Annotated in this window: 52 protein-coding genes (1 of these 52 running past the window's edge); 25 read left to right on the top strand and 27 right to left on the bottom strand. The window is 61.3% G+C overall.

The genetic code is table 11. The features are described 5' to 3' along the window. Positions 1 to 1,476 (bottom strand): acyltransferase family protein (locus tag OUZ52_RS05140; protein ID WP_266157252.1); only part of this gene is annotated, 1,476 nt, incomplete at its 3' end. 108 nt (positions 1,477 to 1,584) lie between these two features. Next, a complete protein-coding gene (locus OUZ52_RS05145; RefSeq protein ID WP_266157253.1) occupies positions 1,585 to 3,657 on the bottom strand; it encodes a M3 family metallopeptidase in 2,073 nt (690 codons plus the stop codon). 148 nt (positions 3,658 to 3,805) lie between these two features. Here OUZ52_RS05145 and OUZ52_RS05150 point away from each other — a divergent pair, with 148 nt between their 5' ends. From OUZ52_RS05150 to OUZ52_RS05160, 3 genes are read left to right on the top strand one after another with little or no spacing between them, the layout of a single operon-like run. Continuing rightward, positions 3,806 to 5,551, top strand: coding sequence for a patatin-like phospholipase family protein (locus OUZ52_RS05150; protein WP_266157254.1), 1,746 nt, complete (start codon positions 3,806 to 3,808; stop codon positions 5,549 to 5,551). A gap of 53 nt (positions 5,552 to 5,604) precedes the next feature. Continuing rightward, the gene (locus tag OUZ52_RS05155; RefSeq protein WP_266157255.1) at positions 5,605 to 6,141 is read left to right on the top strand and encodes a gamma carbonic anhydrase family protein; all 537 of its coding nucleotides are present in this window, start codon (positions 5,605 to 5,607) and stop codon (positions 6,139 to 6,141) included. After that, complete coding sequence (locus OUZ52_RS05160) at positions 6,141 to 6,470, top strand: low molecular weight protein tyrosine phosphatase family protein (protein WP_266157256.1); 330 nt, start codon at positions 6,141 to 6,143, stop codon at positions 6,468 to 6,470. Before OUZ52_RS05155 ends, OUZ52_RS05160 begins: the two co-directional genes overlap by 1 nt. Before the next feature lie 67 nt (positions 6,471 to 6,537). On the opposite strand, the gene OUZ52_RS05165 is transcribed toward OUZ52_RS05160, so the two are convergent. The 6 genes from OUZ52_RS05165 to aroE all read right to left on the bottom strand — a co-directional run bounded on the left by OUZ52_RS05165 (position 6,538) and on the right by aroE (position 11,038). Continuing rightward, on the bottom strand, positions 6,538 to 7,038 hold the full coding sequence (locus OUZ52_RS05165) for a hypothetical protein (RefSeq protein WP_266157257.1): 501 nt from the start codon (positions 7,036 to 7,038) through the stop codon (positions 6,538 to 6,540). 236 nt (positions 7,039 to 7,274) lie between these two features. Further along, positions 7,275 to 7,574 carry a hypothetical protein gene (locus OUZ52_RS05170; protein ID WP_266157258.1) on the bottom strand — a complete coding sequence of 100 codons (300 nt, stop codon included), beginning with the start codon at positions 7,572 to 7,574 and terminating at the stop codon, positions 7,275 to 7,277. 20 nt (positions 7,575 to 7,594) lie between these two features. Next, positions 7,595 to 7,819, bottom strand: coding sequence for a hypothetical protein (locus tag OUZ52_RS05175; protein WP_266157259.1), 225 nt, complete (start codon positions 7,817 to 7,819; stop codon positions 7,595 to 7,597). Positions 7,820 to 7,910: 91 nt separating this feature from the next. Then, a complete protein-coding gene (locus tag OUZ52_RS05180; RefSeq protein WP_266157260.1) occupies positions 7,911 to 9,683 on the bottom strand; it encodes a peptide-N4-asparagine amidase in 1,773 nt (590 codons plus the stop codon). Positions 9,684 to 9,946: 263 nt separating this feature from the next. Further along, positions 9,947 to 10,204 (bottom strand): YkgJ family cysteine cluster protein, encoded by a 258-nt coding sequence (locus OUZ52_RS05185; protein ID WP_266157261.1) that lies wholly within the window; start codon positions 10,202 to 10,204, stop codon positions 9,947 to 9,949. Between the two features lie 3 nt (positions 10,205 to 10,207). Next, entirely contained in the window at positions 10,208 to 11,038 is an 831-nt protein-coding gene (gene aroE / locus OUZ52_RS05190; RefSeq protein ID WP_266157262.1) for a shikimate dehydrogenase, read from the bottom strand. Between the two features lie 155 nt (positions 11,039 to 11,193). On the opposite strand from aroE, the gene OUZ52_RS05195 reads away from it, so the two are divergent. After that, entirely contained in the window at positions 11,194 to 11,445 is a 252-nt protein-coding gene (locus tag OUZ52_RS05195) for a hypothetical protein (RefSeq protein ID WP_266157263.1), read from the top strand. Positions 11,446 to 11,652: 207 nt separating this feature from the next. Here OUZ52_RS05195 and OUZ52_RS05200 read toward each other — a convergent pair whose 3' ends face one another. Further along, positions 11,653 to 13,137 carry a RimK family protein gene (locus OUZ52_RS05200; protein WP_266157264.1) on the bottom strand — a complete coding sequence of 495 codons (1,485 nt, stop codon included), beginning with the start codon at positions 13,135 to 13,137 and terminating at the stop codon, positions 11,653 to 11,655. 267 nt (positions 13,138 to 13,404) lie between these two features. On the opposite strand from OUZ52_RS05200, the gene OUZ52_RS05205 reads away from it, so the two are divergent. Both OUZ52_RS05205 and OUZ52_RS05210 read left to right on the top strand, forming a co-directional pair. Then, positions 13,405 to 13,890 (top strand): GNAT family N-acetyltransferase, encoded by a 486-nt coding sequence (locus OUZ52_RS05205; RefSeq protein ID WP_266157265.1) that lies wholly within the window; start codon positions 13,405 to 13,407, stop codon positions 13,888 to 13,890. A 507-nt stretch (positions 13,891 to 14,397) separates the two neighbouring features. Then, positions 14,398 to 15,201: a DUF2071 domain-containing protein gene (locus OUZ52_RS05210; RefSeq protein ID WP_266157266.1), complete on the top strand. Its 804-nt coding sequence runs from the start codon at positions 14,398 to 14,400 to the stop codon at positions 15,199 to 15,201. Positions 15,202 to 15,227: 26 nt separating this feature from the next. On the opposite strand, the gene OUZ52_RS05215 is transcribed toward OUZ52_RS05210, so the two are convergent. Beyond that, a complete protein-coding gene (locus OUZ52_RS05215; protein ID WP_266157267.1) occupies positions 15,228 to 15,917 on the bottom strand; it encodes a hypothetical protein in 690 nt (229 codons plus the stop codon). Between the two features lie 133 nt (positions 15,918 to 16,050). Here OUZ52_RS05215 and lptM point away from each other — a divergent pair, with 133 nt between their 5' ends. The 8 genes from lptM (at position 16,051) to OUZ52_RS05255 (ending at position 21,992) form a co-directional block, all read left to right on the top strand. Further along, complete coding sequence (gene lptM, locus OUZ52_RS05220) at positions 16,051 to 16,239, top strand: LPS translocon maturation chaperone LptM (protein ID WP_266157268.1); 189 nt, start codon at positions 16,051 to 16,053, stop codon at positions 16,237 to 16,239. A gap of 17 nt (positions 16,240 to 16,256) precedes the next feature. Next, complete coding sequence (gene dapF, locus OUZ52_RS05225) at positions 16,257 to 17,075, top strand: diaminopimelate epimerase (RefSeq protein ID WP_266157269.1); 819 nt, start codon at positions 16,257 to 16,259, stop codon at positions 17,073 to 17,075. Positions 17,076 to 17,218: 143 nt separating this feature from the next. After that, complete coding sequence (locus OUZ52_RS05230) at positions 17,219 to 17,905, top strand: DUF484 family protein (protein WP_266157270.1); 687 nt, start codon at positions 17,219 to 17,221, stop codon at positions 17,903 to 17,905. 4 nt (positions 17,906 to 17,909) lie between these two features. Next, positions 17,910 to 18,791, top strand: coding sequence for a tyrosine recombinase XerC (gene xerC / locus OUZ52_RS05235; RefSeq protein WP_266157271.1), 882 nt, complete (start codon positions 17,910 to 17,912; stop codon positions 18,789 to 18,791). A 160-nt stretch (positions 18,792 to 18,951) separates the two neighbouring features. Further along, positions 18,952 to 19,485: an ATP-dependent protease subunit HslV gene (hslV, locus tag OUZ52_RS05240; protein ID WP_266157272.1), complete on the top strand. Its 534-nt coding sequence runs from the start codon at positions 18,952 to 18,954 to the stop codon at positions 19,483 to 19,485. A gap of 75 nt (positions 19,486 to 19,560) precedes the next feature. Continuing rightward, positions 19,561 to 20,895 carry an ATP-dependent protease ATPase subunit HslU gene (hslU, locus tag OUZ52_RS05245; RefSeq protein WP_266157273.1) on the top strand — a complete coding sequence of 445 codons (1,335 nt, stop codon included), beginning with the start codon at positions 19,561 to 19,563 and terminating at the stop codon, positions 20,893 to 20,895. 38 nt (positions 20,896 to 20,933) lie between these two features. Further along, positions 20,934 to 21,551: a hypothetical protein gene (locus OUZ52_RS05250; protein WP_266157274.1), complete on the top strand. Its 618-nt coding sequence runs from the start codon at positions 20,934 to 20,936 to the stop codon at positions 21,549 to 21,551. Between the two features lie 153 nt (positions 21,552 to 21,704). Further along, a complete protein-coding gene (locus OUZ52_RS05255) occupies positions 21,705 to 21,992 on the top strand; it encodes a S8 family serine peptidase (protein WP_266157275.1) in 288 nt (95 codons plus the stop codon). An 88-nt stretch (positions 21,993 to 22,080) separates the two neighbouring features. On the opposite strand, the gene OUZ52_RS05260 is transcribed toward OUZ52_RS05255, so the two are convergent. Together OUZ52_RS05260 and OUZ52_RS05265 are read right to left on the bottom strand one after the other, a co-directional pair. Then, entirely contained in the window at positions 22,081 to 24,306 is a 2,226-nt protein-coding gene (locus tag OUZ52_RS05260) for a S9 family peptidase (RefSeq protein WP_266157276.1), read from the bottom strand. A gap of 123 nt (positions 24,307 to 24,429) precedes the next feature. Further along, positions 24,430 to 25,128, bottom strand: coding sequence for a glutathione binding-like protein (locus OUZ52_RS05265; protein ID WP_266157277.1), 699 nt, complete (start codon positions 25,126 to 25,128; stop codon positions 24,430 to 24,432). Between the two features lie 180 nt (positions 25,129 to 25,308). Here OUZ52_RS05265 and rbsK point away from each other — a divergent pair, with 180 nt between their 5' ends. After that, positions 25,309 to 26,202, top strand: a complete 894-nt coding sequence (gene rbsK, locus OUZ52_RS05270; RefSeq protein WP_266157278.1) for a ribokinase — start codon at positions 25,309 to 25,311, stop codon at positions 26,200 to 26,202. Positions 26,203 to 26,263: 61 nt separating this feature from the next. Here the strand turns inward: rbsK and OUZ52_RS05275 are convergent, their stop codons facing one another. Further along, entirely contained in the window at positions 26,264 to 27,277 is a 1,014-nt protein-coding gene (locus OUZ52_RS05275) for a zinc-dependent alcohol dehydrogenase family protein (protein ID WP_266157279.1), read from the bottom strand. A gap of 142 nt (positions 27,278 to 27,419) precedes the next feature. On the opposite strand from OUZ52_RS05275, the gene OUZ52_RS05280 reads away from it, so the two are divergent. Then, the gene (locus OUZ52_RS05280; RefSeq protein WP_266157280.1) at positions 27,420 to 28,373 is read left to right on the top strand and encodes a LysR family transcriptional regulator; all 954 of its coding nucleotides are present in this window, start codon (positions 27,420 to 27,422) and stop codon (positions 28,371 to 28,373) included. Here OUZ52_RS05280 and OUZ52_RS05285 read toward each other — a convergent pair whose 3' ends face one another. Beyond that, a complete protein-coding gene (locus OUZ52_RS05285; protein ID WP_266157281.1) occupies positions 28,374 to 29,162 on the bottom strand; it encodes a MipA/OmpV family protein in 789 nt (262 codons plus the stop codon). A gap of 140 nt (positions 29,163 to 29,302) precedes the next feature. On the opposite strand from OUZ52_RS05285, the gene OUZ52_RS05290 reads away from it, so the two are divergent. After that, entirely contained in the window at positions 29,303 to 29,959 is a 657-nt protein-coding gene (locus OUZ52_RS05290) for a response regulator (RefSeq protein WP_266157282.1), read from the top strand. Next, positions 29,956 to 31,359 carry a sensor histidine kinase gene (locus tag OUZ52_RS05295; protein WP_266157283.1) on the top strand — a complete coding sequence of 468 codons (1,404 nt, stop codon included), beginning with the start codon at positions 29,956 to 29,958 and terminating at the stop codon, positions 31,357 to 31,359. The genes OUZ52_RS05290 and OUZ52_RS05295 overlap by 4 nt, the downstream gene beginning before the upstream one ends. Here OUZ52_RS05295 and rtcA read toward each other — a convergent pair. The 3 genes from rtcA to OUZ52_RS05310 form a co-directional block, all read right to left on the bottom strand. Continuing rightward, entirely contained in the window at positions 31,349 to 32,392 is a 1,044-nt protein-coding gene (gene rtcA / locus OUZ52_RS05300; protein WP_323135316.1) for an RNA 3'-terminal phosphate cyclase, read from the bottom strand. The genes OUZ52_RS05295 and rtcA overlap by 11 nt on opposite strands. A gap of 29 nt (positions 32,393 to 32,421) precedes the next feature. Then, positions 32,422 to 33,651 (bottom strand): RtcB family protein, encoded by a 1,230-nt coding sequence (locus OUZ52_RS05305; RefSeq protein ID WP_266157285.1) that lies wholly within the window; start codon positions 33,649 to 33,651, stop codon positions 32,422 to 32,424. Between the two features lie 588 nt (positions 33,652 to 34,239). Next, on the bottom strand, positions 34,240 to 35,790 hold the full coding sequence (locus OUZ52_RS05310; RefSeq protein WP_266157286.1) for an RNA-binding protein: 1,551 nt from the start codon (positions 35,788 to 35,790) through the stop codon (positions 34,240 to 34,242). Positions 35,791 to 35,961: 171 nt separating this feature from the next. On the opposite strand from OUZ52_RS05310, the gene rtcR reads away from it, so the two are divergent. From rtcR to OUZ52_RS05325, 3 genes are read left to right on the top strand one after another with little or no spacing between them, the layout of a single operon-like run. Further along, positions 35,962 to 37,560, top strand: a complete 1,599-nt coding sequence (gene rtcR / locus OUZ52_RS05315; RefSeq protein ID WP_266157287.1) for an RNA repair transcriptional activator RtcR — start codon at positions 35,962 to 35,964, stop codon at positions 37,558 to 37,560. Between the two features lie 50 nt (positions 37,561 to 37,610). Continuing rightward, positions 37,611 to 38,714: a nucleotidyltransferase domain-containing protein gene (locus OUZ52_RS05320; RefSeq protein WP_266157288.1), complete on the top strand. Its 1,104-nt coding sequence runs from the start codon at positions 37,611 to 37,613 to the stop codon at positions 38,712 to 38,714. Then, complete coding sequence (locus tag OUZ52_RS05325) at positions 38,707 to 39,468, top strand: nucleotidyltransferase domain-containing protein (RefSeq protein WP_266157289.1); 762 nt, start codon at positions 38,707 to 38,709, stop codon at positions 39,466 to 39,468. The genes OUZ52_RS05320 and OUZ52_RS05325 overlap by 8 nt, the downstream gene beginning before the upstream one ends. Before the next feature lie 9 nt (positions 39,469 to 39,477). Here OUZ52_RS05325 and OUZ52_RS05330 read toward each other — a convergent pair whose 3' ends face one another. From OUZ52_RS05330 to rpmH, 10 genes are all read right to left on the bottom strand, one after another. Beyond that, entirely contained in the window at positions 39,478 to 40,593 is a 1,116-nt protein-coding gene (locus OUZ52_RS05330; protein WP_266157291.1) for a VWA domain-containing protein, read from the bottom strand. After that, positions 40,586 to 42,877, bottom strand: coding sequence for a DUF5682 family protein (locus OUZ52_RS05335; protein ID WP_266157292.1), 2,292 nt, complete (start codon positions 42,875 to 42,877; stop codon positions 40,586 to 40,588). Before OUZ52_RS05335 ends, OUZ52_RS05330 begins: the two co-directional genes overlap by 8 nt. Positions 42,878 to 42,885: 8 nt before the next feature. After that, positions 42,886 to 43,968 (bottom strand): ATP-binding protein, encoded by a 1,083-nt coding sequence (locus OUZ52_RS05340; RefSeq protein ID WP_266157294.1) that lies wholly within the window; start codon positions 43,966 to 43,968, stop codon positions 42,886 to 42,888. Then, a complete protein-coding gene (locus OUZ52_RS05345) occupies positions 43,965 to 45,506 on the bottom strand; it encodes a DUF5691 domain-containing protein (RefSeq protein ID WP_266157295.1) in 1,542 nt (513 codons plus the stop codon). Before OUZ52_RS05345 ends, OUZ52_RS05340 begins: the two co-directional genes overlap by 4 nt. Continuing rightward, the gene (locus OUZ52_RS05350) at positions 45,503 to 46,846 is read right to left on the bottom strand and encodes an SWIM zinc finger family protein (protein WP_266157296.1); all 1,344 of its coding nucleotides are present in this window, start codon (positions 46,844 to 46,846) and stop codon (positions 45,503 to 45,505) included. The genes OUZ52_RS05345 and OUZ52_RS05350 overlap by 4 nt, the downstream gene beginning before the upstream one ends. 92 nt (positions 46,847 to 46,938) lie before the next feature. Continuing rightward, positions 46,939 to 47,388: a DUF3011 domain-containing protein gene (locus OUZ52_RS05355; RefSeq protein ID WP_323135317.1), complete on the bottom strand. Its 450-nt coding sequence runs from the start codon at positions 47,386 to 47,388 to the stop codon at positions 46,939 to 46,941. A 103-nt stretch (positions 47,389 to 47,491) separates the two neighbouring features. Beyond that, the gene (gene mnmE / locus OUZ52_RS05360) at positions 47,492 to 48,850 is read right to left on the bottom strand and encodes a tRNA uridine-5-carboxymethylaminomethyl(34) synthesis GTPase MnmE (RefSeq protein ID WP_266157298.1); all 1,359 of its coding nucleotides are present in this window, start codon (positions 48,848 to 48,850) and stop codon (positions 47,492 to 47,494) included. Between the two features lie 76 nt (positions 48,851 to 48,926). Further along, on the bottom strand, positions 48,927 to 50,660 hold the full coding sequence (yidC, locus tag OUZ52_RS05365) for a membrane protein insertase YidC (RefSeq protein WP_266157300.1): 1,734 nt from the start codon (positions 50,658 to 50,660) through the stop codon (positions 48,927 to 48,929). 63 nt (positions 50,661 to 50,723) lie between these two features. Next, complete coding sequence (gene rnpA, locus OUZ52_RS05370; RefSeq protein ID WP_266157302.1) at positions 50,724 to 51,104, bottom strand: ribonuclease P protein component; 381 nt, start codon at positions 51,102 to 51,104, stop codon at positions 50,724 to 50,726. 14 nt (positions 51,105 to 51,118) lie between these two features. Further along, entirely contained in the window at positions 51,119 to 51,256 is a 138-nt protein-coding gene (rpmH, locus tag OUZ52_RS05375; RefSeq protein WP_266157303.1) for a 50S ribosomal protein L34, read from the bottom strand. Between the two features lie 201 nt (positions 51,257 to 51,457). Between rpmH and dnaA the strand changes: the two genes are divergently transcribed. The 4 genes from dnaA to gyrB form a co-directional block, all read left to right on the top strand. Then, the gene (gene dnaA, locus OUZ52_RS05380; protein WP_266157305.1) at positions 51,458 to 52,804 is read left to right on the top strand and encodes a chromosomal replication initiator protein DnaA; all 1,347 of its coding nucleotides are present in this window, start codon (positions 51,458 to 51,460) and stop codon (positions 52,802 to 52,804) included. Positions 52,805 to 53,088: 284 nt separating this feature from the next. Next, positions 53,089 to 54,189, top strand: coding sequence for a DNA polymerase III subunit beta (gene dnaN / locus OUZ52_RS05385; RefSeq protein ID WP_266157307.1), 1,101 nt, complete (start codon positions 53,089 to 53,091; stop codon positions 54,187 to 54,189). 99 nt (positions 54,190 to 54,288) lie between these two features. Beyond that, positions 54,289 to 55,368, top strand: a complete 1,080-nt coding sequence (gene recF / locus OUZ52_RS05390; RefSeq protein WP_266157308.1) for a DNA replication/repair protein RecF — start codon at positions 54,289 to 54,291, stop codon at positions 55,366 to 55,368. A 76-nt stretch (positions 55,369 to 55,444) separates the two neighbouring features. After that, positions 55,445 to 56,717, top strand: partial view of a DNA topoisomerase (ATP-hydrolyzing) subunit B gene (gyrB, locus tag OUZ52_RS05395; protein WP_266157309.1) — the 5' portion only. 1,151 nt of this gene lie beyond the right edge of the window; 1,273 of the gene's 2,424 nt are visible here — the first part of the coding sequence; its start codon is at positions 55,445 to 55,447; its stop codon lies beyond the right edge, outside the window.

Below are 56,717 nucleotides of genomic sequence, written 5' to 3' on the forward strand. Positions count from 1 at the left end.
GCATTCGACATACTCCCGGCCAATACGCACATAGAACTGCGGCTTATCCACCATGGCGCAAGCCGATTTGGTGATCACCAACAACTGCCAGCCGGGGCGATCGAAGGTTCGGTTGATCGCTGGAAACCACTGCGCGCCAATGCTGTCGCCGATTAACACGGCTGTGTGCTGCGCTTGCTCCGCGCCGAAATGACAAGGTTTTACTTCCGCACTGTGATACCAGTCATCGCAGCCCATGCCGTAGATAACTGGTGAGTCGACATGAGCGGAGCTGATGCGCACTTGCTCAGGATGCCGCAAGGGATCGCTTGCCATGTCCTGCCAACGCAGGCAAAGGGTGCTGGCCATCAGCATGGTTAGCACAGCGACAACTACGCTAAATGAAGGCCGTGCAACCAGGCTTGCTCGCTGGCGAATGGGCGACTCCACCAGGCGATACGAAAGCAGTGCAAGTATCAGCGAGATAGCAACCAGCCCCAGTCGATAACCGAGCGACACATAACCAAACCACGCAGCCCCCAACAAAAGTATCGGCCAATGCCACAGGTACCAGGAATATGAAATCTTGCCGAAGGCCTGGAAAAGCCTGGTCGACAACAGCCGCGCAGGTCCGTGTCCGTGTTGAGTGGCACCTGCACCTGATGCGATAACCAAGGCCGCACCTAGCGACGGCACCATCGCGCGTAAGCCCGGGTAGGGCAAATCCGTGCTGTAAAGCATGGCCACACCGACGATCATGGTCAGGCCAAGCCAGCCGAGCACAGGCAGCTTTGCCGCCCATCGCGATTCATTGCTCTGGCGTAGGCAAAGCCAGGTCAACGCACCCAGGCCAAACTGCCATGCCCGCGTCGGCATCATGTAGAACGCCTGCGCCGGCTGTGTACGGGTCAGGCAGACGCATGCCGTCAAGCTGACCATGATCACCAGGGTCATAACTACTCGTAGCCATGGCAGTCGCCGTACGACGGCCAGCTTGCCCTGCCAGAGACCTAGTGTCAGCACCAGCAGAATCGGCCAAACCAGGTAAAACTGCTCCTCCACACCGAGCGACCATGTGTGGAGAAACAGGCTGCTCTCTGCTCCAGCGCTGAAGTAATCCAAGCGTGAGAATGCAAAGTGAAAATTGCTTATCCACAGTGCCGCGCTGGCCGCAGCCTCCGCCTGCGCCATCTGCTGATTGGGCGAGAGCAGTAACGAAGCCAGCAAGCAGCTCACCAGCAGCATGGTCAGAAGACCGGGTAATAGCCTGCGAAATCGACGGGCATAAAAGCCCATCAGATCCAGACGCCCTGTTTCGCTCATCTCGCTGACTAGCAGGGCCGTTATCAAGTAACCCGAGAGCACAAAAAACACATCGACGCCAACAAAGCCTCCCTGAAATCCAGGTAGCTTTGCGTGCGCAGCAACGACCAACACAATCGCGATAGCGCGCAGGCCTTCGATATCAGCACGAAAGCCGAGCCTGTTATGCGTCATTGTGTAAGTCCCCTGACAGCTACGATTCGCGACAAACCCCCTCTTACTCCCAAGAGGGGGAAGTCAAACATCATCTCCTGAAAACCTAAGGAGAAAATAAAACCTCGATCACACCAAGCCGTGGCTGCGCAACAACGCGTCGGGCTCTGGTTTACGGCCACGGACTGCGACGAAGCTCTCCAGCGCAGGACGGCTGGCGCCTACGGCGAGAATCTCGCGGCGGAAGCGTTCGCCGGTGGCGCGATCGATCGCGCTATGGCCTTTGGCCGTCAATTCTTCGAATTCGCCGAAGGCATCGGCGCTCAACAGCTCGGCCCATAGATAACTGTAGTAGCCCGCTGAATAGCCACCGGCGAAGACATGGCTGAAGCCATGCGGAAAACGCTGCCAGGCGGGTGGGTGCAATACCGCCATCTCTTTGCGCGCTTGTTCGAGCACAGCCAAGGTGCGGGCACCCTGCGCCGGGTCGTATTCCAGGTGCAGCAGGAAATCGAACAAGGCGAATTCCAGCTGGCGGACCAGGAACAGGCCGGCCTGGAAATGCCGCGCGGCAAGCATGCGCTGGAATAATTCCTCCGGTAGCCGTTCACCGGTCTGGTAATGACGGGCGAACATGTCGAGCGCCTCACGATTCCAGCCGAAGTTCTCCATGAACTGACTGGGTAGCTCCACCGCGTCCCATTCCACCCCGTCGGTACCGCCAATCGAGGGCAAGGCGATCTCCGTCAGCATATGGTGCAGGCCATGACCAAACTCATGGAACAGCGTGAGCACTTCATCGTGGGTAAGCAGCGCGGGCTTGCCTTCGGTGGGCGGTGCGAAGTTGCAGCAAAGGAAGGTCACCGGCAGCTGCTCGTTCTCGCGGCCCTCGGCATCGGTGTCCTTGAAACGGGAACGGCACACGTCCATCCAGGCGCCGCCGCGCTTGCCACTGCGGGCATACAGATCGACATAGGCGCCAGCGAACACGCGACCATCCGCATCGCGCACGTCGTAATAGCGCGCATCGGGGTGCCATAGGTCAACCTTGTCGCGCGGTGCCAGCGTAATCCCGTAGAGCTTTTCGGTCAGCGCGAATAAGCCATCGATCACTGCGGGCAAGGGGAAGTAAGGCTTGAGCTGTTCCTCATCCAGCGCGTAGCGCTGTTGCTGCAATTTTTCGGAAACGTAGGCGATATCCCATGACTCGAGGTTGTCGAGCTTCAGTTCCTGACTGGCGAATTGACGTAGCGTAGCCAGATCTTGTTGTGCCACGGGCTTGGCGCGTACCGCGAGATCGCGCAGAAACGCCAGCACTTCGTCGGTCGAGTTCGCCATCTTGGTTGCCAGCGATTCTTCGGCGGCGTTGGCAAAACCGAGCAATTGCGCCGCTTCGTGACGCAGCGCCATGATTTGTTCGATGCGCGCCGTGTTATCGAATTTGCCGGCGTTCGGGCCTTGCTCGGAAGCGCGCGTCTGGTAGGCCCAGTACACCCGCTCACGCAGGCTGCGGTTATCGGCATAGGTAAGCACGGCTTGTACGCTGGGCTGCTTGAGGGTGACCAGATAGCCATCCAGCTCTTGTTCTTTGGCGTACTGGCGCAGCACCGCGCGGCCGGATTCAGGCACCCCGGCGAGATCGCGCTCATCGGTAATGTGCTCATGCCAGGCGTCGGTGGCGTCCAGTACGGCATTGGAGAATTCGGTGGACAGCTTGGACAGCTCCACGCCGATGGTGCGGTAACGCGAGCGGGCAGGCTCTTCCAAGGCCACGCCCGACAGTCGAAAATCGCGCAGCGCATGCTCGACCAGGGTGCGCTCGGGCCGCGGCAGCTTGGCGAAGTCGGGCGCATCAGCCAAGGCCTGCACCGCGGCGTACAGCTCGCGGTTCTGACCCAGCTCAATCGCGTGGTCGGTAAGTTTTTCTTCGGCGGGGCCGTAGGCCTTGCGCAAGGCCTCGCTATCGGCCACGGAATGCAGATGGCCTACGGGTGCCCATGCCCGTGCCAAGCGCTGTTCCAGGCGTTCCTGGGTCAACATCACGCTGGCAAAATCATGCGGCGCGCCCGGCGCGGTCAACGCATCGATACCACGGCGATAGTCAGCCAGAAGGGTGTCGATCGCCGGCTCGATATGTTCGGGGCGAATCTGCGAAAACGCGGGCAGGGCATCCTCAGCCAGCAGCGGATTGTCTTGAGTCATGGGATCTCCTTGGGCTTGCCAGCGTGGCAATCGGCCGGAGGGAAATCAAGCGGGAACGGGCAGAAGTTGCGCTAAACCGCCGGCTTAGGCCTGCCTGACGCCACTCCAAGCCCCGTTTTGTCACATCCGCGCCCGTAACATCGCGCCCATGTTGCCATCAGATGTCACCGAACTTCTCAAGCACAGCGCGGTTTTTTCACACCTGGACGCCACGGCCCTCGCCGCACTAGAACGCGAACTGGTGTGGTTTTGCCTGCCCGGAGGACGGCCGCTGTTCAAGGCCGGCGAGCCCGCCGATGCGTTGTATCTGCTCAAGAGCGGCAGCCTGGGCGTGTTCAACAGCCCGACCGAACGCATTCAGCAGATCGCTGCCGGCGACAGCGTCGGCGAGATCAGCCTGATCGGCGGTGAGCGACGCAATCGCACTGTGCGCGCGCTACGTGATTCGGAATTGTTGCGGCTGGACCGCCCCGCCTTCGAGGCACTCGTCGGTCGCCATCCCCAGGCCATGCTCGGGGTGGCGCGGGTGGCCATCGAGCGCCTGCTGCGGCGCGACCGCGACGAAGCCGAACCGGACGCGCCGCGCACCTTCGCCCTGCTGCCGGTGGATGCCAGCGTGCCGGCGCGATCACTGGCCATGCAGCTGGGCCAAGCCTTGGAAGCCTATGGCAGCTGTGCAGTGATCGATGCCGAGCAAGGTACCGGCCGCAGTAGTGACTGGTTTGCCGAACGCGAATCGCAGCTGCGCTTTGTGATCTACCTGGATACGGGCAGTGACCCCATCTGGCGCCAACGCTGCCTGCGCCAAGCCGATGTATTGCTGCTGCCGGTGCAGGCGGCGCAGCCGGCACGGCCATGGTCAGAAACCCGGCCCGGCCTCGCCGCGCTGGCACGGCATCGGCCGTTGCACCTGATCTTGCTGCATGCGGGGCACCAGCCCAGCCTTGGCGCGGCACGGCGTTGGCGCGGGCTGTTCAGTCACCTGGCGCCGGATCAACTGCAACACCATCACGTCAGTCATCAGGCGGATATCGCCCGCCTGGCACGTATGGTCAGTGGCCATGCGCGTGGTCTGGTGTTGGCAGGCGGCGGCGCGCGCGGCATGGCTCATCTCGGCGCGCTGCGTGCCTTGCGCGACGCCGGCCACGTGTTCGACGCCGTCGGCGGCACCAGCATTGGCGCCATCATCGGCGCGGGCGTCGCCAGCGAGTGGAGCCATGACGAGATGACCGAAGTGTTCCGCCGCGGTTTTGTCGAAGACCGCCCCTTGTCCGACTGGACCTTGCCGCTGATCGCGCTGACCCGCGGGCGTCATGCCACGCGAATGCTGCGCCACACCTTTGGCGCCCTGGATATCGAAGACCTGCCGTTATCCTTTTTCTGCGTTTCCACTTGCCTGTCCGGCAGCGGCATCACCGTACAGCGGCATGGTTTGTTATGGCTGTGGCTGCGCGCGTCTTGTGCGATCCCGGGAATACTGCCGCCAGTGCTGCATCAAGGCCGCGTCTATGTCGATGGCGCGCTGGTCAACAACCTGCCCACTGATGTGATGTCCAACAACGGCGTCGCGCATATCACCGCGGTGGATATCCGTGCGGATATCAACTTGCTCACCACCGCCGAGGAATACTCCACCCCGCCATGGTGGCGTCTGTTATTGCAGCGGCATCAGGACATTCGGCGTCCCGGCCTGGTCTCGACCCTGGTACGTGCCGCCATGGTCAACAGTGAAGGCCCCAGTGAGCACCGCCGCGATCGCGCCGATTTACTGCTGACGCCGCCGCTGGAACACGTCGGCATGCTGGCCTGGAAAGATTGGCAGCGCGCCATCGAAGCGGGCTACGTGCATACGATGGAAGTACTGGAGCAACAAGCGCGAACAGGCGAGCGATAGCGGCGTGTACGGCGCGCTTACCCGTCAAAAGCGAGAGGCGTTACCATGCGCCAATGAATCCATTACGCAGCTTCAAGGGCGTCATGCCCACGCTCGGCCAACGTGTCTACGTCGATCCCGCCGCCACGGTGATCGGTGACGTGGAGCTGGCCGACGATGTTTCGATCTGGCCGGGCGCCGTGTTACGAGGCGATGTGCATCACATCCGCGTGGGCGCACGCAGCAATATCCAGGATGGCAGCATCGTCCATGTTACTCACGATGGGGTCTACACACCCGGCGGTTTCCCTACCCTGATCGGTGAGGGCGTCACCGTCGGCCACGCCGCCGTGCTGCATGCCTGCGTCATCGAGGACTATTGCCTGATCGGCATGCACGCCACCGTGCTCGATGGCGCCGTCGTCAAGAAATACGGTTTCGTCGGTGCCGGCAGCCTGATTCCTCCGGGCAAAGTCGTCGGCGAGCGCGAGCTGTGGCTAGGCAATCCGGCCAAATGCGTACGCCTGCTCAGCGATCAGCAAATCGAGCAACTGCATTACTCGGCGCAGACCTACGTGCAGTTGAAAGATGAGTATTTGAAGAGCGCTTGATGGCTACCCGCCGCGTCTTGTTTCTGTGCAGCCGCAATCGGCTGCGCAGTCCTACCGCCGAACAGGTCTTTGCTGGCTGGCCTGATCTGGAGGTCGACTCTGCCGGGCTTGCCGATGATGCGATGACGTCTTTGTCCGCAGAACAGTTGCGCTGGGCCGACCTGATCGTGGTAATGGAAGCCGCGCATAAGCGCCGCTTGCAGTCGCGTTATCGCACACACCTCAAAGGCAAGCGGGTGCTGTGCCTGGACATTCCTGATCGCTATGAGTTTATGCAACCGGCATTGGTCGAGTTACTGCTCAAGCGAGCCGGCCCCTTATTGCGCTGAGCGTGCAAGCACACGCCTTTGATCCGATGACGTTCAGCGGCAGCCACTGCCGGCAAGGTCAGGCAGGTTATTGCGCGCCATTGGCAGACGACGATCGCTCGGCCTGGATGATCGCCGCGCGCTCTTCGTCCTGCCGCACCATCAATTGCCGGGCCGCATCCAGCTTTCCGCCGAGCAGTGCCAGCGTGTAATTGGAACTGTCGAACTCACGCAGCAAAGCAAGCTCACGCTGGGCTTCATTCAAGTCGTTCTCGTTGATGGCCCGCTCGACTTCGGTCGTCGCATCCGCAAGCAGGCTGCGCAGGTGATCGAGGGCGGTTTGATTGTTCGGGTCCAGCTGCAGCACGCTGAGATAAAACTCGTAGGCATTGCTGCCCATCGGCGCAACCAGGTGCTTCTCGCTGATCGCCGTCTGTGCCAGTCCGAGCAGAATCTCGGTACCGCTGCTATCGCCGGTCGAAGCGGTTGTCTTGTCGGCTTGGGCTGCAGCTGTGGTCGCCTTACCCGAGTAAGCAAACCAGATACCGCCGGCAGCAACGAGCAGCACCGACAAGAAAACAAGAACCATCGCCCATCGCTTTGACAGGACCAACATCGAACGCGCCATGACACCGACTGCAATAAAGGTGGGACCGCACTCAAGAGCTTCTGCGATCGAACACTCTTGACGGGTGCTTCACGTTAACTTTGCTGCGTGTCAGAAATATGACCCGTTCGACACTTTTCAGTGCCGAACGGGTTGTCACTACGAATGTGCGATCCATGCACTACCGCTGGTTGACGGAACGCGCATGGCGTTAGCTTTTAACCGAAGTTGCCGCCAATGATGCGGCCCTTCTCATCGAACTTGCCGTAGTAGCGACTGTTGTTCTCGCGATACTCCAAGCTGGTGATCGTCCCCGGCGTAACCAGCTGCACATTGGGATAAGCCCGGCGAAACTGCTTGGGCGTCGGGTGCGTCTCGATGAAAGCATCGAAGCTCTTCGTGTCGGTGACAAAGCCAGTCACCGGTTTGATTGCACCCGGAGTCATCCACTGACAGCCCCCAAGCGTCATGGCAACGGCAAAAACTAACGGTGTAAAAGCAACCAGCAATTTACGCATGTCGGTATCCCTCGAACGATTTACATGAACTTGCCACCGGTAATGTGGCCATCCTTATCCAGCTCAGCAAAATAACGGCTGTTGTTATTGCGAAATTCACGCGAAGACCTTTCCCCCGGCAAAACCAGCAGCACACCCGGATAGGTGGAGCGGAACTGGTCTGCCGTCGGATGCGTGGCAATGAAGGCGTCGAAGCTCTTCATATCCGTCACATAACCGGTCGACGGCGCGGGCGCATCATGCATGGTATATCCCCCCTGTCTATTTATGGCGCTGCCTGGCCGCGCCGCCATGTTATGCAACGCGGCCACCAGCGAAGTCAAACGAACCGATTATTCACCAGGTTGACCACGGGTTACCGCTGGCCGGCGAAGCATCTGGACGGCTGAACCAGAAAACGCGGTTACTCTTCCCCGGGCAACCCTGGCCTTCGCTATACGTCGCCAAGGCACCGCTCAGCGTGGTCAGATCCGCTCGATAACAGCTACCCAGCGAGTCGTTGAAGGCAAATGACTGTGCGCTGTGCTGGCCGTCGTGGCTGGTCAGTGCGCCGCTGGCGTTGAAGTTCAGCGTGTCGGCAGTGTCGATGCTGTCACTGACCTTGGCGGCGTACACATCGATGCCGAACAAGCGATAGGCATCGTGTTTTTCATAGCCTTGATGCACGGTGGTCGTGCTGCTGTTGCTGCCATCGGTGGCGGCGACCTGGTTGTAATCCACATGCAGCGGGTAGCTGAATTTCTCGCGGTGTTCGTTGGTGACGAACGGACCAATGCGGCTTTGGCTGACACTGTCGACCGAGGTCAGCTGATCGCTGACCTGGCGGTAGCCTGCCCCGTGAACCGTGAACGACTGGGTATCGGCAAAGCCCACCGTTTGCGCCACCTTGGTACGCACCCGGCCATGCGAGGTATCGGCATAACCTTCGATGACGAACTGCCGCTTAAGCCCGGTGGTGATATCACCGTTGACGTCGCCGTTGCTACCGGTGACCAGCGTGCTGGCAATCGTCGGCTCAGGCTGCTGGCCTGCCAGCGTATTGTTGGTGACCTGGCCGCTGACCTGTTTGGCGCGGGCATCGCGATAAACCAGCAGGGTGGCGGTGGTGGAAAAATAACCATGCGCCCCGGCGACGCTGACCGCCACTTCCTGCGGCGCGCCATCGCTCAATTGGCCCGCAAACGGCGTGAGGTCGACCCGGTACGGGGTAAAATTGAGCGTCTGCACACCGGGTGTCGGCCGCCACAAGTAAGGGTCGATGCCGCCGGTGTAAATCCACGGGTACACCGGTGCCACACCAGCCGGCTGGCCATCGATGCTGACTTCGGTTTCGCGGAAATTGCCGCCGCCGCATTCTTGTGTGGCTTTGGCGTAGGCGTCCGGCACGCAGGTGTACCAGAACTCATCGCCGCCCTGGCTTTGCGCGAATACATCCAGATAAGCCCGCTCGATATTGCGCGGCAGCGTCAAGGTTTTCGCCAGCTTGTCGGCAGGGCCATTGAGCACGGCAGTATTGCCGACCGGGTCGGCACCCAGCGGATAAATCGCATCCGGCGCCTTGACCGGCGACCGGCCCGGATAGAACAGCAGCCGCGCGCTGCCATGAATCACCCCGGTATAGGTGCCATCGACGACATTGCCGATAATCGCTTGACCGTTCTGGGCTGAGCGCAGCAACGAGCCGTAATCGGTGAGATCACGCTCGACATGCCAGGACGGCGCCACCGCCGAGGAGGGCTCTTGGGTGGTGCCGAAATACACATTCACGCCGCCCAGCCACAACGTGGCGGTGCGATCGAACTGGCGCCCGGCGGTCACTGAAAAATCGGCTTCCAATACCACTTTGGCCCATTGCCCTTGGCAGCCCCCCGGCGGCGCATAGGCGTATGGACGGCTGTTGAAATCGGTAAACGTCACGTCGTTGAATAACTCGACGACGCAAGGCTTGCCTGACGGCCGCGGCACGCTTGGATCGGCCACGGCAACGTTGGTCGAACCCACGGTAAAACCGCCAGCAGCGGCAGCCATCGCCGTGCCGGACAACAAACCTAAAGTGCAAGACAGCCCGACAAATAGCCGGCTTCGGCGTAACAACCCCTTGTGCGACATGTAACCTCTCCCCGTGATAACCCCTGAACCGCGAAGTTAACACGAGGCAGACGCACTTTTATCAGCGCAATCGTGCCGTTCTTCGCAAGATAACCAAGCGTCTGTCGACACGGCAGGGCGAGCAAGCCGCCGCGCAAAGGGTCGGCATATGAGCACAAGAAGCTACGCCGTGCTGAGCGGATATGTCGACCTCGGCAGACTCGACGAACTATGACCCGGACGGTTTTGATCGATGCATCGCCAGCCGGCGGGTGCCGGCAAGTTCAACGCGTTGCTGCTTCCATGGCATCGAGGTAAGCCAGCGCATGCCGGCGATCGCCGCCGCACATCGCCGGCTCGGGTTTCAAACCGGCGCAAACCGCCGGCCGGCGCGAATCGCCAAAAATCGCGCAGCGATTGTCATCCGTCAGCTGCACACAACGCACCCCGGCCGGCTTGCCGAGCGGCATGCCGGGGATGGGCGAACTGATGGAGGGCGCGATACAACAGGCACCGCAGCCGGCACGGCAGGAAAGCGCCATGGCTTATGCGTATTTCTTGCGTAGCTCGGCGTAGACCGGCTCCGTATCCGGCCGCCGGTCATGCCATAGTTCAAACGAATCGGCGGCGGTTTCCACCAGCATGCCCAGGCCGTCAAAGGCATAACGGGCAGCGGCTACCCGCGCCCAGGCCAGGAAGCCGGTCGCGGCCACACCATAGGACAGGTCGTAGCAGGTGGCCCGATTGCCGGCGAGCGCGAAGGGCAGTTCGAGCGACTTGCCCAAGACGCCGGCGGAGGTGGCATTGACGATGAGGTCAAAACTGCCGATGTCCGCCAGATCCTCCCAATAACGGGTATGCGCGCGCAGCGGATCGCCGATGGCATCGGCCAGGGCGTCGGCCGCCTCGGGCGAGCGATTGACGATGGTCAGGGTTTCCACCCCGGCGTCGAGCAGATCCCAGGCCACCCCGCGGGCCGCGCCGCCCGCACCCAGCAACAGCGCGGTATGGCCGCGCAAATCGACCTGATGCCGATCGGTGAGATCGCGCACCATGCCGGCGCCATCGGTGTTGTGAGCGGCCAGCCGACCGTCGGGCAGGCGGGTCAGCACATTGGCGCTACCGGCGCGCTTAGCCGCTTCGCTGTGCTCATCGGCCAAGGCAAAGGCAGCGGTCTTATGCGGCAGGGTCACATTGGCGCCGCGCCCGCCTTCGGCGAAAAAATGCCGTACCTCGGCGGTAAAGGCCTCGGGGCTGGCATCGATGGTGCGATAGCCCAGTTCCAGCCCGAGCTGATGCGCGAAAACCTGATGGATCTGCGGCGATAGCGAATGGCTGATCGGATGGCCAAACACCGCAAACTGTCCTGCATTCATGGGCGCTCCTTCAATGGCGTAGATTCCAGGTGGGACAGCACCCAACCTCGACAGACCGCCATTCTAATGCCTGCCCGGGGTTTTCCGGCGCAGTCGCAGGCTTTGAGATACGGCACCGGCAAGCTATCCCTACTCGACCCGACTGGACTCGCCGTATGCGCCTGCAAGCCATGGATACACGCCGTCATCAGCGCCTGCTGGGCATCGCCTTGCTTTGGCTGATTGTCGGCGCGGCCTTATTGCTCAGCACCCTTGTCCCGGTGCATACGGCGCTGCTCGGCTGGACCCCTGCATTCTGGTTGCTGCTGGCGCCACTGAGCTTGCTGCTCACGCTGGAACCGAGCCTGCCGCGGCAATTGCTGGCCCTGCGCCATCGCCGCGCGGTGCAACGCGTGATCTGCCATTAGTCACCGCTTCAAAACTTCCGCTTGGCAGTGGACGGCGGCCGGAAAGGCCGCACGAGGGGCTTTGTACGACGGCTTGGGATGGCTGGGCACGTTAGTGACAAGGCAGCGCCATGGAGGGCGCGCAGTGGGTTTCGGCAGTTCATGGATGGGCTGCCGGAGCTACCCCGATCGTGCCAACAGTCGCCGGGGCGCCAGGGACAGCTGAGCTCAGCCCGCGATTCCCAGGCGTTTGCGCTCCATCCGCCGCAAGAACTCTTGCATGATGCGCAGGTAGAGATCCTCGCCGAGATAGGCGTCTTCCACGCCGGCATCGATCGATGGGTTGTCGTTCACCTCGATCACCACCGGCCGCTCGGCGACTTGCTTTAAATCGACGCCGTACAAGCCGTCGCCAATCGGTGCGGTGGCTTTCAGCGCCAGCTTCACCACCTCGGTCGGGGCGTCGCGTACCGGAATCGTTTCAAAACCGCCCGACTTCGCCGTGCCCTTGGCGCCGTGGTTGTAAATTTGCCAGTGGCCACGCGACATATAGTACTTACAGGCGTACAGCGCCTCGTGATTGAGCACGCCGATGCGCCAATCGAACTCGGTATAGACAAACTCCTGCACCAGCAGCAACGCGCTGTGCTGGAACAGCTCGCCTGCCGCTTTCTCCAGCTCCTGCTCGCTTTCGACCTTGACCACGCCACGCGAAAACGAGCCGTCGGGAATTTTCAACACCAGCGGAAAGCCGAGTTTGGCGACCACGTCTTTCAGACCCTTGGCGTTATCGCGATAAAGAATCTCGGTATTCGGCACCGCCAGCTTGCGCGACACCATCAAGTCATTGAGAAAGATCTTGTTGGTGCAACGCAGGATCGAGCTGGGGTCATCGATGACCACCATGTTTTCCTTCTCCGCACGATGCGCGAAGCGGTAGGTGTGGTTATCGCTAGCGGTGGTTTCGCGGATGAACAAGCCATCGTATTCGGCAAGTCGCTGGTAGTCGTTCTTGCCGATCGGGTCGACTTCGATGCCCAGTTCCTTGCCGGCGGCAATGAACGACTTCAACGCTTTCTTGTTCGATGGCGGCATCGCCTCGGCTGGATCGACCAGCATGGCGATGTCGTAACGGTAGCGTTTGCGTGCACGCGGCTTACGCCACAGCTTCTTGGAAAAACGGTCCAGTTCGACGGCGAAGGCATCTTCCTGCGCGTCATCCAGCGTGTGCAGGCCTACCGGCTTGATCGAACTGACCTGCCATACCCGATCGCGCTCGAACTCGATGCGCAACAACGGGCAGGGAAAGGTTTCAAACACCTGCCGGGCCAGGTCCTGCAGGGCAGGCTGGGCGGTTTCGCCGAAATACACCAGGATGCCGAAGTCGGTGGTGTCACGGCCGCCGGCCGGCAGGAAGTTGGTCAGCTTCTGGTTGAGGTCGTCGATATCCAGGCCGTACAGCGAACGCCGGCGCAAATCATTCACCGTACGCACCGACGGCATCACCCGATGCCCGCGCGCCTCGGCCAGCAACGACACGTAATACCCGGTACCGAGGTACTTGTAACTGCGACACAGGTTAATCACGTGGGTGCGCTCGTCGTCATTGACGACCGGCTCACGCAGGTAATCCATCGCACTGACCACGTCCACGGACGGGTAGTAGGAGCCCCAGTCAGAGGCCTTCTCGACAACAATGACCAGACGGGTCATGACACCTCAGGTGATGTGGCTACCGCTGATGATCCTGCCGTCGTCCATCGATCGGCGACGCAGCACTTGGCCTCACAAGGCATGCAGTTTGGCACATGACCCGCATCACACAAGGGATGGCACTGAAGCGGGACTAAATACCCAGGCCGTGTGTGACCATCGGCGATTGCCGTAACGGGACGCCGGGGCTAGAGTGCCGCGCTTACCAGCCCACACCACCTCTTTCCTCTTACCTCAACGGCGTGATGCGCCGCCTGGAATCCCTTGATGAGTCCAACGCCCGCGACCGCCGCCGTGCGTGTGCGCCGTGCCGAACTTTCCGATCTCGACGACTTGGTTGCGCTGGAAGAGGCGACCTTTGATAGCGATCGGATGAGTCGTGCGCAATACCGCCGCCACCTCGACAGCGATACCGCACGGGTACTGGTGGCTAGCGCGAACCGCCGCCGCTTTCTCGGCACCGCGGTTGTGTTGTTTCGCAAGGGCAGCAGCGTGGCCAGGTTGTATTCCATCGCCAGCAAGCCCGAGGCCCGCGGCAAAGGCGTTGGCTCGGCGCTGATCGAAGGCGCCGAGGCGGCGGCCCGTCAGCACCGCTGCCGTTCCTTGCGGCTGGAAGTGCGCACCGAGAACCATAGTGCAATCCGCCTTTACGAGCGGCTCGGCTACCACCGCATCGGTCATCACGAGCACTACTACCAAGACGGATCGCATGCGTGGCGGTACGAGAAGCTGCTAGACGCAGCTAGCGCGTAACGTCGCTGCTAGGGCCTGTTCACGCTATTGGCGTAGCCCGCGTTGTCGTTGAGTGGCTGCCAGGTGGTAGTGCGTGGCGCCGGCCTGGCTGGCTGCCAGGCCAAACCGCGCGCTGCCGCATGGCGGCCACACAACGACAACCCGAAGGGCCGGGTCTGTTTGCGCGCAGGGCGGCGTCATCGCTCGGTCGTGTACGGACGTACACTCCCTCACTCTTCCTTGCCCTGCGCGCAAACAGATCCCGGCGCGGGCTACGCGAATAGCGTGAACAGGCCCTAGGCTCCACCGGTCAATGGAGGATGGCATGCCAGGATCTGACCCGAACCGCCGGCTAAAGCTCATTTTCAACGCTATGGGCTTGGCCACCGCCATCGTCGCTATCAATCCCGCGACCAGGTGCAGCGCCAACGCCCTGCGGTTACCGTCTTGAGCGGCGCCGGCACCCGCGCGTCACGAGCGCACGCTGATGATTATGTCCACCCCAGGCCAGGTTTATGGGGGCGCTGCTTGGCTCGCGCCGCCAATAGTGCGCTACTGCGCCGATGGCGCCGGGCACTGTCTACTCGGTTACCGTTCCTGGTGTTGCAAAGTGACGTACGCGACGTGGTCTATCTGACCTGGCTGGTCGATGTGGCTGCCGTGGCCGCCCTGGTACCACCGGGGGTGACTTTGCAGCAGAAGCACGGCAAAACCCCGTTCACCGTGCTGACCTACGCCCATCGTCATTTCGGCCCGGCAGCGATGAGCAAGTTGCGCCGCCTGTTTCCCTCGCCACTGCAAAGCAATTGGCGGCTTTACGTGGAAACCCTGCCAGGTCACCAAGCAGCCGAACGCGTGGTGCTCTTCGTCAAAAACCTGATGGACAGCGCGCTGTACGCCTTGTCGACCCGCCTCGGCAGCGACGCCTTGCCGACGCATCTTCCCTTGCGCTTCCGGCATGAGCACAGTGGCTCGCACTACGCGACCGAGATCACTGCAGGCACAGGCAGCGCACCGGAGCTGCGTTATCTGGCTCAGCTGTCTGCGGCAGAGCACCTGCCACCGGGCTTCGACAGCTATTTCGCTAGCTGGACCGAGGCGGTGACGTATTTATGCCTGCAAGACGCAGCGATTGCTCCGGTGCACGAACTGCAGCGACTGGCTTACGCCGAGATCGCCTTGCCGATCGACATGGCCTCGGTACGCCCCCTGGCGTTAGTCGCCGATAGCTTGCACAGCGACTTTGTTCAAGCGCTGACCGGCGCGGCCGAGCCGCTTTGTTTTGTCGTGCCCAGCGTGCATTTCAAAGTGCTGAGCGAACACCTGCTTTAATCCTGCCGGTAGCGGCAGCCATGACATCAATCGCCCAGGGGCTGGGCCAGTCGCCGTGCCGTGGTCTCATCGGGCTGGGTGGCCAAGGTACCGTTGCGGCTTAGGCGGATGCTGTAGCGGCCTTCATCGATCAACGGCAGAAAGCTGCCATCGCCGTTGAGGGCATTCACCGCGGGCAGCCAGTCCGGGTAGTACTGGTGCAGGCCGAGCAAATCAAACGTGCCGGCTTCCTGAAGATTCACCGCCGTCGGCGCTGCCTGGCTTTCTTGGGCGGCATCGTCATAGCGGCCGGAGACACGATCGAGCTTGTAAAGCGACGGCAGGCGGGCGAGCAAGCCGGACTCTTGCCGTGCCACCATCACCGCCTCCATCCGCCAGGCGTCACCGGACAATTGCAGTCGGCGCGTGCTTCCATCCGAGCCATGCAGGGTCAGCGCCCATCGCTGCGGCGACAGAATACGCGCCTCGACCTCGACTACCGGGGTATCTTCGTTAAGCAGGTGGTAGCCACGCAGGCTCGCCCCGGCAACGGCCAGCAGCACGGTCAAGACGATGGTCACCAGCAGCAGCGCAAACCCGCCGGCCACCAGTAGCCGTGATTGGGTTTGCATGCGTTCGCGCAAAGCCACTAATTGCACCAGGGTAAGCAACAACATACCGGTGGCGAGCAGCCACAGAATGGTCGTCGGCAAACGCAGCAGGGCGGTCCAATCCATCGTTCAACACTCTCATCATCGGTACGGCCTCATTATTATGTGGCGCGCGGCCGCACATGATAGCGATACGCGCCGTGATGCCTGTATCTACGCCCGGTCTATACTGCGGCAGCCTTCGTAGGAAACCTCTCCCATGCGTCGATCGCTTCTGCTGTGTTCGCTCTGCCTCGTTTTGGCCACCCTGGCCGGCTGCGGCAATAAAGGCCCGCTGACCTGGCCGCCGCCGAAACCCACACCGGCCGCTCAGCCTGCGCCTGCCGCCCCCGCGGCGTCGAGCAGCAGCTCGGCGCCAGCTACGTCCAGTACGGTTGGCAAGCACTGAATACGGTCACCGGGTTCATGAGCTTACGTTTTTCCAAAATGCACGGCATCGGCAACGACTTCGTCGTACTCGATGGCCGCCGGCTACCGCCTGCCCTGAGCGAAACGCAGATCCGTGCGATCGCCGATCGCCGCTGCGGGGTCGGCTTTGATCAATTACTCAGCGTCGAACCGGCGCGCGATCCGTCGTGCGCAGTCTATTACGGCATCTGGAATGCCGACGGCTCACCCTCCGGCCAATGCGGCAATGGCGTACGTTGCGTAGCGGCGTGGCTGCATCGCGCCGGCGCGTTGGGCATCGGCGAGACGGTGCGGCTGGAAAGCCCATCGGGTCCGGTAGCGGTACGCTTGCTGGCCGCCGACCGGGTGGCGGTGGATATGGGCGAGCCCGACTTTGCCCCGGCCGCATCGGGTTTTGACGGTCACAGCCAGGCGCTGGAGCTCGGCCCGGATACGGTCGAAATCGGCGTGGTGTCCATGGGTAATCCTCATGCGGTGGTCAGCGTGAGCGACCTGGCTCAGCCCAGCCTGGCGACCTGGGGCCCGGCGCTGACCACCCATCCGCGCTTTGCCCACGGCGTCAATACCGGTTTTGTGCAACGACTGGCCCACGACCACTTGCGACTGCGCGTACACGAACGCGGCAGCGGCTGGACACTGGCCTGCGGCACCGGGGCCTGCGCCGCGATGGCGGTGCTGCATCAGCGCGGCCAGGTCGGCGACCGGGTACAAGTCGAGCTGCCAGGCGGCACGCTGCAAATCGACTGGGGCGGTGCCGGCCATGCTTTGTGGATGACCGGCCCGGCTGCCTTCGTGTTCGAGGGCGAGTGGCTTTGAACGGCAACCTATTGAACGGATACATGAACGTCCCTTGGCGGGCCGCAAAGGGATCATCATGGGCACGCTCTTGTTGATGCGCAGCCGCTGGCATCGCACACTCCGACCAGGCGGCGAACCGCTACTGCCGAGGTAATCAGCGCATGACCAACACCGCTCTCGACATCACATTGCAGCCCCACGATGTCGCCGCCTATCTCCGGCGTCACCCGGAGTTCCTGGCCGATTACCCCGAACTGGCGGCGCAGCTCACCATGCCGCGCGAGCAGGGGCCGGTCGCTTCGCTGGCGACCTATCAATTGCAAAACCTGCGCGACAAGAACGCCGAGCTGGAGCGTCGCCTCACTGAGCTGACGGCGATCGCCGCCGAAAACGAACAGCTGATGCAGCGCGTCCACGATCTCAACGTCGCCGCGCTACGCGCCAGTACACCGGCGGCGGCCGCTCGTGACGTGATCACCAAGCTCGGTGAAGATTTCCATACCGATCACGTGCGCCTGCTGCTGTTCGGCCAGCACCTGTTATTGCCGCCGAGCGACTGGCTGGTGCAGGAACCGGGTGGCCGCGCCGCGTTGCCGGAGTTCGCGGATTTTCTCGCCCACCACGAGCCGGTCTCAGGCCGCTTGTCGGCCGAGCGCCTGCACCGCTTGTTTGGCGATCGCGCCCAGGATATCCGCTCCGCCGCCGTGGTGCCGCTGGGCGAGTTGGGCCTGATGGCCATCGGCAGCCGCGATCCCGACCATTTCCAGCCCGGCATGGGCACGCTGTTCCTGAAAATGATCGCCGCCACGGTGACCGCCGCGCTCGCTCGCGCCCAAGGCGGCACCTAAGCCGATGGACCCGCGCAGCCAGGTCGACGCATGGCTGGCCCGCCTGGCGGGCGAACGCAAAGCATCGCCGCATACCATCGATGGCTACCGGCGCGATCTGGGCAAGCTGTTGCGTTATATGGAAACCCAGCATCTGACCGGCTTCGACGCGCTCGATAGCAATCGCATGCGCAGCTTCGTGGCAGCAGAGCATCGCGGCGGCCTATCGCCGAAAAGCCTGCAACGGCTGCTCTCATCCTGCCGCAGCCTGTTTCGCCAACTCAGCCGCGAGGGTTTGTTGAACCACGACCCAGTGGCTGGCGTGCGTGGCCCGAAAGTGCATCGCAAGCTGCCGCAAGTGCTCGATGTGGATGAAGCAACCGTGCTCATCGAGGCCGATAGCGGCGCATTGAACGTGCGCGATCGCGCCATGCTCGAACTGTTTTATTCCTCCGGCCTGCGCTTGTCCGAGCTGATCGGGCTGCGCTGGATCGACCTGGATCTGGATGGCGGCGAAGTACGCGTGCTGGGCAAGGGCAACAAGACCCGCGTCGTGCCGGTCGGCCGTCACGCCGTCACCGCCTTGCGTGCCTTGGGCGAGGCCGAGGGCAGGGCGCCTGAATCGCCGGTTTTCCGCGGCCGCGGCGGTGCACCAATCAGCCCGCGCACCGTGCAGATGCGCTTGAAGATGCTGGCCTTGCAACAGAACTTTGCCAAGCGCGTGCACCCGCATTTGCTGCGGCACACCTTTGCCAGCCACATGCTGGAGTCTTCCGGCGACTTGCGCGCGGTGCAAGAACTGCTCGGCCACGCCGATATCGCCACCACCCAGATCTACACCCATCTCGACTTTCAGCATCTGGCCAAGGTCTACGACGCAGCCCATCCTCGGGCCCGCAAGCGCTGATATTCCGCTAGCCCGGCGCGGCTCAACAACCAAGCGGCGGGCTGCCAGGTGCTGAATGGGCCGCCGGTCATGGCGCCCCGGGGCATTCAGCGGTGGCGCATATTGAACGCTGCGGTCAGCACCCCCACCTACTTCGTTCAAGACTTTGCGGAGCCTCTCCATGGAATCGTTTCACGCCACCACCATCATCTCCGTGCGCCGTAACGGCCGCATCGTGATCGGCGGCGACGGCCAGGTCACCCTCGGCAATACGGTGATGAAGGCCAATGCACGCAAAATCCGCCGCCTCGGCAAAGGCGATGTACTGGCCGGCTTTGCTGGAGCCACCGCTGATGCATTCACGCTGTTCGAGCTGTTTGAAGAAAAGCTGATCAAGCACAGCGGCAACCTCACCCGCGCCGCGGTGGAGATGGCGAAGGAATGGCGCACCGATCGCCGCCTCGGCCGTCTCGAAGCGATGCTGGCGGTGGCCGACAAAGACGCTTCGCTGCTGATCTCCGGCAATGGCGACGTACTGGAGCCCGAGAATGGGCTGATCGCCATCGGTTCCGGCGGCCCGTTTGCGCAGTCCGCCGCACTGGCGCTGTTGGAAAACACCGAGATGGATGCGCGGCAAATCGTCGAGCGCGCGCTGAAGATCGCTGGCGACATCTGCATCTACACCAATCACAACACCACGATCGAAGAACTTTGAGCGGCAATGGAGCGCGCTGAAAACAGCCCGCACTTCGTTTCCAGTTCCCCGTTTATCTGAGCGCAGCGAATTCTCATGTCCGAACTCACTCCCCGCGAAATCGTCAACGAACTCGATCACTACATCATCGGTCAGCACGATGCCAAACGCGCCGTAGCCATCGCGCTGCGCAATCGCTGGCGTCGCATGCAACTGGAGCCGGGCATGCGCGAAGAGGTAACGCCGAAAAATATCTTGATGATCGGCCCCACCGGCGTTGGCAAAACCGAAATCGCCCGCCGCCTGGCGACCTTGGCCAATGCGCCGTTCGTGAAAGTGGAAGCGACCAAGTTCACCGAGGTCGGCTACGTCGGCAAAGATGTCGAGTCGATCATCCGCGACCTGGCCGATGTTTCATACAAGCTCACCCGCGATCAGGCGATCAAGCGCGTGCGCTCCCAGGCTGAGGACCGCGCGGAAGACCGCATCCTCGATGCCTTGCTGCCACGCCGCCAGGCTCCGAGCGACTGGAGCCACGACCCGGCCCCGGCCAGCGACAACGACACTCGCCAGAAACTGCGCAAGCAACTGCGCGAAGGGGCCTTGGACGAGCGCGAGATCGAACTGGATTTCGCCATGAACGTGGGCGTGGACATCATGTCGCCACCCGGCATGGAAGAAATGGGCCAGCAGTTGCGGCAAATGTTCCAGAACCTGGGCAGCTCCAAGTCGCAAAAGCGCACCCTGGCGATCAAGATCGCCCGCCCGCTGTTGATCGATGAAGAAGCCGGTAAGCTGCTCAATGACGAGGAGATCCGCGCGCAAGCGGTGTTCGTCGCCGAGCAGAACGGCATCGTCTTTATCGATGAGATCGACAAGATCGCCCAACGCTCCGAATGGGGCGGCGCCGGGGTCAGCCGCGAAGGTGTGCAGCGCGACCTGCTGCCGCTGGTCGAAGGCTCCACTGTGTCGACCAAATACGGCCCGATCAAGACCGACCACATGCTGTTTATCGCCTCGGGCGCGTTCTCGCTGGCCAAGCCTTCGGACCTGATCCCCGAGCTGCAAGGACGCCTGCCGATCCGGGTCGAGCTATCGGCGTTAAGCATCGATGACTTCAAACGCATTCTGCGCGAACCGCACAGCGCACTGACCAAGCAATACGTCGCACTGCTTAATACCGAAGGCGTCAACCTGGAGTTCTCCGATAGCGGCGTCGACCGGCTGGCCGAGGTGGCTTTTCAGGTCAATGAGCGTACCGAGAACATCGGCGCCCGCCGCCTGCACACCGTCATGGAGCGCCTGCTGGAGAAAATCTCCTTCGAAGCTGCAGACAAGTCCGGCGAAAAATACCTGATTGACGCCGATTATGTCGATAAAAACCTGGGTGGCCTGGTTAAGGACGAGGATCTCAGCCGTTACATCCTGTAAACATGGGGAAAGGCCCCAGCAGCTAAAATTAGGGGCATATGGGCAAGATCATTGAACTAAAAACCACCGGTCAGCGGGCACAGTTGCGTGAAGCGCAACAGCAGCATCAGCTGATCCGGTTATGGCGCGGCGAACTCGAACACGGCAGCTTCTGCGGTTATGTCGGCGGGGTTGGCCGTGAATTTTTCCTGCTCTGGGTGATCGGTGATGGCATTACATACGACGGTATGTATGTGATGCGTCATCGCGACGTATCCGAACTGGAAGCACCCGACAAGCATCACGTGTTTTTCGAAAAAGCGCTCACGCTCAAGAATCTTTTGCCGCACCCGCCGCAAGGCTTTCCGCTGGATGACATCCGTGAAGTCGTGCAGGCCGCCGGCTTACAGGCCCCGGTGATCGGCGTGCATGTGGATAGCGAAGAGGAGGCCGAGGTTTGCTATATCGGCCGACTCATCAATGTCGAGGAAGAAGGCTTCAACATGCAGGAGATCAGCCCGGACGCGGAATGGCTGCGTGAAGCGTCGTTCTTTTCCTGGGATGAGGTCTCCACCATCAGCATCGAAGACGGTTATGCGCAGTCGCTGCTGGCAGTAGCCGGAGAACCGCCGCCGCTCGAACAAGGCGATACCGGCGTGGGCCGCGCAACGGAGTAAGGTGCTCCATCACGCGTGGCTCGACAGCCCGCAGCCATCGACAAGGGTCAGCTCATGCACGGTATCCGAGGTTGTCATCTCATCCGCTGGGCCATGCCGTTGCTGTTGGTGCTGCCTGCCATCTCGGCATGCGCTCAAGACGGAAGCCCGCCCATGCCATCGACCCCACCCCGTGCCAATCAGAGCCAGCAAGGCGCTCGGTTGATCGTTACCTACCAAGATGCCCCCGACTCCGATGCCGCCAAGGCGGCCAATCGGACGGTGGGCGCGCGTATGTTGCGGCCGGTCAGCGGCGGTCATGCCGCGGTGGTGGAATTGCCGCCCGGCATCACCGCCGAGTCCGCCATGGCTAAGCTCAAGGCCCAACCCGGCGTGGTCTATGTGGAACTCGACAGCATGCTGCAAGCCGACCCGCTTCGCGGTCCGCGCATCGGTGACTGAAACGTCCCGCCTTCAGCCTCTCCACCGGGCCTCTCCATAAAGCATGAAGCCCCTCTTGAGGGGCTTCATGCTTTATCTCACTGATATCTCACTGACCCGGCGCGCCCTTGACCTGCTGCTCGAAGAAATCGGCAATCAGGTGATATACGTGGGTGCGCTGCCCGGGCAGGTTCAGCCCGTGCTTGGCGCCGGGATACGCCATGAATTGAAACTGGGTACCGCGCTTCTGCAGTTCCGCCATCAATTTGGTCGAGTTGAGGAACAGCACATTGTCATCGGCCATGCCATGCACCAGGTACAACTTGGCGGTGAGCCCATCGAGCCAGGCCAGCGGTGAGCTGCGGGTATAGCCGGCCTCGTTATCCTGCGGCCGGCCCAGATAACGCTCGGTGTAGAAAGTGTCGTAGAGCCGCCAGTCGGTCACCGGCGCCACGGCCACACCACCAGCGAGCTCGTCCGACGCCTTGGACAACATCATGGTGGTCATATAGCCACCGTAGCTCCAGCCAAATACGCCGATGCGCTTGCCATCCACCCAGGGCTGCGACTTCAGCCAGTGAATACCGGCGAGCTGGTCTTCGACTTCCACCGCACCCAGCTGCTGATAGATCGCATCTTCGAACTGACGGCCGCGCCGCGCCATGCCGCGATTGTCCAGGGTGAAGACCACAAAACCCTGGGCTGCCATGTACTGATTGAAGTAATCGCCCCAGGTATCGGTCACCAGCTGTGCATGGGGACCGCCATAAAACGTATTGAACACCGGGTATTTCTTGTTGGGATCGAAACCCAGCGGCTTGTACACGCGGTAATACAAGGTTTGCCCATCGGCGCTTTTCAACGTGCCGAATTCTGGCTTGATCAAGCTGTCGCGATACGCCCAGAACGGATGTTTTTCATTGAGCGGGTTCTGCTCGATCCAGCTGACGAAACTACCGTCCGGCTTGTGCACGCTCACTTGCGGTGGCGTTTCGGTATTGGAGTAGTTATCGAGATAGAAACCCGCGTCGCTGGCGAAAGAGGCCATGTGACTGCCACGGCCCTGACTGACTCGCACCGGTGCATTCGCTGTGCTGCCGTCGAGCTTGAGCGCATAGACCTGCCGATCCGGCGCAAAATCACGGTTGGAACTGACGTAAACCGTACCGCTGTGTTCATCCAGCGCCAGCAGTCCGTCCAGCTGCCACTCCCCGGCACTCACCGCGTGCTTGAGCTTGCCATCGAGGCCGTACAAATACAGATGGTGATAACCGCTGCGCTCGCTGCCCCAGAGAAAGCTCTTGCCGTCTTTGAGAAAGGTCAGATCGTCGTTGAGGTTGATCCAGGTATGGCTGGTCTCGGTAACCAGCGTGCGCTGCGCCAGCGTCTTCGCATCCACCAGCTTCAGCTCCAACTGCTGCTGATTGCGCGGCATCCACTGGTAGCTGAGATGCTTGGCATCGGGCAGCCACTTCACCCGGTTCAAGTAAATGTCGGCATCTTTGCCCAGATCGATCCAGCGAGCCTGGCCACCGCTGGGAGCGATCAGGCCTAGCTTGATCGCCACATTGGGGTCACCCGCCGCCGGATAGCGCTGGTCGATCACTTCGGTACGGTCGGCGTAGACCTCGGTGCGCTTGGTGACCGGCACCTTCGCCTCGTCGTAGCGCTCGAACGCGATGGCGCTGTCGTCCGGCGCCCACCAATAGCCTTGGCTGCGATCCATTTCTTCCTGTGCGACAAACTCGGCCTCACCGTTATGCACGGTGCCGCCGCCATCATGGGTGAGCTGGCGCGCATTGCCGCTGCTCAGATCGATCACCCACAGGTTTTGGTCGCGCAGATACGAAACGTAATGCCCCTTGGGCGAGATTTTCGGATCGAGCACGTCGCCGCCGGTATCGAGTACGCGCGGCGCGGGCTTTTCAGCGGCCAGGTCATACAGATAAAGCTTGCCGCCGATCGGAAACAGCAGTTGCTTGCCGTCAGGCGACCACTGGTAACTCAAGATGCCGCGAAACCCAGCGGTGCGGGCACGTTCACGGCGCGCTTTCTCCGCATCGGAAAGCGCTTCGCCGCGAGGCTCCAGCTTCTTCGAATCGACCAGCAAACGGGTGCTGTTGTCTTTGAGATGGTATTCCCACAAGTCCAGCTGAAACTGGTCGTCGGGCTTGGCGCGCAAAAAGCTTACCCGCGTGCCATCGGGCGAGATCCGCAATTCACGCGGCGCCGGGCCGGCCAGGCTGCCGCCGTCAAAAATCCGTTCGATGGTGAGTTTTTCGGCCATGGTGGGCAAGGTGGCTGTCATCAGGACAGCAAAGAGAAGAGCGCGCATCGGCAGCATCCCGTACGAATGTGCTGGCATTAAAGCGTGCCGAGTTGACGAACGCCAGCATGAAGCTGCTGCTGCGAACGCGTGGAGACCCCACCACGCGTCCTTCACAACAGGCTTTTTTCGCTACTTTTTGGCTCCCTGTCCAAACAGCAGCTTGCGCGCCCCTTCGTCTTTAGTCAGATCCAGATTGCCCTTGATCGTATCGGCAAGCGCATAAGCGCGCTCAGTTGCCGGACGTGCACGGATCGCTTCGAACCAAGCTTTGAGATGCGGAAAATCATCCAACGACATACCTTGTACTTCATGCGGCACGATCCATGGATACGCGGCCATATCGGCAATGGAATAGTCCTTGCCGACGATAAAGGCGCGGCCCGCCAGGCGCTTGTTCAACACGCCATATAGGCGCCGAGTTTCATTGACATAGCGATCGATCGCGTAGGGGATTTTCTCGGGCGCATAGCGATTGAAGTGATGGTTTTGCCCCAGCATTGGACCAAGACCACCGACTTGCCAGTACAGCCATTCCAGCACCCGATAACGATCGCGCGGCTCCACCGGCAGAAAACGCCCGCACTTGTCCGCGAGGTACTGCAAAATCGCCCCCGACTCGAACACGCTCAACGGGCCACCGCCATCCGCCGGTGCGGTGTCGACTATGGCCGGCATGCGGTTGTTCGGCGAAATCGCCAGAAAAGCCGGCTCGAACTGCTCGCCCTTGCCAATGTTCACCGGCTTGATCGTATACGGCAGACCTGCCTCTTCCAGAAACATCGTGATCTTGTGGCCATTCGGTGTGGGCCAATAATGCAACTCGATCATCAGCGGATACTCCTAAGCAGGGACCAATCGTTGGTTACTCGGGGCCCTCGGCCAGGCTTTCAAGTGCAGCGACCGCAGTTGACCCTGCGACAAAACACGGTTCAGGCGTTTTTTCGCGCTGAGCTGACCTCTGCCGTTATGCTTTTCGATCGCCAGTGACACAGCAAATGGGATAAACGCATGACGCATATCGTGGTGGTCGGCAGCATCAATATGGATCTGGTGACCTTGTCGCCGCGCTTCGTCGGCCCCGGCGAAACCATTCTGGGCGAGGGCTTTTTGACCACCCATGGCGGCAAAGGCGCCAACCAGGCGGTAGCCGCCGCCCGTCTCGGCGCCGAAGTCACCCTGATCGGCGCGCTCGGCGACGATGCCTTCGGCCAGCAATTGCATGATGGCCTGGCTAGTGAAGGCATTGCACTGGAGCATGTGCAACGGGTGGCGAACTGCGCCAGCGGTACCGCCTCGATCACCGTCGCTGAAGGCGAGAACCAAATCATCATCGTGCCTGCTGCCAACTGGCACGTCTCGCCCGCACAGCTCGCCCAGGCTGAAGCCAAGATCGCCAGCGCCGATGCCTTGCTAGTGCAGATGGAGATTCCGCTGGAGACGGTGGAGGCCACCTTGCGACTGGGCCATCGTCTTGGCGTACCGGTGATTCTCAACCCCGCACCGGCCCAGCCGTTGCAGCTGGAGTGGCTGAAACTCGCACGCTACGTCACCCCCAACCAACACGAGCTGGCGATCTTGCTCGGTGCCGATAGCCAGCAGGATTTTCGCGAACTGATGCGTCGCGCCCCCTGCCCGGTAGTGCTTACCCGAGGCGCCGAGGGTGCCTGGTTCGGCGACAACAGCGAGCCCACGCACCAGCCCAGCTTCAAGGTCGAGGTCGTCGATAGCACCGGCGCAGGCGACACCTTCAACGCCGCACTTGCGGTCTTTCTGCACGAAGGCCTGCCCAGCGCCGTACGCAAAGCTTGCGCCGCGGCGGCACTTTCGGTGACCAAGCTCGGGGCTCGCGGTGGCATGCCTTATCGACGCGATGTAGAAGCTTTGCTCGCACGCACAGCCTAAGAGAGCTGCAAGAGACGCGGTGCATACCTGTGCACCGCGCATCAACCGACTGTGACGCCGATCAATCCAGCGTAATGACCACTTTGCCGAAATGCCCGGCCGCTTCGAGATAGGCATAGGCCGCCACGGCTTGTTCAAACGGAAACAGCTTATCGACTACCGGGTGGATCGCATGGATCTCGACGAAGCGCACCAGGTCTTCGGCCATGCTGCGGCTACCGACAAAGATCCCGCTCAGGTGTTTGGCGCCGGTAATCAAGGCAAACGGATTGAACTCACCGCCAAAACCGCTGACGCCACCGATGATGGCGATGCTGCCACCCATGCGGGTTGCTGCCATCGAACGCGCCAAGGTGCCTTGGCCACCGACTTCCAGCACCAGATTGACGCCTTCGCCACCGGTTTGGCGCAATACCTCTTCCTGCCATTCGGGTTGTTCGACATAGTTGATCGTGGCCGAGGCACCAAGGGCGCGCGCACGTTCAAGCTTGGCGGCACTGGACGAGGTGATGATGGTGCGCAGACCGGCTGCCTTGGCCAACTGCAAGGCCCAGATCGATACACCGCCGGTACCCAGCATCAGCACGCTGTCGCCAGGCTTCAGCGCGCCCTCGACAAACAGGCTGTTCCACGCAGTCACCCCGGCGCAAGGCAAGGTTGCGGCCTCGGCAAAACTCAGATGCGCAGGCATGGCCGAGAGCGCGTCTTCGGGCAATAAAACCTCTTGCGCCAACATGCCATCGGCCTCGGCACCGAGCGCCCCCGACGTTTTGGCGCGGGTAGGCTGCCCGTCGATCCAATGTGGGAAGAACGAACTGATGACGCGATCGCCGGGACGAAAACGGGTGACCGCCGCCCCCACCGCAACGACTTCACCAGCACCGTCCGAGGTCGGTACCAACGGCTTGTCGCTGCCTACAGGGTAGCTGCCACGCGTCACCATCAGGTCGCGATAGTTCAACGAAACCGCACGCACTTTGACGCGCACTTCGTGAGCTGCAGGCGGCGGTAAGTCACGCTCAAACAGCTCGATAGCCTCAGGGTGGCGCCCGGGGTAAACACGATAGGCCTGCATAAAACGTCTCCGTAGGGGGAGCACAGGCCGGGGCGACCACGTCACCAAAGCTGCACTCGATCAAAGGTAGGCATACGATATAGGCGACGTAATGGCTCCATTGAAGCCATTTGCTAACTTCTATGTAGCTGTGGAGGAATCAATGGGATTTACCAGTGAACGCCTAAGCGGTGTCGAGGCCTTTGTGCAGGCGGTAGATGCCGGCAACTTCGCGCTGGCCGCCGAGCGCCTCCGGCTCACTCGCTCGGCGGTGGGCAAAAGCATTGCGCGGCTTGAGCAGCGCCTGGGCACGCGGCTGTTTCATCGCACCACTCGCCGGCAAAGCCTGACCGAGGCGGGGCAGGCGTACTACGAACGTTGCGTACGCGCCCTGGCCGAACTCGAAGCGGCCGAAGCGGTACTCGACAGCGGCCAGCGCGAACCCAGCGGAAGACTGCGCGTCAGCATGCCCATGCTGTTTGGACGTCACTGCGTCGTCCCCGTGCTGCAACGCCTCGCGCAACAGTATCCGCGGCTGGAATTGGATCTGTCGTTCAACGATCGGGTGGTCGATCTGGTCGACGAAGGTTTCGACCTCGGCATTCGTATCGGCCCGCTTGCCGACAGTGCCAGCCTGGCTGCGCGGCGTTTGGGCATCCAACACATGGGCATTGGCGCCGCACCGAGCTATCTCGCCAAACACGGATGGCCAAGCAACGTCGAGGAGATGGCCGGACACAGCGGCATCCTGTACTCACGCGCAGGACACACCGTGCCCTGGCGCGTACATGACCGACAGGGAAACCTCTGCGATGCTCGCATCGAGATACGCTTGCGCCTTGACGATCTGCAAGCCATTGCCGACGTCGCAGTCGACGGTGCCGGGCTGGCGTGGCTGCCCTGCTGGCTGCTCAGCCGTTATCTGCAAGCGGGTGAGCTTGCCCTAGTGATGAGCCATGAACACGTACAAGGCAGCGATATTCACGCGGTATGGCCACATACACGTTATTTGCCAAGCAAAACTCGCGCAGCGATCGATGCCTTGGTGCGCGAGATTCCAGCCATGATCAGCCGCCCGTTAAGCGATCAGAGTTGCTCCTCAACACCGGCGCCGTGATCAGAAACGCCAGATCAGAAAGCTCATGTATTCGAGGCTGCTGCTCGATTGCACGAGGGGGCTTTTCTTTGCGTCGCCCATCAGTTGCTTGGCCGAGACCATGCCCATGACCGACCAATGCTCACTCAACTTCACGGTGGCGGTGACATCGACCTGACCGGACTTGAAACCCGCCTGCGGCTGATAAGCCTTGAAACCACTGCGCGCCGATTGCACGGCAGTCACACCAAAAAACGTTTGCAGGTACTTACTGTCGGTCCATACCAGGGATGGCGTCACCAGCACGGTCAGGCGTGGCGTACGTACGATGCCGATAGCCGCACCGATCGTTGCCTGATTGCCGCGGTTGCCATCAGTACCGCCGAAGCCGTGCTGTACACGGATATAGGGCGAGAACTCGGGTGAATTCCAACCCATCAGCAAACCTGCTTCAGGCGACCCTTTAATCCTGCCCATGCCACGCAGATAGGTGCTGCCGAGATAGCGATAATCACGCTCTTGATCATCGCGACGGCCGGGACTGTAGGTCGCGAAAACGCCTGCGTTAAAGCCGCCACCCTGGATAGGAATCCAGCTCACGCCCTGACCATCGAGAATGAAATCGCCGGCAGCCGTAGGCATCTTCAAGGTAAATAGCGGGGCGCCCATGACGCGCGAGTCCTTGCTGCCTTCATAATCGCGCACCACGGCCGCGCCTACCCCCAGCGTGCCGGTAATTTCCGCATGTGCGGTGGCGGCGGCCCCGCTGCTAAGTAGCAGCACCAAGGCCAGCGAATAAGAGATATGCATGATGACGCTCCGATGTGGGTAAGGGGAGCTTCGGCATTCTTGTCAGAAACGCTTAAGAGCGAATTAAGGTGCTCAGCACCGGAATGCATTGAAATACCGCTTGGCGGGTTGCCGATTGGGCACGCGCGATGGAGAACAAAATGCGTGTGATGTTGCTTGAAGATGACTTGCAATTGGGCAAAGCGCTGCTGCTGTCGCTCGAACGCGGCGGTTTTATCGTTCGCTGGTTGCGCCGTATTGCCGAGGCGCGCGCCGAATTGCTGGCTGCCGATTTCGATGCTGTCGTACTGGATATGGAACTGCCCGATGGCTTGGGTTACGACGTGCTGAACTGGATGCGCCAACGCAATGACCGTACCCCGGTATTGTTTCTGACCGTGCGTGACGCAGTGAGCGAACGCGTCCGCGCGCTCGACGGCGGCGCCGATGACTATGTCACCAAGCCATTCTCGGTCGATGAGTTGCTATCGCGCCTGCGTGCCTTGATCCGCCGCAGTGTCGGACAAGCCGCCGCGATCTGGGAGGCGGGCAGGGTGCGCATTGATATCGGCCGGCGCGAAGTACTGCTCGACGGTATCTTGCTTGAAGTCTCGCCGCGCGAATTCTCGGTACTCGCCGAGCTGGTCAAACACGCCGGCCACGTGGTGCCGAGAGTGCGCCTTGAAGGCGCGGCGTTTCGCTCACCGGGGTCGATCGAAAGCAATGCGCTTGAAGTACATGTGCACAATCTGCGTCGCAAGCTTGGCGCGGAGATGATTCAGACGGTGCGTGGCATCGGCTATCGGATCGTGTCATGAGCCTGCGATCCAGATTTCCCCGGCTACGCAGTCTCTCGCTGACCAGGCCATCGTTGACCCGGCGCATGCTGGCAGTGCAATTGCTCGCCTGCACGGTGGTTTTCATCGCGCTGGAAGTCGTCACCAATTTCGTACTGATGCCGATTGCCAGCGATGCATTCGACCAGCAACTGCGTAATTACGCTCAATCCTTGCTCGAAGTATCCGATCCGGCTTCCCTGGCGGCACCCCTGACCCACGCGATGGGGCGGCAGATCTCCTCGGATATGGAAATACCCGCCGGCAGCAGCGCGCTGCGCTATGAAGTGCGCGATGCCCAGCAACGCTTGCTTGCCTCTTCGCCGCTATTGCCGCAATCAGGCATCAAGGGTTTGCGGGTATACCGGGCCCGCGATGCCCATAGCGGCAGAGAAGTGGCGGTCGCTGGCGACGATAGCTGGATCAGGATGTTCTGGCATATCCAATCGCGCCGACAGACCCGCTTGCTGGCGATTGGTACGGCGGTGTTGATCGTGCCACCGATATTTTTCCTGACCTTTTTGCTGGCACGCTTCAGCCTGTCTCCGTTACGCGATCTGGGCCGCATGATCGGTAATCGCTCAGCCGACAACCTCGATGCCATCGTGGCAACGCCTGCCTACCCAGAGATCGCTCCTCTGCTGCACGAATTGAACCGGCTGCTGGAAAAGCTGCGCGGCGTCCAGGCTATCGAGCGACAGTTCTTTGCCGACGCCGCACACGGGCTGCTGACCCCCATCGCGGTTATCCAGACCCAGGCACACCTGCTCGCCACAGCGGCAGGCGAGTCGGACAAACAGACTGCCAAACAAGATCTGCACGGCGGCCTGGAGCGCGTCAGCGCCATGATCCGCCAGTTGCTGACCATCTCACGGGTGAGTTCGCAAGGGCTCAAACTTCAGCTGCGCACACTGGATCTGTCGGCATGGCTGGAAGAACGTGTCGGCCAGCTGGCACCGCGCGCCTTGGACAAGCGCATCGACATCGGCCTGGAAACGCGCGGCCCATGCCTATGGGCTTTCGATCCAGATACCTTGGCCTCAGCCATCGACAACCTGCTGGATAACGCCATCCGCTATGTGCCCAGCGGCGGCCGTATCAAGGTCACACTGCGGGCTTATCGAGACGCCATCTGGCTGATCGTTGCCGATGATGGTCCAGGCATACCCGACTCGCATATGGCGCGGATATTCGAACGTTTCTATCGCGTACCCGACAGCGAGCAGCCAGGCAGTGGCCTGGGTCTGGCCATCGCCCAGCAAATTGTCCGACTGCATGGTGGCGAACTCAGCCTGGGCCCTGGCCTGGATGAGCGCGGCCTGGCCGTGCGGATCAGGCTAGAGCCGTCGCTTAGCGCCGGCAGTCACCGCATCAGTCACTGACTATGGCCAACCAGTGATCTGCTTTCTCTTCGCGGAAGTCGATCTCCACCGGTAGAAACTTTTCGATCAGCGCCGCATTGGTACGTGCATGCTCAGTCGGAGCCAGCGTGCTGAATTCGCCACCACCGGCCAACGCCAGCGGCAATAGCAACTGGTCAGCCAGATGCGCGCCCACCGCCACATCGGCCGCAAGGTAGGCGCGGGCTTCGTTACACACCAACTCGGCGACGCGCTCGGCGCTTACACGCTTTTCACCGAAGGCGGTAAATATTTCGCACACCTGCTCAGACTCCACTTTCACCATGAGTGCGTTGCCTGGACCGCTTACCGGTCGCGCTTGCCGATGATGCAGCTGATCCGCGTTTAATCGCAGATAGCGTTGCACCGAAGCAAGCTCGCGCTCGGCTACCAAGCCGGGAATGGCTGAAATCAGAGCCGTGGCGGAAACCCGTTTTAACTCACCGCGTTGACGCAGGGTCAGTGGCTGAAGTTGTTTGGACGGCTGAACCGTAACGTTCAGTTCGCCGCCGCCAGCCGGATAAAAGCCATGGCGCTCCAGCCGGATCTCTGCCTGCAAACCCCTGCGCTGCATCAGCGGCGAAAAACTCTCGATAAGAAAGTCCGCGCACGGCGCCTGTGGATTGTGAGTGCCGCCCTCCAGGCGAATAGTCGATGGCAGATCGGCTTTCCACAGCACCGGCAGTATGGTTTGTAGCACCAGGGTGGTAGAGCCCGCCGTGCCGATCGGCCAATGAAAATTGCCACCGCGCAACACACGCGGCTCAAAGCGAAGCGTGCCTGAACCGGCTTCAGCGCCTTGCACTTGGGCATCGCCCACCTGCCGTGCAGCCTCGATCGCGGTCAGATGCTGACGCATCAAACCCGGCCGGCTACGCCGCCCGCGGATATCAGTCATAAGAAAGGACTCGCCCGTATACAGGCTCAAAGCCAGCGCTGTTCGCAGTAACTGGCCACCACCTTGCAGTCCATCGATTTCTATCATTGCCATTCCATGTTTATTGCAGCTTTTCATGCAGTGGCGCGGGCTTACGCCCGCACCACTCAACCTTTGACACAAACCACTTGACGCAGGGTATGCACGATTTCAACCAGATCATTCTGCGCCGCCATCACTGCATCGATCGACTTGTAGGCGGCCGGTGATTCATCGATCACATCTGCATCCTTGCGACATTCGACATGCGCCGTGGCCTTAAGATGATCGTCCAGCGAAATACGCCTCTTCGCCTCGGTACGGCTCATCACACGACCCGCGCCGTGACTACAGCTATGAAAGCTCTCGCTATTGCCCAGACCGCGCACGATGAAGCTCTTGGCGCCCATGCTGCCCGGAATAATGCCCAGCTCACCGAGCTTTGCACTGACCGCGCCCTTACGGGTCACCATCACGTTCTTGCCATAGTGATGCTCACGGCTCACGTAATTGTGATGGCAATTCACCGCCTCGGCCCAGGCATCGAACGGCTTGGCAATGACTTTCTTCGCCGCCTCGATCACATGCGCCATCATGATGGCGCGATTGCTGCGCGCGAAACGTTGTGCCCAGTCCACCGCAAAGACGTAGTCGACGAAATGCTCGCTGCCCTCGGGTAAATACGCCAGATCCTGGTCGGGCAAGTTGATCATCCAACGACGCATATCTTGCTTGGCCAGCTCAATGAAGTGAGTGCCGATCGCGTTGCCGACGCCGCGGGAGCCCGAGTGCAGCATGAACCACACGCGCTGCTCCTCATCCAGGCAGACTTCGACAAAGTGATTGCCGGTACCCAGCGTACCCAGATGGTTCAGATGATTCGTCCGCGCCAATTTCGGGTGCTTTGCGGTGATTCGCGCAAAGCCCTCATGCAGCCCAGACCATCCCTCCAGGGTCGCCGCCGGCGGGTTTTGCCACGCGCCTTTATCACGACCATGACCGCGGCCCACCGTGCGGCCGTGCGGCACTGCGTGCTCGATCGCCGAACGCAACTCGGCCAGGTTATCCGGCAGATCGCTGGCGGTCAGCGTGGTGCGGGTGGCAATCATGCCGCAACCAATATCCACGCCCACCGCCGCCGGCACAATCGCTCCTACCGTCGGCACCACTGAGCCCACCGTCGCACCTTTACCAAGATGCACATCGGGCATCACCGCGACCCAGCCGTGAATAAACGGCAGCTTGGCGATATTGAGCAATTGCTTGCGCGCCTCGTCCTCCAGCGGCACGCCACGCGTCCACAGCTTGATCGGCACCGCGCCCGGCTCGTTGATGACCTCATACGACGTCGTTGTCACAACACGTTCTCCATGCAACAGACTCCTGGTCTGTTCTTTTCACAAATTGATCGGCGACAAGGTTTGGCGAAACATTTGCTCTACCAGACTGAGCTACAGCGCGAACGCTGGCGGGAGTCGAACCCGCGACACAGTAGTTCCACCGGCATTCGCCGAAACTCAAAAACTTATAACGTCTAAAAAGATGCAGCGACAAAGGTGACGAACCATCCCGCTCTATCCACTGAGCTACGGCGCCACAGTATCGGCACCGGCGGGAATCGAACCCGCGACCTGGAGCGTTTGAGGCTAGTAGGTCCGTCGGCATTCGCTGCCGAAAACTCGATACAACCATACAAAGTGCAGCGACAAGAGTGATGAAACATACCTGCAATGCAGGTCGGGATTCGAACCCATCGCCCGGAGGCTTACCTGTAGTTCCATCGGCATTCGCTGCCAAATCAATCTTTCGTCATGATGCCTAGCCGGTGGAAAGCGACAAATCTCTCGAAAGGCTGCCGGAGTCGAACCGGCGGGGACCAAGTAGCCCTTCGTGGCATTCGTTTTCCTCCCCGGCCCCGGCAGGCCCATTCCTGCCGAGGTAGACACTTACAATTCAATCGCCTCGATGCGCTCGATCCAGCGGCGGGTATCGCTACCCTGGGCGACATCGGCCAGCAGCTCAAATACGGCATCGCTGAAGCCCCCCACGTGAAGCACATCCGCCGACTCCACCGTTTGACTGCTCGCATCCGGCTGCAAATCAATGCAAACCATCTTGGCCTGCGGGTTACGCAACTTCAGCTCGGCCCACTGACGCATGGTTTCGCTGCTTTTGCCGTGACGCGTATCGACCCAGCTTTGGTTATCCGATACCAGTACCAACAGATCGACCTTCGCCCGCTCGCAGTTGAGCAAGGCCAATGGCGCACTCACACAGGTACCACCACCGACCATGCGCGCCAGTTGCTGGGCCTGCGTCATCACGCTGTCGCGCGCATTCAAACGCAGCTCTCGCACTGTCTCGGCAAAGGGAATCACCCGAGCCTTGGCATTGGCGCGCTTGATACACGCGGCGATCAGCGCAGCCACTTCCACACAGGTCACCACGCTAGTGGCGCCAGGGCGAAAACCGGTGACCGGCGATTGCATGGAACCGGATACATCCATCGCTACCACCACCTCGCCGTTAATCGCCGGCACGGCGCTGGTGGCGATTTCCATTGCATCCTGCAATGCCTCGGCAATTGGCTCCGGCATCATCTTTGCCGCCGCCCGGTACGCGGTCATCAACTGATACGGAAACACCCGCGCCTTGCGAATCGCCTGCGGATCACGCAAGCGGTTCGCTAGCATGGACACCATCGCCGCGTCATCGAATACACCCTTGCGAGCAAACGTATTCAAGTTCATCCGGGTGGCCTGCCAGGAAGCCCGCGCGGCAATGCTCTTCCAATGCACGGCGGTCAGCGGCAGGGCGGTGAGGTACTGGAATGACAGTTCTGGTACCTCATGACCCGGCGCGCGCTTGAACGCCTCGTACTGCTGCACCAGCACCGGCAATGCCGTTGCGTTATGTGGCTTATCGATCAACCAGGCATACAGCGCCTCGCGCTCCATATCCTGCGGATGCGGGTGCACCATCCGGATTACATCCGCCAGCGACGGCTTTTCGCCGACCGCCGCCGCCACGATCTGTTCTGCCGACGCCGCGTCCAGCCACTGCTGCACCAATCGCTTCGGCCGTGTGCCAAGCGACTTGCGACCCACCACGCCACTGCGCAGCATCTGCACGAAATTGCGCAACATGCGGCCGTTGTCGATCACCCGGGCGAACACCTTCGCCAACAACTCACCATCACGGGTCGCCAAATGGGCAAGCAGCAAGGCAGGCATGTCTTTCATATAAGCGCGCTGCCGCGCATAAATCGCAGTGCGTGCAATGAAAGCCGGCGCCACCTGGTCACACATCGCCAGTACCTGGGCCAACTGCGTCTCGGCGTCGCTGTAATAAGTGCCGTTGAGGCAACCGGTTGCCGCATAGAGCGCAAGCGCGGCCTCCGGCTGACGCTGATATGCGCGGCCACCTGCCTCGTTGATGGCGTTGGCTGGCGGAGTCATCCGACCGCGCGAGCTGGCAAAGAGTTGTTGGTTAGCCACGATGTTTCTCCTTGGGATGGTTTCCTTAGAGCAGGCTTCGTGCCAACCGCTGACGTTATCCATCAAGTTATTGATATACAAGACATATATTCTATTCTCGCTATTTCCTGGGTCACATCATTATTCGATTTATAGATAAAAAGATATCGATATTTATCTTATAGTATCGCCATGAAACGCAAAGTCGTGATCGGATTCCTCGGCACCCAGCTCGACGCAGGCGAAGGCCCGGGTCGCTGGGAAAAATGGCGCCCCACCGTGTCGCTGGGTATGCAGGAAGACTTTCTGGTCAGCCGCATCGAGCTGCTGGTCGATGAGCGGAGCTATCGCAGATTGGCTGATCAGGTGCGCGCCGACCTGGGCCAGGTATCGCCGGAAACCCAGGTACGCACGCACGACACCTATCTGGCCGATCCATGGGACTTCGAATCGATGTATTCGGTGCTGCATGATTTTGCACGCCGATATCCCTTCGATACCGAGACTGAGGACTACTACGTCCACATCACCACCGGCACCCATGTCGCGCAGATCTGCCTGTTTTTGCTCACCGAAAATCGACGCTTGCCGGCGCAGTTGCTGCAAGCCGCGCCACCGCGCAAGCAACGCCAAGCAGACAATGGCGGCACGCTCAGCATCATCGACCTGGACCTGTCTCGTTATGACCGCATCGCCCAGCGCTTCGAAAGCGAGCAGCAAGATGACCGCACCCATCTGAAGAGCGGCATCGCAACGCGCAACGCCGCATTCAACCGCATGATCGAACAGATCGAAACAGTGGGCAGCCGCTCGCCCGCACCGATCCTGCTGATGGGCCCGACGGGTGCTGGCAAGAGTCAACTGGCGCGGCGCCTGTTTGAATTGAAGAAAGCACGGCACGAACTGACCGGACGCTTCGTCGAAGTGAACTGCGCCACGCTGCGCGGCGATGGCGCGATGAGCAGCTTGTTTGGTCATGTAAAGGGGGCCTACACCGGGGCTATCAACGAACGCCCCGGCCTGCTGCGCAGCGCGCATAAAGGCCTGCTATTTCTCGATGAAATCGGCGAGCTCGGCGCCGACGAACAGGCGATGTTGTTGCGCGCGCTGGAGGATCGGCGTTTTCTACCGGTGGGCAGCGATAAGGAAGTCGAAAGCGATTTCCAGCTGATTGCCGGTACCAATCGCGACCTGGGCCAGCGCGTGACCGAAGGCCGCTTTCGCGACGACCTCTATGCACGCCTGAACATCTGGAGTTTCCACCTGCCCAGCCTCGCCGAGCGCATCGAGGATATCGAGCCCAATCTCGACTACGAACTGGAGCGTCACGCACAACAGGTCAATCGAAGGGTCACCTTCAATCGCGAGGCGCGGGCTCGCTACCTGAGTTTTGCCACCAGCCCGCAGGCTCTGTGGCAAGGCAACTTTCGCGACCTCGGCGCGTCCGTCACCCGCATGGCTACCCTGGCCCCTGCCGGACGCATCACCACGGAAACCGTCGAGGAAGAACTGATGCGCCTGCGCCGGCTTTGGCGTCAGGATGCCGGCGACGATGTACTGGCCGAGATACTCGGCGAGCGCATGCAGGAGGTCGACCTGTTCGATCAGCTACAGCTGCGCGAAGTCATTCGCGTATGCCGCCGCAGCCGCTCGCTCTCCGAAGCCGGACGCACCTTGTTCGCAACCTCGCGGGCAAAGCGCTCAACCACCAACGACGCCGATCGACTGCGCAAGTATCTGGCGCGATTCGAACTCAACTGGGATGCAGTGATAGGCTCGGCCAATCACTGAACCATGACGTCGTGACGGTCGCCCAGGCACCGCCCGAATCAAGGATGACCATGCCTGACCTCGATACCCTGCAAGCACACGCCGATCCCTCCCTGTTGTTCGAATGCATCAGCGGAAGTCGCGCCTACGGCACATCCACGCCCGAAAGCGACACGGATATCCGCGGTGTGTATGCGGTGCGCCCCGCCGCCTATCTCGGTCTGACCCCACCCGCCGACCAGGTCGCTGACACGCGCAACGACATCGTTTACTACAGCCTGCGCCGGGTCATCGAACTGTTGGCCAGCGCCAATCCCAATATGCTCGAACTGTTGTACATGCCCGATGACTGCGTGCGTTGGCGCAGCCCGGAAATGGACATGCTGATCGCCCGGCGTGAGCAGTTTCTGTCCAGGCAATGCGTGCAAAGCCACCTCGGCTACGCCATCGGGCAGATCAAAAAAGCGCGCGGGCAAAACAAGTGGATCAATCAGCCGCGTCCCGAGCGACCGCCAGCCAAGGAAGACTACTGTCACGTGATTCCGCGCGAGCGCCTCATCCCGATCGAGCAGCCGCCTTGCCGCCCGGTGCCACTGGCGACCCTGGGTTGGGATCTGGGCGAATTTCACGCCGCAAGCCTTGAGCACGCGCGCGATGGCTATCGTCTTTATCGCTATGGCAAGCAGGCACGCGGGGTATTTCGCGACCACATGCTGGTCCTCGAATCCATCCCGGTCGAGGAGGAAACATCTCACTTCGCTGGCTTGCTCTTCTACAACGAGCAGGCCTGGAAGCAGGCGCTCATCGATCACCAGAATTATTGGGCATGGCGGCGCGAGCGCAACGAGGCACGCTGGCGTCAACAGGAAACCGGCGAGCTGGACTATGACGCGAAAAATCTCATGCACACGATGCGCCTGCTGCTTTCCGGCGAGTCCATCCTGCGCCACGGCGCGCCGATCGTGCGCTTCGAAGGTGAGCAGCGCGAATTGTTGCTGGCGATACGCCAAGGCCGTTATAGCTATGAGGAGTTGATGAGCATGGCGCAAACCATTACCGACCGCTGCGCCCAGCAGGAAGCGCAAAGTGCATTGCCGCCAACTATCGATGCATCTGCGGCGAACCGATTGCTGCAAGACATGACTCAACATTGGGAGGCACGCTGCCATGGATGAGGCTATTCAATCCGCCATCGCGGACATCGAGCGTGAGCTAGGCGTGCGGGTGCTGTACGCCGCCGAATCCGGCAGCCGGGCATGGGGCTTTGCCTCTCCGGATAGTGACTATGACGTGCGCTTTATCTACACGCATCCGCGCGACTGGTATCTAAGTGTTTTTGAACAGCGTGATGTAATCGAGCGCATGCTGCCCGGTGACCTGGACGTCAGCGGTTGGGATTTGCGCAAGTCGCTGCGCCTGCTTTCCAAGTGCAATCTGGCCTTTAACGAATGGTTCGATTCACCCATCGTCTATCGCGCCGACGAAACCTTCGCACAGGAAGTCCGCTTGTTGATCGCGGATTTCTTCCAGCCCGCTCGCGCGCTATTTCACTATCTAGGCATGGCCCGCTCGACCTATGCCGACCACCTCGCTGGCGACCAGGTACGGCTGAAGAAACTGTTTTACTTTCTGCGTCCGATCCTGGCCTGTCGCTGGATAGAACACCATGGCACGCAACCGCCAACCGCCTTTGCTCAACTGCTCGCCGCTCCTTGGGTCAGCGATGAGGAACGCACGTGGATTGGCGAGCTGGAAATCCGCAAGGCTGTAGCAAAGGAAAGCGAGTACGAACCGATGCCCGGCATCCTGCGCACATGGATGCTGGAGCAATCCGATTATTTCGAGCGAATCGGCGCGACGCTGGCAAGGCCAGTGCAAGCCGAACACGCCTTGCTGGATGCGACACTGCGTCGTTGGGCGACGGGCTAGGCGGCAGAATCAGTCTGCCGCCCGTGTCGAAATCAATCCCTGCGCTGCAGCCCATTGCTCGATATCGTCGCGGCGAATCGCTGCGGCCATCAGACCGGGAAACGCATCCGGCGTGCAGGCGAACGAGGGCACGCCGATGGCGGCAAGCCGGGCTGCCAGAGCCTTGTCGTACGCTGGACGCCCTTCGTCACTGAGCGCCAGCAAGGTGATGAATTGCACGCCGGCTTCGACCAGTTCGCTGGCGCGGGCGAGCAAACGGTCGGCGACGCCACCTTCGTAGAGATCGGAGATCAGCACGAGGATAGCGTTGTGCGGTTCGCGGATCAGCTCCTGGCTGTAGCTCACCGCCCGATGGATGTCGGTGCCTCCACCAAGCTGCACGCCAAACAGCAGATCAACCGGATCATCCAGCTGCTCACTCATATCGACGACGCTGGTATCGAATACCACCAGCTTGGTCGAGATCGCCGGTAACGATGCAAGCACCGCGCCGAAGATGCTCGAATACACCACCGAAGCGGCCATCGAGCCGCTCTGGTCGATGCATAGAACGACTTCGCGCTGCGGCTTGCGCGCTTTGCGGCCAAAGCCCACGAGCTGTTGCGGGATGATGGTGCGATGACTCGGCTGCCAATGCTTGAGGTTGGCCTTGATGGTGCGATGCCAATCGATTTCCGCATGACGCGGCCGACGACTGCGACGCGCACGGTCCAGCGCGCCACTGACCGCCGAGCGCATCGGCTCTTCCAGCTGGCGCATCAATTCATCCACCACCTTGCGCACCACTGCGCGAGCGGTTTCCTTGGTACCGGCAGGAATCACGCTTGACAACGCGATCAGGTTCGCCACCATATGGACGTCCGGTTGAATGCCTTCGAGCATCTCGCGCTCCAGCAGCAACTGACGCATGTTCAGGCGTTCGAGCGCATCGTGCTGCATGACTTGCACGATCGACGATGGAAAATATTTGCGGATGTCGCCCAGCCAGCGCGCCACATTCGGCGCCGAGCCACCACGACCGCCACGACGCTGCAAGCCATCGCTGCCAAGCACCATGCGCCAGCGCTCGGCTCGAGTGGTGGGGAAGTCACTCGCGATGTCGTGATCTTTGGCGTCGTCACTCATGAGGCAATCCGAACAGTTCGCTCAGGGTGGGCAGGGCGCGGCAAGCGCGCGGTTCATTCCACGTCGATGTGGGTGTCGCGGAGGCCAGCGCGGCGGCGGGCTGTTTGACGCGCAGACCCAGGTCGCGTCGGTCTGCGGCTTCGAACTGGGCGAACGTGCGGCGCAGCAGCGGCACCACGCGGACGAAATGCTCGTGGCTTAGCTCGCTGATCCATCGATCGATCAGACTCCACAGCACGTCGCTATGCAGTAGCACTGTGGCATTGCGGTTGAGAAATCCATCCAGCCATTGCGCGGCCGGCAACGGTTCGCTGCCCATCGACAATTGCAGTTCGATATGACTCGCGGCTTGTACGGCATCGGCCGCACCAGCATCCAGCAACAATCGGCTGGCTAGCCCGCGCAGCAACGGTGCACTGCTCTCCATGCGCGTGATGGTCTGCAACGCGCGCTGCCAGGCCTGAGTCTGCAACTCATCCTGGCGCAACGAGACCGCGTGATCGGCAGCCAGTATCGTGCGGCGAGCCTGCTCCGCCGGTTCGTCATTCAGTTCGCTGACCGCGAGGGCCAGGCCAAGGCTGGCACGCAGCAGCATGCTGTCGAACAGGTGCGCGACCTGGGATACATCGGTCTGACGCACATTGCCATAGCGATACACATTGGCGAGCGCGGGCAGGGCATCCAGCAACGCCAGCGGATCGCCGCTGGTGGCGGCGCGCGCGTCCAGCTCGGCGGCGACGAACACTACCGCATCGGCCAGATCGGCCAACAACACGCGATCGACCAATTGCGCCAATGCCTGCAATGTGGATGCGTGGCGCGCCTGTTCATTAGCGCTGGCATTCGCCGCCATGAGCAAGGTGTGGCCATGGCGACTAGCCACGATGAGCTCGACCTCGAAACTCGGCTCCCATGCCAGGTCCCACACTTCATGGAAGGTGCCGCGACTGCCATGGCCAACCGTCGCCAGTCGCCCCCACGTGATGTTCAACAGGCCAAGCCGGTGCAGCAGCTGGCTGCGTTGCCGATCGACATCGTTGCGCAGATCCAGATCGAGCTTGCGCGATAGCGCTTCGGGTTTCAGGCGCAAACGCTTTTGCAGCGCTTCCAGGTCGCGCTGCAATGGCACGGTAGGTACGGATGAAGGCACCGAACCCATGGCATTGCCAATCATCAGTTCGTCAGCGATCAGTCGCATCGGCAAATCATTGCCATGGCAGATCACGCTTTGCGTTGCTTCGTTGAGCTCATCCAGGCCGGGCGCCACCCGCTGCCGCAGCGCCGCCATCGAATCGGCCAAGCGCGCCGCTTCGATGAGATGCGCCGACGAGCAGTCCAGCCCGTGTTCGCGCAGCAGCCTCGCCACTCGCGCAAACCAGCCGATGACCCGGCTGCCGCTATCGTCATGTCGCCACAGATGCTCATACCAGCCCGGCGCGGTAATGCCTGCGCCATAACCGCTGCGCCGACTGAGGTGACGATACGTCCATGGCACCCAGGTCGTTTGCGATTTCAGTTTCTCCGGCCCCTTCAACAATGCCTTGTCGGCGGTTGCGGTACCGGGATCGGCCAGCGCCGGCACATGCCAGGCCCCGCAAACCACCGCGATGCGCTGATGGCCGGCCTTGCGTGCTTCGCGCAGCGCCAGGCGCATATGTGCTTCGCGTACGGCTTCGCGCGCTTCATAGCCACGCAACCGCTGTGGTGCATTGGCACGCAGTTCGGTCATCGCCTCGGCGATCGCCTCAAACAGTCCCTCGCCATCGCCGCGCTCTTCCACCATATGGTTCCACCAACTTTCGCCGTCCGCATAACCCGCTGCAGTGGCGAGCCAGTCCAGTGGATCGGCGGGAGCGTGGTCGTCGGCGTCAGCATTTGCCTGATCGGATACAGGATCGGATGGCGGCGGATCGCTGACGCCCGACTCCGCCACCAGCGCCGCGCGCTTGTCCTGCTGTTGCCAGGCCAGCGTTATCGCCGGCGGCACATCGATGAATTGCACCGGTATGCCAGCGCCCAACCCCCATTGCATCGCCTGCCATTCGGGCGAGAACACGGCATACGGATGAAATACCGCCAGTTGCGGATCATCGGCGCTATGGCTGAGCAAGGCGATGGGCGGCTGCAATCCGGGGTCCGCCAGATGCGTCAGCAATGCTTCGCAGCCGGCAGGCCCTTCGATCAACAGGCAATCCGGTTGCAGGCTTTCCAGGGCGCGGCGCAATGTGCGCGCGCAACCCGGGCCGTGATGACGGATACCAAACAGAGTGACGGTGTCGGCCATCGGCTGGCTTACAGCTGTTCGCGGAAGGCGCGGTAAAGGTCCTTCCACTCCGCGCGTTCCTTCACCACGGTTTCCAGGTATTCGGTCCATACCGCCTGATCTTGCACCGGGTCTTTGACCACGGCGCCGATCATGCCTGCGGCCATGTCCGCCGGGCGCAGCTGGCCATCGCCGAAGTGCCCCGCCAAGGCCATGCCGTTGTTGATCACGGAGATCACCTCTGCGGTGGACAAGGTGGAGCTGGGCGATTTCAGCTTGGCTTTGCCGTCGGCGGTCTGCCCATTTCGCAGCTCACGGAAGATCTGCACGATGCGCTGGATTTCTTTCAGTGCGGGCGGCTCGGCAGGAAGCTCCAGGGCGCGCCCCAGTTCGGCCACGCGCTTGGTCACGATGGCGATTTCCTCTTCTTCGCTGGCCGGCACCGGCAAGATCACCGTATTGAAGCGACGCTTCAACGCGCTGGATAGTTCGTTGACGCCTTTGTCGCGATTGTTGGCCGTGGCGATCAGGCTGAACCCCCGCGTGGCCTGCACTTCGGAACCGAGCTCGGGAATCGGCAGAGTTTTTTCCGACAGCACGGTAATCAGTGCGTCCTGGACATCCGCCGGAATGCGCGTCAGTTCTTCGATGCGGGCGATCTTGCCGCGCTTCATTGCCTGCACCAGCGGGCTGGGTACCAAGGCCGCTTCGCTGGGTCCGTGCGCCAGCAGTTGCGCGTAGTTCCAGCCGTAGCGAATCTGTTCTTCGCTGGTGCCTGCCGTGCCTTGTACCAGTAGCGTGGAATCGCCGCTGATCGCCGCCGACAAGTGCTCGGATACCCAGGATTTCGCCGTGCCGGGGACACCGAACAACAGCAGTGCGCGATCGGTGGCCAAGGTGGCCACGGCGATTTCCATCAGGCGCGGGTTGCCGATGTACTTGGGGCTAATTTCGAACCCGTTATCCAGCCGCCCACCCATCAGATAGTTGATGACGGCCCAGGGCGATAACAGCCAGTTCGCGGGACGCTGGCGCGTGTCCACCTTTTGCAGTTGTTCCAGTTCTTCGGCGAACTGATGCTCGGCGTGTTGGCGCAGGACGGTAGTGCTCATCGAAGCTCCGTAAACGGTCGGTCGGGGAGGGCATACAGGGTGAGGCGAGCGGCCACGATGCGCTCGAACTCGTGGAGGCATTCGGTCATCGCGGCGGTCAGGTCGTCGCGACGAAGCAGGGGTTGCCATTGATGCAGACTGTCGGGATGAAGCAAGCCGGCCAGTTCCAGCAATGGTGCACGTAGATGAATGCCATATCGAAGCTGATCACTTTCGAAACTCGCGCGCAGGCTGGGCAACAGTGCGACGGAGTACTCCAGCGTCAGCGTCTCGCCAGAGGCGAACGCGCCAACGATGGCGTTCAAAGCGCCGCTGCTTTGCAGTTGATCCAACGAACGCGGCCAGTACCGCTCGCGTTGCGCCACCGGCAATAGCGCGAGTAGTTCCGACTTCCGTTCGGTGAATTCGGCTACATCTGAGCTAAGCATCGCTTCGATCCACACGGGATCGCTCGCTCCCACCCGCTGGCGCCAACCTCGATAAAGCGCCAAGGACCAGTCGGTTTTACCCGCCCAACCGATCAATGCCGTCGGTGACATGCCGGTGTGCGCGACCCACCACGACAACGGCACCTGTCGCACCAATTGATAAAGCCACCATGCGCGCTCGCCGAGCACATCGTGCTGCGGTCGGACAGCTTCGACCATTGCCCCGGCCCACGCGGGATCGACCGCCTGCGGCGCGTCGCATTGCCACGTACGTTGCAGCAGTCCGCGCTTGCTCGTCACCAGCTGTGCCAGCCAGGCACTCAAATGTCGGGCATGCGCGGATTCGGGCAACCGCGCCAGCAGCATCGCCGCGCTTTGTCGTACCTCGTTGCTGCGATCCTTGAGCAAAGGCTCCAGCACGACCGTGTCGAGCGGCTGCAAGCCGATGGCGAAGGCAGACACGAACTCGCCGCGCTCCTTTGCCCGCCATTCACTCATTTGAGCCAGAAACAAATCGCGCGCTTGCTGCGGGTCGCTGCCACGCAGCTGGCGGAAGTACGCCAGGCGCTGCTCGATGCTGCCTTCTTGCCAGATGCGGTCACCGTCATCGACGCCAGGTTCAAGCGATGACGCGTGCGTGGCGGCGTACTGCCAATCGGTACGCTGTCGCGCAAGCCAATGACCGCGCGCACCTAGCACTGGCAGCAATGCAGGGCGCAGTGCGGTGTTGCGCAGTCCACGTTCCAGCGCGGACGGCAACACCGACCAAGGCAAATGGTGTTCGTGATATGCCAGACGCAGGCATGCTTCGTATTGCAGGCGCGGTGAACCGTCAGCAAAGATCTGGTTGCACAGGCTGCGCCAGGGATGATCTTGCGCGAGTCGCTGCGGATCCTCCGGTGCGGCCTGCCATGCTTCATTCGGCGCCGCTTCCAACGTGACCGCCGCGAGTCGGCATGCAGCCAAGGCACCCACCTTTCGACTGAAATCCAGCGCAGCATCGGCGGTGGTCAACGCCGGTTGCTCCAGCCATGCACCGATGGCGCCATCGGCCATGCCGGGCACGGCTTGATCGACACCGATCAGCGCCTGTTTCAACCAACTCGTCATGCGCTGGCCTCCCAGATGCCGTCGCGTGCATCTTCGGCACACGAACGCGCCGACAAGGCATAAAGATGTTGCCCATCCCATTCACCCATGACGTGCACGGGGTGACCTCCGCTGAAGGCAAGCAGCGACCAGCCGGCTTCTTCACTCAGGCGCAGGGGGAAAACATGCTCCTGGGTCTGCAGCTGCCAACGCTGTTGATGCCATCGGGGTATCGCATCGCTCAACAGCATGGGCACGCAGGGCAGCCACGGATTTGCCGCGAAGCGAAGCGAGGCCGACTCGATCGACTCGGCTGCCCGCCCTTGTGGCCACGGCATCTTCCCGCCGGCAACCGCTTCGCTGGCTTGCGCCCGCAGCGGCACACTGCCGGGATAAAAGCTCAGCCGTGCCTGATAAGTGACGCCGGTAAACCACGCGCTTTCCCAGCGTTTGCCCTGATAGGCGTAATCGAGCAGCAGGGCATCGCGACCGCTATCGCGGCCGCGTAGCCAGACGCGGCGTTCGCTGAGTCGTTCGTCCTCGCTCGATGTGATTTGTCCCAGCACCAGCCACGCATCGTCGATGGAATCGCCCAGCGCGATGACTTCCTCGCGATCCGGCGACCAGCCGAGCACGGCCCGCAAATCGGTCAGTCGGGCAGGCGACAGCTGGGCGCGGCGACTCACCGCCTCATTGACCAGTTGCAGCAGGCCGAACTGCGCGATGACTTCTTCGTGCCGCTCCGACCCTGCCTTCATGGCCGCGAGCGCCTGTTCCAACGGTCGCGCCAGACCCGGCGCCTGCGCGTCGATCATGCGCGCAGCCATCGCACGCCATTCTTGGCGCTGCCCCTGGCCAAAGCGCGCCAAGCCACGGCGAAACTGATCGGCGATCCAGCGCTGCAATTCAGTCGTGCCTGCCACGATTCGCTTCCAGCGCGCGGCTTCGCGCTTTTGCGCCGCGGCGGCCGCGGCTTCGGGATCGACGGGGACTTTGTCGGCGGCGGCCTGTTCTTTCTTGACCGCCTTGTCGCGGCGCGAAGCCAGCCATTCGCTGACCCAGATGGGCATGGCGGCATCGACTACCCGCGCATGCCCCTGTGCATAAAGCAGCAGCAGGGCGAGTCCGTGCTTGCAGGGAAATTTACGGCTGGGACAACTGCAGCGCGAGACCAGGGTGCCGAGTTCCACCTGGGTCTGATACGGCTTGCTGCCACTGCCTTTGCACTCGCCCCACACCGCGTCGGCATGCATGCCCAGAGTCGGCCAGCTGGCATCCGACAGCAGCCCCAGGGCGGCTTTTGCCGAAGCGCTATCGGGCGCCAGCGCCAGCACTTGATCTCGCGTCAACACAGCTGCCATGCGTGTATACGTGCTCCCTGCCGTTAGTTACCGCTGCAGTGGCCGAGCATAAACCAACTGCATGACACTCGGCACGATGCCCGGCCCGCCAGCTAGCGGCGAATGACCTCGAAGCGGGCGCGGCAGCCGCGATCGACCCAGATGCCACGACGATTCCAGCCCCAGCTGCGCCCTTCGACACAATCGCTTACCGATTCTTGCCGACGCAAGCGCACGTCGTCGTAGCGGCCGATATCGATGGAGCATTGACGATAGGCATTGGACTGGCTGTCACATGAGATCTCTTGCGAGCGATCCCAGTCGTGATCCGGGCGGCCGGGGCGGTCGTGCCCGGGTTCGTAAGGTGCGGCGGCACACGCTGTCAGCAAGAGGCAGACCCCGAGCGGTACGAGTGAACGGAACATCGATGATTTCCTTGTGAGGTGAGCAGGCACCACACACCGCGTTTGGCGGTATGACGCGTCGGGCGACCAAAGAGTTATCAAGGGGGAGTGTCGCCAACGATGGTCGCAAGCCATCCACTTCATTGCTCGATATTCCATGAGCGGACAGCATGCGCAAACGATGTGTGCAGAGCGATTCCAGTGTCTGCAAAAGGGCTTAAGAACACCTTAAACCGCGCGTCCGCGAACTGTGCTTGAGCGGTTATTTGCCGATACAGAACGAGCTGAAGATCGCGCCGAGCAGATCATCGCTGCTGTAGTTGCCGGTGATTTCGCCGAGTGCGTGCTGGGCCTGGCGCAGCTCTTCGGCGGCAAGCTCGCCGGCACGCGACGTGTCGAGCACATGAGCCGTATGTTCGAGATGGGCAGCCACTTGCTGCAAGGCGAGTACATGGCGGCGGCGCGCGCTGAACGCACCTTCGCCACTGCCGGCGCCTGCCAGCTGCTTGAGATGTTCGCGCAACGCATCGAGGCCGGCGCCGGTTTTCGCCGAAGCCCATAGCCAGGTGGCGTTGTCGCGTCGTTCTTGATGGGCAACGGTGTGGTGTTCACCCGCGTGATCGATGTCGATCTTGTTGACCAGCACCAGGCGTTCGACGCCGGCAGGCAGTTCGGCCAACAGGCTGAGATCGTCGTTGGCGTTTTGTGCGTCGGTCACCAGCAACGCGACATCCGCCCGTGCGAGTTCACCATGTGCACGGCGCACGCCTTCGCGTTCCACTGGGTCGCTGGTATCGCGCAGGCCTGCGGTATCGGCCAGTTCGAGCGCAATTCCATCGAGACTCAATTGCTCGCGCAACACGTCGCGGGTGGTGCCGGCAATGTCGGTGACGATGGCGCGTTCGTTGCCGGCCAGGGTATTGAGCAGGCTGGACTTGCCTGCGTTCGGGCGCCCGATGATCGCCACGCGCAAGCCGTCATTGAGACGAAGACCGCGCTGCGCTTCGTGCCATAGCTCGGCGAGTTCCGCCCGCAGGGCTTCGAGTTGGCGGACGATGGCGGGATCGGCGAGAAAGTCGATTTCTTCTTCGGGAAAATCAATCGCCGCTTCGATATGCACGCGCAAGGCGATCAAGGCTTGCAACAAGGTTTCGACCTTGCGCGAAAAAACTCCTTCCATCGAACGCAGTGCAGCGCGTGCACCAGCTTGCGAGCGCGCGGCGATCAGGTCGGCCACCGCCTCAGCCTGGGCCAGATCGAGTTTTCCATTGAGAAACGCCCGCTCGGTGAATTCACCGGGCCGCGCCAGCCGTGCACCGAGCTGGCAGACCCGTCGCAGCAACGCATCCAGCAGCACCGCGCTGCCGTGGCCTTGCAACTCCAGCACATGTTCGCCGGTATACGAGGCGGGGGCAGGGAAGTACAACAACAGGCCGCGGTCGATCAGCGTGTCGTCGTCGTCGCGAAATGCCGCGAAGTGGGCGAATCGCGGTCGAGGGGCGCGACCGAGCAAGGTTTGCGCAATCGCCGGTACCGCCGGACCCGACACACGCAACACACCCACGCCGGCGGCGCCCGGCGCACTGGCGATTGCGGTGATGGTGTCGGTGTTTGCGCTCATGCTGTCCGGGGAATGGGGAACGGAAAGATTATTGCTGAGCCGAGCAAAGAAAAGGCCGCATCAGCGGCCTTTTCGATCAAGCGGTTTTGGCTTTCAGATCGGCTCGATCGACCGAGCGAGTGATGTACCACTGCTGCGCCAGGCTGGTCGCACCGTTGACCACCCAGTACAGCACCAAGCCGGCAGGGAAGAAGAAGAACATTACGCCGAACATGATCGGCATTACCTTCATCATCTTCGCTTGCGCCGGGTCCATGCCCGGGGCGGGCGGGGTCAGCCATTGCGTGGCCAGCATCACCAGCACATACAGCACCGGCAAGACGAACATCGGATCGGGCGCGGACAAGTCATGCAGCCAGCCGAAGAACGGTGCATGGCGCAACTCGACGCTTTCCATCAGCACGCGATACAGACCGAAGAACACCGGCATGGTCACCAGGATCGGCAGGCAGCCCGACATCGGGTTGACCTTCTCTTTCTTGTACAGCTCCATCATGGCCTGCTGCATCTTCATCTTGTCGTCGCCGTAACGCTCTTTAAGCGCGGTGACGCGAGGCTGCAGTTTGCGCATCTTGGCGCCGGAGCGGAACTGCGTGGCGGTGAGCTTCCACAGCGCGGCCTTGAGCAGCAGCACCAGCAGAATGATCGCCACCCCCCAGTTGCCGCTGATCGCATGCAACTTGGACAGCAGCCAATGCAGAGGCTGTGCCACCACGGTCAGCCAACCGTAATTGGTCGACAACTCAAGACCCGGTGCCACCAGATCCAGCGTGCCTTGCAGTTTCGGGCCGATGTACAAGCGTGAACTGCTGCTGGCGCTTTGGCCTGCGGCCACGCTGATCGAGGGGCCCAGCGTGCGGATCAAATAGATCGGCTGCGCTGTATCGGGATTGATTTCGCTGGTGGTGTAAGTGGTCGCATCCTGCGCCGACGGAATCCAGGCGACGAAGAAGTAATGCTGCAGCATCGCCGCCCAGCCACCAGTGATCGGCCGGTTCAGCGGTTTCTTCTGGAAATCGGTGAAGGGCAGCGATTCGAACTTGTCCTGCGGGCTGTACCAGGCGGCGCCAAAGAAACTATGCGAGGCCGGGTCACTGAAGTTCTGCCACCAGCTCTTGGTACCTGCCGGCGCTACACGCTGCATCTGCTCGTAGGCATTGCCGGTCCAGGTGGCGCTAGCACCATTGTCGATGCGCTGAGCAAGATCGATGACATAACTGCCGCGCTTAAGCGTAAAGGTCTTGATGACCTTGAGCCCGCTGGCGTCCTGCCAGGTGAGGTCCACTTTCAGTTCGTTCTGGCCGTCAACCAGCTGGTAGCTGCTCTGCGCGCTCTGGAAAATCGACAGATGCGTAGGCGCACTCGGCGTATTGGCGGCTTGCACGGTGGTCAGACCGCTTTGCGCCACGAAGTAGTGCACGCGCTCATCGTCGAGCAAGCGCACCGGCGCCGGATCGGGCTGTTTCTTGGTGCGCGGCTCCGACGGGTAGCTGAGCAACTCGGAGCGCACCACGCTACCGCCGCGGGTATCCACGGTCAGGCGCAACACGTCGGTACTGATGGTGATCAGCTGTGCGGTGGCGCTGGCGGTGTCCGTCGTGGGGGCAACGCCGGCCGCAGGCACGACCGCCGCCGCACCTGCGGTAGCGCCGGGCACGCTGCCATCGGCAGTCGGCACAGCCGCGGCGCTACTGGCTGCGGCTACGGAGCTTGGCGCGGGATGCGGGGCGTAATCCTTCTCCCAGGCCATGAATAGCAGGTAGGCCACGGCCAGCAGGGCGAAGATAAGAAACGTGCGCGTTTGATTCATCGCAAAGCAGATCCGGTGTAAGACGCTGCGACACCGGGCCGCGGCGAGACGGTTAGAAATAGGTCAGCGAGCGATTGTGCCGGTCGCTTCTGTTGGCTTCAACGGCTTGAGCTTGGCCCACAGGGCGTCGAGCTCTGCAAGCAATTGATTGCCAGACATGGCAACCACTTGTTCTCGGGCCAACACCATAAGATCAACCGCGGGTAATTCATGCTGGATGCGACGAAACGACTCGCGCACCAGTCGCTTGATTCGATTGCGCTCCACCGCCAGCTTGGACACTCGCTTGGAGATGGCCAGGCCCAGCCTGGCATGGCCAAGCTCGTTGTTACGATAGCGCACAGAAAAACAGCGGCCGCCGAAGCGACCGCTGGCATGACTTAAAGCAGCAAAATCACCAGCGCGGCGGAGCCGCGCTTCGCGCGGCAGACCGGCGGCACGCATCAGCAGCGTGCCGTTTACGGGATCAGGCGCTTACGACCCTTGGCGCGACGCGCCTTCAGGATCTTGCGACCATAGGCGGTAGCCATGCGGGCACGAAAGCCGTGGGTGCGGGCGCGTTTGAGCTTGCTGGGCTGGAAGGTCCGCTTCGACATGGCTTCCTCCTGTAGGTATGTGGATAAAAAGGTTGGAGATTATGCGAGGCAATCGGCAGCGCTGTCAAATCCACGGTATTTACCGCCTGAAACAACCTGTGGATAATTTTGTGGATATCCCATGCCGATCCGCCATCTGCCTGCGCTAGACTAGCCGGTCACCCTGCGCGCAAGCGCCCTTTCTAGTGGTTGAGTTTATTCATGAGTGACTTATGGCGGCGCTGTCTGGAGCGTCTTGAGGGCGAATTGAGCGCCGAGGATCTGCACACCTGGCTGATGCCTCTGCAGGCCCGCGACGACATGCACGGCTTACAGCTGTTTGCGCCCAATCCATACACTCTGGACACCGTGCGAGAGCGTTACTTGCCTCGTATCGAAGCGATGTTGGAGCAATTGACCGGTCACGTGCTGACGGTACGGCTGGAGGTCGGTTCGAGCGCGCCACGCCAGGTCGCCAAGCCACCGGCGTCCATGCCGCGGCCGGCCACCGTGGCCGAACCGCCGGCGCCGCCCGCGGCGCCCACGTTCAATCACAACCTGGACCCGCATTACACCTTCGAAACCTTTGTCGAGGGTAAGTCCAATCAGCTCGGCAAGGCAGCCGCCATGCAGGTGGCGACCAATCCTGGCCGTGCTTACAACCCCTTGTTGCTGTACGGCGGCACCGGTCTGGGCAAGACCCATTTGATGCACGCTGCGGGCAATCTCATGCGTGAGCGCAACCCCGGCTGCAAGGTGATGTACCTGCGTTCGGAGCAGTTCGTCGGCTCGATGATCGAGGCCTTGCGCGCCAAAAGCATGGACGAGTTCAAGCGGCGCTTCCGCTCGGTCGACGCGTTGTTGATCGACGACATCCAGTTCTTTGCCGGCAAAGACACCACGCAGGAAGAGTTTTTCCATACGTTCAATGCGTTGTTCGAGTCCAAGCAGCAAATCATCCTGACCTGCGACCGCTACCCGAAAGAGGTCGACAAGCTCGAGCCGCGGCTGAAATCGCGCCTGGGTTGGGGCCTGAGCGTGGCGATCGAGCCGCCTGATTTCGAGACGCGTGCGGCGATCTTACTGTCCAAAGCCCACGACAAAGGCGTGGATGTGAGCGAAAGCGTGGCGATGCTGCTGGCCAAGCGCATTCGCTCGAACGTGCGAGATCTGGAAGGCGCGTTGAACACGCTGGCGGCGCGCGCCAACTTCTACGGCAAGCCGATCACCACCGAGTTTGCCGAGGAAACCTTACGCGACCTGCTGGCGACGCATGCGCAGGCGGTGACCGTGCCGAACATCCAGAAGACCGTGGCCGATTACTACCAGGTACGCCTGCAGGACCTGCTCTCGAAGCGGCGAGTGCGCTCCCTGGCACGCCCGCGGCAGATGGCCATGTCGCTGTCCAAAGAACTGACCGAGCACAGCCTGCCGGAAATCGGCGACGCGTTCGGTGGCCGTGACCACACCACGGTGCTGCATGCCTGCCGCACGATCCGCAAATTGTGCGAAACCGACACGCGTATGCGTCAGGACTGGGAACAGCTGATCCGCATCCTCACCGGCTAGGTCTAGGGCGCTAGGGATCGGCGGAAAGACTGTGTGACGATGCGAACTGTATAAGCGCTTGATAACTGGGTGCGCTAGCTGTGGATAATAGGTGGATGAAATGACCCCTTTGAGTTATCCACAAGTGATGCACATTCACCGGGCAACTTTGAGCACAACGCGATTTTCACACAAGCATTTGATTTAAAAGTAGTTTCAAGCGAAAAAAAGTTATCCACGGACAACAACAACCACTACTAAACTTCTTTTAAAAAACAGAACAGCAGTTTAGGGGAAGCGCAAACATGCAATTCAGCATCCAACGAGAAGCTCTACTCAAGCCTTTGCAACAGGTCGTTGGCGTCGTCGAACGCCGTCAAACATTGCCTGTGCTCGCTAATCTCCTAGTCCGTGTTGCCGAAGGGAAGCTTTCGCTGACTGGTACGGATCTCGAAGTCGAAATGGTCGCGACCACCGACGCCGAGAAGTTAGTCGATGGCGAAATCACCATTCCTGCGCGGAAGCTGTTCGATATCGTGCGTGCGCTGCCGGATGGCGCGCGGATCGAATTGAAGCTCAACGGCGATCGTGTTGCCCTGAACGCAGGGCGTAGTCGCTTTACCCTGGCAACCTTGCCTGCGACTGAGTTTCCGACCATTGATGAAATCGAACTGGTGGAGCAGGTCGCGCTTCCGGAGGAGGTTTTGCGTGATCTGATGGAACGTACGTCGTTCGCCATGGCCAACCAGGACGTGCGCTATTACTTGAACGGCATGTTGCTCGATTTGCAGGAACATACCCTGCGTTGCGTCGCTACCGACGGCCATCGTTTGGCGTTGAAAGAAACCCAGCTGGAGAGCTCGGTGAAATCGCGTCGGCAAATCATCATCCCGCGCAAAGGCGTGAACGAGTTGGTCGGCTTGTTCGAAACCGGCGATGGCATTGTCGAACTTCAGTTTGGCCGCAATCATCTGCGTGTTCGCCGCGGTGAGGTCACGTTCACTTCCAAGCTGATCGATGGCCGTTTTCCGGACTACGAGGCAGTGATTCCGCTCGGTGCCGACAAAACGGCGACGCTTGATCGCGAAGTACTGCGGGGCGCCTTGCAGCGTGCGGCGATTCTCTCGAACGAGAAGTATCGTGGCGTGAAGCTGGAGCTTTCGCCTGGGAAACTGCGCATCGTTGCGCATAACCCTGAGCAGGAGGAGGCGGTTGAAGAGCTGGAAGCCGATACCGTGGTTTCTGACTTGGCGGTAGGCTTCAACGTCGGTTATTTGCTGGATGCTTTGTCGGCTTTGCGCAGCGAGAAAGCCCGATTAAGCCTTCGTGACGCCCAGTCCAGCTGCCTGGTGCAGGAGGACGACAATGATCAGGCTCGTCACGTCATCATGCCGTTGCGGCTCTAAAGCGGTAGGTGGTGATTGCCGCCTTACGGTGGATCTTTGATATGCAACGCCGGAGTTGTCGTTAGACACTCCGGCGTTCTTGCTTGTGGGCGTTAACCGATGAAGTTTGAGACGCTGCGCGTTCAGGGGCTTCGTTGCTTAGGCGATGTTCGCGTTTCACTGGACGCAGGGATCAATGTGTTTGTCGGAGCTAATGGCGCTGGCAAAACTAGCGTGTTGGAGGCCGCCTTTCTGCTTTCACATGCGCGTTCATTTCGAAGCGGTGCCAAAGAGGCTTTATTGCAACGAAATGCAGCGTCGCTGTCGGTATTCGCCGAGTTACGCCATGCCGATGACCGGCTTAGCCGGCTGGGGCTGGGCAAGGAGGGCAGCCGCTGGGACGCCCGAGTAGATAGCGAGAAAGTTCCGGTCGGCAGACTGGTGCGTGAATGCGCCGTTGTCTGTTTTGAACCCGGGTCACATGCTTTGATCGCTGGTGCGGCAGATGAGCGACGGCGCTACCTCGATTGGGGGGTGTTTCACGTGGAACATGCCTTTCTTGGGGCATGGCGTCGCTATCAGCGCGCCTTGAAACAGCGAAATAGCTTGCTTCGAAGCGGGGATTCGATCCCAGAAGCGCTGTTTCTGCCCTGGGAGGCCGAGTTGGCCCAGTCCGGCGAGGAAATTGATCAACAGCGGCAGGACTACCTGAGCCTGCTTCGGCCCAAGCTGATCGGCGCGGTGGCTGGTTTGCTCCCTGAACTCGGTGCGGTCGAATTGCGATATCGCCGAGGGTGGTCGGACGACGTGACCCTGGCGGAGCAATTGCGGATGCAGCGGGGCAGGGATCTCGCTCGCGGGCACACGACCCACGGAGTTCACCGGGCGGATTGGTCAATTGCCTTCGAACACGCCCCTTTACGTGAGCATCTGTCGCGTGGCCAGGAGAAACTGACCGCGTTGGCCTGCCTGATGGCGCAGGCGCTTCTCTACGCCGAGCTGCGCGGCGAGTGGCCAGTCATGTGTCTGGATGACCTGGCCTCGGAACTCGATCTCCCTCATCAGCAAGCCGTGGTCGGTCAGCTTCGATCTGCGGGGGCCCAGGTGTTGCTGACGGGAACCGAACTTCCGCTGGCGCTGCAGGGGCCTGGAGCACGTGTGTTCCACGTGGAACAGGGCAGGCTGGTACCCCTGCTATAATCGCCGATTGTCCCCTTGCTCGGCCTCTACGGCGCCGTGTCGAGCGGGGTCGCTGGCGCCAAGATACGGGCAGGGCATGAACAACGCATCCTACGATTCGAGCAACATCAAAGTACTTAAAGGCCTGGAAGCGGTGCGTAAGCGCCCCGGCATGTATATCGGCGATACCGATGACGGCACGGGTCTGCATCACATGGTGTTCGAAGTCGTCGATAACGCCATCGACGAAGCCCTGGCAGGGTACTGCGACCACGTCATCGTCACGATGCATGACGATGGCTCGATCAGCGTCATCGATAACGGCCGTGGCATTCCGGTGGATATCCACCCGGAAGAGGGGCGGTCCGCCGCCGAAGTGGTGATGACCGTCCTGCACGCCGGCGGTAAGTTCGACGCCGATTCGTACAAGGTCTCCGGTGGTCTGCATGGCGTCGGCGTCTCGGTGGTGAACGCGCTTAGCGAGCGTCTATGGCTGACGATTTACAGCAACGGCCAGGAGCACGCCCAGGAATACGCTCACGGTGAGCCGCTATACCCGCTAAAAGTGCTCGGCGCCACGAATAAGCGCGGCACCATGGTGCGGTTCTTGCCCAGCCCGCAGACGTTTACCCATATCGAATTTCATTACGAGATTCTGGCCAAGCGCCTGCGCGAGCTGGCCTTCCTCAACTCAGGCGTCACCATCGAGCTGAAGGACGAGCGCACCGGCGAGCTGCGGCAGGACACGTTTGCCTACGAGGGCGGTATTCGCTCGTTCGTACAGCATCTGGCTCAGCTCAAGACCGCCCTGCACCCGAACGTCATCAGCCTTAGCGCCACCCAGCAAGACGGCATCAGCGTCGAGTTGGCGATGCAGTGGACCGACTCCTACCAGGAGACGATGTTCTGCTTCACCAACAATATTCCGCAGCGTGATGGTGGCACCCATCTCACCGGTTTTCGGGCAGCGTTGACCCGCTCCTTGCAGAGCTACATCGAAAAAGAAGGGCTGGCCAAGAACGCCAAGGTTTCGCTATCGGGCGACGACATGCGCGAAGGCCTGATTGCCGTCCTTTCGGTCAAGGTGCCGGATCCGAAGTTCTCCTCGCAGACCAAGGACAAGCTGGTCTCCAGCGAGGTCAAGACCGCGGTGGAGCAGGCAGTCAACGAAAAGCTTGGCGAGTTCCTGCTCGAGCACCCCAGCGAAGCCAAGGCGATTGCGTCCAAGGTCGTCGATGCGGCCCGTGCCCGTGAAGCGGCGCGCAAGGCACGCGAGATGACCCGCCGCAAAGGCGCGCTGGATATTGCCGGCCTGCCGGGCAAGCTGGCCGACTGCCAAGAGAAAGATCCGGCTTTGTGCGAACTATTCC

Origin of the sequence: Dyella silvatica, assembly GCF_026283955.1 — a bacterium.
Taxonomy (GTDB): domain Bacteria; phylum Pseudomonadota; class Gammaproteobacteria; order Xanthomonadales; family Rhodanobacteraceae; genus Dyella_C; species Dyella_C silvatica.

What these genes read in the sequence shown, in the direction of transcription:
- OUZ52_RS05145 (WP_266157253.1), bottom strand. Translation starts at nt 3,657, where the DNA reads ATGACTCAAGACAATCCGCTGCTGGCTGAGGATGCCCTGCCCGCGTTT.
- OUZ52_RS05150 (WP_266157254.1), top strand. Translation starts at nt 3,806, where the DNA reads ATGTTGCCATCAGATGTCACCGAACTTCTCAAGCACAGCGCGGTTTTT.
- OUZ52_RS05155 (WP_266157255.1), top strand. Translation starts at nt 5,605, where the DNA reads ATGAATCCATTACGCAGCTTCAAGGGCGTCATGCCCACGCTCGGCCAA.
- OUZ52_RS05160 (WP_266157256.1), top strand. Translation starts at nt 6,141, where the DNA reads ATGGCTACCCGCCGCGTCTTGTTTCTGTGCAGCCGCAATCGGCTGCGC.
- OUZ52_RS05165 (WP_266157257.1), bottom strand. Translation starts at nt 7,038, where the DNA reads ATGGTTCTTGTTTTCTTGTCGGTGCTGCTCGTTGCTGCCGGCGGTATC.
- OUZ52_RS05170 (WP_266157258.1), bottom strand. Translation starts at nt 7,574, where the DNA reads ATGCGTAAATTGCTGGTTGCTTTTACACCGTTAGTTTTTGCCGTTGCC.
- OUZ52_RS05175 (WP_266157259.1), bottom strand. Translation starts at nt 7,819, where the DNA reads ATGCATGATGCGCCCGCGCCGTCGACCGGTTATGTGACGGATATGAAG.
- OUZ52_RS05180 (WP_266157260.1), bottom strand. Translation starts at nt 9,683, where the DNA reads ATGTCGCACAAGGGGTTGTTACGCCGAAGCCGGCTATTTGTCGGGCTG.
- OUZ52_RS05185 (WP_266157261.1), bottom strand. Translation starts at nt 10,204, where the DNA reads ATGGCGCTTTCCTGCCGTGCCGGCTGCGGTGCCTGTTGTATCGCGCCC.
- aroE (WP_266157262.1), bottom strand. Translation starts at nt 11,038, where the DNA reads ATGAATGCAGGACAGTTTGCGGTGTTTGGCCATCCGATCAGCCATTCG.
- OUZ52_RS05195 (WP_266157263.1), top strand. Translation starts at nt 11,194, where the DNA reads ATGCGCCTGCAAGCCATGGATACACGCCGTCATCAGCGCCTGCTGGGC.
- OUZ52_RS05200 (WP_266157264.1), bottom strand. Translation starts at nt 13,137, where the DNA reads ATGACCCGTCTGGTCATTGTTGTCGAGAAGGCCTCTGACTGGGGCTCC.
- OUZ52_RS05205 (WP_266157265.1), top strand. Translation starts at nt 13,405, where the DNA reads ATGAGTCCAACGCCCGCGACCGCCGCCGTGCGTGTGCGCCGTGCCGAA.
- OUZ52_RS05215 (WP_266157267.1), bottom strand. Translation starts at nt 15,917, where the DNA reads ATGGATTGGACCGCCCTGCTGCGTTTGCCGACGACCATTCTGTGGCTG.
- lptM (WP_266157268.1), top strand. Translation starts at nt 16,051, where the DNA reads ATGCGTCGATCGCTTCTGCTGTGTTCGCTCTGCCTCGTTTTGGCCACC.
- dapF (WP_266157269.1), top strand. Translation starts at nt 16,257, where the DNA reads ATGAGCTTACGTTTTTCCAAAATGCACGGCATCGGCAACGACTTCGTC.
- OUZ52_RS05230 (WP_266157270.1), top strand. Translation starts at nt 17,219, where the DNA reads ATGACCAACACCGCTCTCGACATCACATTGCAGCCCCACGATGTCGCC.
- xerC (WP_266157271.1), top strand. Translation starts at nt 17,910, where the DNA reads ATGGACCCGCGCAGCCAGGTCGACGCATGGCTGGCCCGCCTGGCGGGC.
- hslV (WP_266157272.1), top strand. Translation starts at nt 18,952, where the DNA reads ATGGAATCGTTTCACGCCACCACCATCATCTCCGTGCGCCGTAACGGC.
- hslU (WP_266157273.1), top strand. Translation starts at nt 19,561, where the DNA reads ATGTCCGAACTCACTCCCCGCGAAATCGTCAACGAACTCGATCACTAC.
- OUZ52_RS05250 (WP_266157274.1), top strand. Translation starts at nt 20,934, where the DNA reads ATGGGCAAGATCATTGAACTAAAAACCACCGGTCAGCGGGCACAGTTG.
- OUZ52_RS05255 (WP_266157275.1), top strand. Translation starts at nt 21,705, where the DNA reads ATGCCATCGACCCCACCCCGTGCCAATCAGAGCCAGCAAGGCGCTCGG.
- OUZ52_RS05260 (WP_266157276.1), bottom strand. Translation starts at nt 24,306, where the DNA reads ATGCGCGCTCTTCTCTTTGCTGTCCTGATGACAGCCACCTTGCCCACC.
- OUZ52_RS05265 (WP_266157277.1), bottom strand. Translation starts at nt 25,128, where the DNA reads ATGATCGAGTTGCATTATTGGCCCACACCGAATGGCCACAAGATCACG.
- rbsK (WP_266157278.1), top strand. Translation starts at nt 25,309, where the DNA reads ATGACGCATATCGTGGTGGTCGGCAGCATCAATATGGATCTGGTGACC.
- OUZ52_RS05275 (WP_266157279.1), bottom strand. Translation starts at nt 27,277, where the DNA reads ATGCAGGCCTATCGTGTTTACCCCGGGCGCCACCCTGAGGCTATCGAG.
- OUZ52_RS05280 (WP_266157280.1), top strand. Translation starts at nt 27,420, where the DNA reads ATGGGATTTACCAGTGAACGCCTAAGCGGTGTCGAGGCCTTTGTGCAG.
- OUZ52_RS05285 (WP_266157281.1), bottom strand. Translation starts at nt 29,162, where the DNA reads ATGCATATCTCTTATTCGCTGGCCTTGGTGCTGCTACTTAGCAGCGGG.
- OUZ52_RS05290 (WP_266157282.1), top strand. Translation starts at nt 29,303, where the DNA reads ATGCGTGTGATGTTGCTTGAAGATGACTTGCAATTGGGCAAAGCGCTG.
- OUZ52_RS05295 (WP_266157283.1), top strand. Translation starts at nt 29,956, where the DNA reads ATGAGCCTGCGATCCAGATTTCCCCGGCTACGCAGTCTCTCGCTGACC.
- rtcA (WP_323135316.1), bottom strand. Translation starts at nt 32,392, where the DNA reads ATGAAAAGCTGCAATAAACATGGAATGGCAATGATAGAAATCGATGGA.
- rtcR (WP_266157287.1), top strand. Translation starts at nt 35,962, where the DNA reads ATGAAACGCAAAGTCGTGATCGGATTCCTCGGCACCCAGCTCGACGCA.
- OUZ52_RS05320 (WP_266157288.1), top strand. Translation starts at nt 37,611, where the DNA reads ATGCCTGACCTCGATACCCTGCAAGCACACGCCGATCCCTCCCTGTTG.
- OUZ52_RS05325 (WP_266157289.1), top strand. Translation starts at nt 38,707, where the DNA reads ATGGATGAGGCTATTCAATCCGCCATCGCGGACATCGAGCGTGAGCTA.
- OUZ52_RS05330 (WP_266157291.1), bottom strand. Translation starts at nt 40,593, where the DNA reads ATGAGTGACGACGCCAAAGATCACGACATCGCGAGTGACTTCCCCACC.
- OUZ52_RS05335 (WP_266157292.1), bottom strand. Translation starts at nt 42,877, where the DNA reads ATGGCCGACACCGTCACTCTGTTTGGTATCCGTCATCACGGCCCGGGT.
- OUZ52_RS05340 (WP_266157294.1), bottom strand. Translation starts at nt 43,968, where the DNA reads ATGAGCACTACCGTCCTGCGCCAACACGCCGAGCATCAGTTCGCCGAA.
- OUZ52_RS05345 (WP_266157295.1), bottom strand. Translation starts at nt 45,506, where the DNA reads ATGACGAGTTGGTTGAAACAGGCGCTGATCGGTGTCGATCAAGCCGTG.
- OUZ52_RS05350 (WP_266157296.1), bottom strand. Translation starts at nt 46,846, where the DNA reads ATGGCAGCTGTGTTGACGCGAGATCAAGTGCTGGCGCTGGCGCCCGAT.
- OUZ52_RS05355 (WP_323135317.1), bottom strand. Translation starts at nt 47,388, where the DNA reads ATGGAATATCGAGCAATGAAGTGGATGGCTTGCGACCATCGTTGGCGA.
- mnmE (WP_266157298.1), bottom strand. Translation starts at nt 48,850, where the DNA reads ATGAGCGCAAACACCGACACCATCACCGCAATCGCCAGTGCGCCGGGC.
- yidC (WP_266157300.1), bottom strand. Translation starts at nt 50,660, where the DNA reads ATGAATCAAACGCGCACGTTTCTTATCTTCGCCCTGCTGGCCGTGGCC.
- rnpA (WP_266157302.1), bottom strand. Translation starts at nt 51,104, where the DNA reads ATGCGTGCCGCCGGTCTGCCGCGCGAAGCGCGGCTCCGCCGCGCTGGT.
- rpmH (WP_266157303.1), bottom strand. Translation starts at nt 51,256, where the DNA reads ATGTCGAAGCGGACCTTCCAGCCCAGCAAGCTCAAACGCGCCCGCACC.
- dnaA (WP_266157305.1), top strand. Translation starts at nt 51,458, where the DNA reads ATGAGTGACTTATGGCGGCGCTGTCTGGAGCGTCTTGAGGGCGAATTG.
- dnaN (WP_266157307.1), top strand. Translation starts at nt 53,089, where the DNA reads ATGCAATTCAGCATCCAACGAGAAGCTCTACTCAAGCCTTTGCAACAG.
- recF (WP_266157308.1), top strand. Translation starts at nt 54,289, where the DNA reads ATGAAGTTTGAGACGCTGCGCGTTCAGGGGCTTCGTTGCTTAGGCGAT.